Here is a 56,750-nt window from a genome sequence, read left to right on the forward strand (position 1 = left end):
ATCACGATAAACGGCTGCCGCCGCAGGCGTTGGCGCAGTTCATTATCCTGCAGCAGTAATCCCGCCAACGTATCGTCAATATTAATACTCAATAACACCTGATGCATAATAAACCAGTCCGCACAGGCTTCTATCACGGCAAGCTGCTCATAAAATAACGCGGTCCTCTGCGCGGAAGGCAATAAATTAACGCCAATCTCCGCCGGCATCGCCAGTGCGCCGTCCCGGCTATTGAAACGGCTTTGAATTTCTACCGCCAGCAGCCGTCCTCCGAGGGTATAGACAGGCTGAAATACGTGACGAATGATAAAGTCGGTTTCAAATTGGATTTTCATTTTAATGCCGGAATAAAATGGCGAGCATCTCATCGTATATCAATAATTTTTATCGATCAATCATAGAGAGATTGATCGGAAATAACGATGCAAATACCAATAAATAAGTATTAGATTGATAGCTTTAAACGATAAGAAAGTCACGTATGCGGCTTAAAAATGAGATAAAACTGAGAGACAAAATAGTTTACAGCCGGCTGCCGCACACTTTTTTCACTTAATACATCGCAGTATGCTAACAATTTGACTTAATTATTTTAATTACGCAGAAACATGAACAAACACCAAGAAAAATCTTAACTTTTATTTTTTCACGCACGCCGATTTGCATTACGTCGGATTCAATCTGATCAGAGGACAATTATCGACGTTATTCCCGTCATTGAACGGCTGAAAAAATGCCCGCCCTGCATTTACCGGCATTGAATCCGCGGCAGGCGATAAATAACAAGCGACGACAAAACATATTCACCGTCGCTCGGCCTGTGCGGCGATTACCTGATGGTTTCACTGAGCCAGCGGCACAGTTCCGCCAGCTCCGCCTGCTGAGCCGGATACTCATCAATCAGTTGCCGGCAGCACGCCGCCACCGCATCGCTGCGGTAGGCGCAGCCTACCAGCAGCTCGGCCAGCCGCTGCAGCGCCGCCGGCTGCAGGCTGTCGGTAAAAATCTGCGACCGGCTGATGGCTCCCTGCTCAACGTCAAAAAAGATATCCACCCCGCCCCAGCCGAACCGCTCGTTCAGCAGGTGGCTGAAGGCCGGCGCCTTGCCGAAATTCCACTCCCAGCTGCTCTGTTTGGCAAACTGTTCCGCAAAGTTAGGCAGGTCAGGATACACGTCGGGTGAGATCACCTCCGCTACGGCGCTGCCGCCGTAGTAGGCGAAAAACGCCTGCACGATGGCGTCGCACACCTGCTGATGGGTGATCGTCGGCAAAAACTCCGCCAGATTGGCCACCCGTGAACGCACCGAGGTAATGCCCTTGGCCTGCAGTTTTTTCTCGTCGGGGTTCAGGTAGTCCGCCAGGCGGTTCAGATCGGCATTCAGCAGCAGCGTGCCGTGGTGAAAGCCGCGATCCGGTGTTTCACGGTAGGCGGAACCGGAGATCTTGCGCGAGCCCTCGGCGGTGTCGATCACCAGATCGTTACGCCCGGACGCCGTCGCCCGGATGCCCAGCGTCGCCAGCGCATGCAGGATAATCTGCGTCGAGACGCTTTTATCATAGCCCGGCTTGCCGGCCATAAAGGTAAAGCAGGTATTACCCAAATCGTGGAACACCGCGCCGCCGCCGCTGCTGCGGCGCGCCAGTCGGATGCCGTCCTGTTCCATACGGCGGGTGTTGCACTCTTTCCACGGGTTTTGCGATTGGCCTATCACCACCGTTTCCGCATTGCGCCACAGAAACAGGATTTTTTGCGTGCTCATCTCGCGGAAGATGCACTCTTCCACCGCCAGATTGAACCAGGGATCGTAAGAATCGGAAATCAATACGCGCAGGGCTGTCATCAGCGTTACCGGTCAGAACATCATGCCGGTATGATAACGGAATACAACATTTTCGCTTACCGAAAAAAGCGGGCGCCTAGATGCGGCGCGCCTGCCAGTACACTTTTTTCCAATACACGTTGTTCAGCGAGGAGCGGATCACCCCGCGGCTGGTGGAAGCATGGATAAACTGATCGTTGGTGTCATAAATCCCGACGTGCAGGCCGTTTTCCCCGTGGCCGGTTTTGAAGAACACCAGATCGCCCGGCATCAGTTCATCGCGCGAGACTTTACTGCCGAGCGAGGTTTGGTCTTCCGTCGAGCGCGGCAGCTGCATGTCAAAGCGGTCGCGGAAAGTACGATAGACAAAGCCGGAGCAGTCAACGCCGCCGCGATCCAGCCCGCCGTAACGGTAAGGCGTGCCGTGCCACTGGCGCAGCTGTTCATTCAGCTGCGCCACCACCACGATGGAATCCGCCAGCCGGCCGCTCGGCGGCGGCGCATGGCTGCTGCAGCCGGCCAGCACCAGGCTGAGCAATAAGAACCAGGTACGCATTGTTATCATCCCTTGCTTGCATACGTTGCCGCATCGCCCGCGCGGCGGGAAGTCACGGCGCTATGCGGGTAATTTATCCTCGCCGATGGAAAAAAGGCAAGTTTCAACCGGGATAATTCTGATATGGCACCAATTTTTAGCGCTTCCGGGCATCCTGCCGCGCTATCAGCCACACCCCCAGCAGTATCAGCAGCGTACCCAGACTTTTTAACCAACTGGCGGATTCGTTAAACCACGGCAACGCCACCGCCGCCAGATACACCAGCACATAACTGACGCCCAGCAACGGATAGGCGCGGCTCAGCGCCAGGGTGCGCAGCGCCATCAGCCAGCACAGCATCGACAACCCGTAGCCGGCGATGCCGAATGCCACCGCCAGCAGCGCCGGCAGGCTTCCCGCCGCCGGCAGCGCCAGACTATGCAGCGACAGCGGCGGCAACTGCACCATGCCCCACTTCATCAGCAGCTGCGCGGCGCTGACCAGCAGCACGCTGGCGATGCCCCAGATGTAGCCCTTTCTCATAACGGCGCGCTCATCAGCAGGATCCCCACAACGATGGCGACGACGCCGCACCAGTGACGCGGCGCGATCGACTCCTTAAACAGCAGGCGGGACGCCAGCGTCACCAGCACGAAATTGAGGCTGAGCATCGGATAAGCCTGGCTGAGCGGCAGCCGCTGCAATACCGCCAGCCATACCGCCATCCCCGCCGCCAGCAGCGTCAGCGCCAGCCCCAGCCAGCGCAGCAGGTAGCGACGGCGCACCCTGGCAGGTAAGCGCCAGCCGCGCGCCGCCTGTTTCTGACACAGCTGCCCGCCGCAGGTCAGCAGACACGCCAGTAAGACCAGCAGGTAGCCGCTCATGGCTGCTGCTGATACCAGTACAAAACGTAGCGGTTCATGCGCTGCATCTTATCCGGCGGCGGCAGCCGATCGGACAGGCTCTCCCCGCGCGACAGCTGCAGCGCCAGCGCCACGTTGCCCTGCCGGCGCGCCTGCGCCAGCCATGACGCGAACTCGCCCTCGCTGATAAACCGGTCGTGCGCATCCGCATAGCCCAGCCCATACCCCACCTCACCCTGTTCGTTGTACATCAGCACGTCGCCGCGCTTTAACTGCCAGGAGAGGCCGGCGGCCAGCCCCACGCTGTCGCTCAGCACGTAGCGGCTGTGCGCCAGCAGCGTCTGATTGGCGCGGATAAAGTTCTGCGGCTGTTTGGCGTCAATCACCTGCTGCGGAATGGCATAACCGATCAGCAGGCACAGCAGCAGCGGACAGGCTGCCGCCCACGTCCAACGCCGGCCGCCCTCGCCCAGCGACAGCACGGCAAACAGCAGCCAACCGGCAAACGCCGTCGCCCCCAGCGCCAGCTTTATCCCCTCGTGTGGGCCGAACAGCGGCGTGCCCGGCAGCAGACCGCTGCCAAGCAGCAACAGCGCGAGCAGCCCCAGCGCGCCGAACAGACCGTTAAGCAGCGCATTAATCCTGAATACTCGGCTGCGCAGCGCGCTCAGCCGCGCTTCGGCATAGTCCGCCATCAGCAGCGCCAGCGGCGCCATGCAGGGCAGAATATAGGTCGGCAGTTTGCCTTTGGCGATGCTGAAAAACAGCAGCGGCATCAGCACCCAGCTGAGCAGGAAGAACAGCTCCGGCCGCGCGGCGCGCTCGCGCCAGCCTTTGAACAACGCCCCCGGCAGCAGCGCCAGCCACGGCAGTGTTCCGGCCATCAACACCGGCAGGTAATACCAGAACGGCGCTTTATGTTGGGCATCATTCTCCGCAAAACGCTGGATATGCTCCACCCAGAAGAAATAGCGCCAGAAGTCCGGCTCGCGCTGAGCGATCGCCAGCGCCCACGGCAGGCTGAGCAACGCCGCCGTGACAATCGCCAGCGGGCCGTAGATCAACAGATCGCGCCAGCGCCGCTGCGTAATGGCGATCGGCAGCACGGCGATCACCGGCACCGCCAACGCCAGAAAGCCTTTGGTCATAAACCCCATGCCGCAGGCCAGACCGAGCAGCGCGTAAGCGCCCAGCCTGCCCCTGACCGAGACGGCCTGCAGGGCCAGGTAATAACTGACCATCGCCGCCGTCATCCATAACGCGATCATCGGGTCGAGCACGCTGTAGGTGCCGATGCTGAACACCAGCACCATCGACAGGAAAATCAGCGCCGCCAGCCCGGCGCAGCGCGCGTTGCGCCACATCAGCATCGCCAGAGCAAACACCAGCAGCGCGCTGACGCCGCTGCAAAATACCGCACCAAAACGCACGGCGAAGTTGCTGTCGCCAAACAGCCACTGACTGATGTTATTGATCCAGTAACCCGCTACCGGCTTTTCAAAATAGCGCAGGCCCAGCAGATGCGGCACGACCCAGTCGCCTCGCTGCAGCATCTCGCGGCTGATCTCCGCATAGCGGGTTTCATCCGGCTGCCACAGCAGGCGGCCGTTGAGCGGCAGCAGATACGCCAGCACAAAAAACAGCGATGCAACGATGGCCCAGGCGTTTTTTAACGACTTCATGCAACGTCCTTCACGTCGGTTTGGCGGCCCAGCCAGCCTTCACGGCCGGGAAAAGGCCCGCGTTCAATATCGCCCGGCGGCAGCGACGACAAATCAGCCGGCAACAGCGCGCTCAGCGGGCAGAATTCAATGCCCTGCTGCTGCGCCCGCTGCAGTAGCTGCTCAAACATCGCCGCCTGCGACATGCCTTCCACTTCGGTGTGGATGGTATAAACCGGCACGCCGGCGTCTTGCGCTATCGCCCGCAGAATATAGTCATTGAAATCCGTCATGCTGACTTCACGACCAATCACTTCATCAAAGGTCGGCAGCGTGACCGGAATCTGCACCGTGCCCAAACTGCCGTCATCAAGCCGCGGCCGGAACGGATGCGTACCGCGGCAGTCGCTGTTGTAGTCAAAAGCAAAACGCTCTTTCACCGCCAGCACGCGCCGATCGGCGCGCCAGCCGGCGACCGCCGAACAACGCACCGGCTGGCCGGCGGCAGCGCTCAGCGCATCGACGCCCAGTTGGATCTGCCGCGCCAGCTGCGCCTCGGACCAGCGCCCGGCGTTGGCCTGCCAGCCCTGATGATCCCAGGCGTGCAGCCCGACCTCATGGCCGGCATCAGCGGTCTGTTTCATCAGCGGCGCCAGCCGGCGCGCAATATGGCGGCCGGGCCAGGCGGTGCCCGCCAGTAAAATATCCCAGCCGTAGAGCGAGGCGGCGTTGGAGCGCAGCATCTTCCACAGAAACTGCGGCCGCAGCAGGCGCCACAGATGGCGCCCCATATTGTCCGGCCCGACGCTGAAGAAGAAACTGGCGCGGATAGCGTACCTGTCGAACAGCGCCAGTAAGCGCGGCACGCCGTCCCGGGTGCCGCTGAAGGTGTCTACATCCACCCGCAGGCCGACTTTTTTCATGCCTCCTCACTTTCCTGCACGCTGGTGCGCAGGAAGTAGTCCAGCGTCTCGGCAACGGTCTGCTGCATGGCGATGGTCGGCTGCCAGTCCAGCAGGCGACGGGCGTTGCGGATGCTCGGCTTGCGGTGCTCCACATCCTGATACCCCTGACCGTAATAGCTGCTGCTCTCAACGTTTTTAAAGCCGGCGAACGGCGGGAAACGGTCGCGCAGCGGGTGGTCGTTAAAGCTGGCCAGCAGCATCTCCGCCAGTTCGCGAATGCTCGCCTCATTGCTGGGGTTGCCGATATTGACGATCTGCCCGTCGCACAGGCCGTCACGGTTTTCAATAATACGGTACAGCGCCTCAACCCCGTCGTTAATATCGGTAAAGCAGCGCTTCTGCGCCCCGCCGTCCATCAGTTTGATCGGCGAGCCTTCCACCAGGTTCAGGATCAACTGGGTGATGGCGCGCGATGAGCCGATGCGTGCGGCGTCCAGGTTGTCCAGCCGTGGCCCCATCCAGTTAAACGGCCGGAACAGCGTGAACTTCAGCCCCTCTTTGGCGCCATAGGCCCAGATCACCCGATCCAGCAGCTGTTTGGATACCGAGTAGATCCAGCGCTGTTTGTTGATCGGCCCGACGATCAGGCGGGAATGATCTTCGTCGAACGCCTGGTCGTCGCACATGCCGTACACTTCCGACGTCGACGGGAAGATAATGCGCTTGTTGTACTTCACGCAGTCGCGCACGATCTTCAGGTTTTCTTCAAAATCCAGTTCGAACACCCGCAGCGGGTTGCGGGTGTATTCGATCGGCGTGGCGATCGCCACCAGCGGCAGCACCACGTCGCATTTCTTGATGTGATACTCAATCCACTCGGAATGAATGCTGATATCGCCCTCGACAAAGTGGAAGCGCGGATTATCCAGAAAACGGCTGATGGCATCGGAACCGATATCCAGCCCGTAAATTTCATAGCGATCTTCCCGCAGCAGCCGTTCAGTCAGATGGTTGCCGATAAACCCGTTCACGCCCAGGATCAACACACGGGTGCGGCGCTTCAGCGCCGACTGCGGCTTGGCCAGCAGGCGAACATCGGCCACAATGCCCATCTCCTGCGCCAGCCGGCTGCCCTGCACGTACAGACCGGCCTCATTCTGCCCGGCGATAATTTCCAGCGCGCCTTCGCCGCAGGCCACCACCAGCGGCGAAGCGCTGAGCACCGTGCCCGGCTGTTTGTCATGCGCAATCGCCAGCGGACGCGAGCGCCAGACAATCAGTTTGCGCTGCCCCAGATAGCTGAACGCGCCGGGATAAGGTTCGGTCACCGCCCGCACCAGGTTATGGATGGCGTCGGCGCTGCGGTGCCACTGAATTTCGCCGTCGGCGGCGCTGCGGCGGCCAAAATAGCTGGCCTGGGATTCATCCTGCGGGCTGAAGGTTGCGCTGCCGTTTTTCAGCTTCGGCAGCTGTTCTTCCAGCAGCTGCGACGCCGCCGCCAGCACTTTCTTATGCAGCGTCAGCGCGGTGTCATCGCCGGCAATCGCCACGCGCTGTTGGCCGACGATATCGCCGGCGTCCGGCCGTTTAACCATTTTATGCAGCGTAACGCCGGTTTCGCTTTCACCGTTAACCAGCACCCAGTTCACCGGCGCGCGGCCGCGGTAGCGCGGCAGCAGCGAACCGTGCAGGTTGAAACCGCCCAGCGGCGCCAACGACAGCACGTCGTCACTCAGCAGGTTACGGTAGTAGAACGAAAAAATAATCTCCGGCTGCAGTTCGCGGATGCGTTCGACCCACAGCGGGTGGTTCACGTCTTCCGGCGCGTATACCGGCAGGCCCATGTCGGCCCCCAGACGCGCTACCGAAGAGAAAAACTGGTTTTCACCGGGTTGGTCGGTATGGGTAAATACCGCCTGGATGTCGTAACCCGCGTTGCTCAGCGCCTGCAGACCGGCGCAGCCAATATCATGGTAAGCAAATACAATCGCTTTCATCATTCTTCTTCCTGAGTCTCTTGGTCAGGCTGTTTGCCGACCACTTTCTGAACAAAATAACGCGGACGAGCACGCACATCGGTGTAGATGCGCCCGATATACTCGCCGAGCAGTCCCATGCCGACGAACTGGGCGCCAATAAAGCTGAACAGGACGGCAAATAACGTGAATACCCCGCCTTCGGCCCACTCCGGCCCCAATATCAAACGCAGGACGATCAGCAGCAGCGCCAGCACAAATCCGCACAGCGCCACCACGCTGCCGACCACGCTGAGCAGACGCAGCGGCGTGGTGGTCAGACAGGTGATCAGGTCATACATCAGATTGATCAGCTTCATCAGGCTGTACTTGGAGTCGCCGAATTCGCGCTCGGCGTGCCGGACGTCGATTTCAGTGGTGCGGCGGGCAAAGGTGTTCGCCAGAATCGGGATAAAGGTGCTGCGCTCGTGGCAGTGCAGCATCGCCTCGACGATATGGCGCCGATAGGCGCGCAGCATGCAGCCGTAATCGCCCATCGATTTACCGGTGGCGCGTTGGATCATCATATTGATCACTTTGGAGGCGCTTTTACGGAACCAGGAGTCCTGCCGGTTGGCGCGCACGGTGCCCACCACGTCGTACCCCTGCTCCGCGACGCTGACCAGCCGTGGGATCTCTTCCGGCGGGTTTTGCAGGTCGGCGTCCAGCGTGATCACCAGATCGCCGCTCACCTGATTAAAACCGGCCATAATCGCCGAATGCTGGCCGTAGTTGCGGTTCAGCAGCACGGCGATGACATGGCTGCCTGGCCGTTCGGCCGCCGCACTCAGCATATCGGCGGAGTCATCGCTGCTACCGTCATCCACCAGAATGATTTCATACGCCTGCGTCAGCTGATGACAGGCCGCCATGGTGCGTTCCAGCAGCGCCGGCAGGCTTTCCTGCTCGTTATAGACCGGAATGACGATCGAGACTTTGTTGATCGGTTCAATCTGCGACACGTGACGCCTCCAGTACACTGAACAGCGCACCGACCACGCGGTCGACGTCCGCCTCGCTCATATCCGGGAACAGCGGCAGCGTGCACAGCCGCGCCGAGTTCCATTCGGTATGCGGCAGACTCAGCTGCGGATAACGCTCACGGTAGAATTTTTGCGTATGGGCGGCGCGGAAATGCAGCCCGCTGCCGATGCCCTGCGCCTTCAGACGCTCCATCAGCGTATCGCGGTCGCACCCACAGCGCTCGGCGTCCACCCGTACCATAAACAGGTGCCAGGCGTGATCGTGCGGATAATCCGGCAGCCCCAGCGGCTGGAACGGCGACCCCTGCAGCGCCTGCAGATAGCGTTCGGCCAGCGCCTTGCGGCGTGCGTTCAGCTGCGGCAGACGCGCCAGCTGCACCACGGCGATCGCCGCATGAATGTCGGACAGGTTGTATTTGTAGCCGGGCTCCACCACCTCCGCCTGCGGCGTGCGCCCCTGAGTCTGGCGGTCGAACGCATCCACGCCCAGGCCGTGAAACTTCAGACGCCGTACGCGCTCGGCCAGTTCCGCATCGTCGGTGGCGATCAGTCCGCCTTCGGCGCAGGTCAGGTTTTTTATCGCATGGAAGGAGAAAATCGCCGTGCCGCGCGCGCCGATCCACTCGTCCTGATAGCGGGCGCCTACCGCGTGTGCGGCGTCTTCAATCAGCGGCAGCCGGTGACGGCGGGCAACGTCGCGCAGCGCATCCAGAGGCAGTGGCGCGCCGGCATAATGCACCGGAATAATGGCTTTGGTGCGGGAGGTTATCGCGGCTTCCACATCGGCAGCGCTGACCATCAACGTCTCGCGGTCAACATCAATCATGACCGGCGTCGCGCCCAGTAACTCGATCATATTAAGGGTGGACACCCAGGTTTGCGACGGAGTAATCACCTCGTCGCCCAGGCCGATACCCAGCGCCATTAACGTAATATGCATGCCCGCCGTAGCTGAACTGACCGCCACCGCGTGCCTGCAGCCAAAGGTGCGGCAAAAGTCCGCTTCCAGCTGCTGGTTTTGCGGCCCGGTGGTGATCCAACCGGATGTCAGCACCTTGCCTACCGCCGCAATTTCTTCATCGCCAATTGCCGGGCGAGAGAAAGGCAAGAATTGATCCATAGTAAACCTCAAAGATTGCGAACGTGATTTCAATTACAATGTAAGGCGCTTTTATTTAACGGATAGTAAACGCCAGAGAAAGTCGTTCCCGGTTGTTCCATGGTCAATGTACGGCGGCAAGCTTAACTAAACCTTAAGATGAAATTCATTTTCTGCAGAAGTTTTGGCGGCGGAATCGCCGCAGGGAAATAGAATAAATCCACCAAAAACAATAAGTTATAATTATTAACAATTATCTCTTAATATAAGTGAACTTATATTAAGCCTAGCACCTGGCGTATGCTTTTCAAGGAAGGGTGCGGATTTAACGCAAATATATCAGAGCGCAATACCGGCAATGAGCCGGCTATTTTATGAAGTTTGTTTATATTCCGTTTACTTATCCTGCGCGTATAAAACGCTCAGGCGGTGGTAGTCATAATCCAGCGCTGATTGCCCGTCGACTGCATATGAAAATCCACCTCATAAATCTGTGACAACAGAGCCGGCTCCATCACCTCATGGGTTACGCCCTGCCTGACCACCTGCCCGGCCTGCAGCAGCCAGACGCGATCTGCCTGCTGTAACGTATGGTTGAGGTCGTGCGCACACACCAGCGCGCTGCGCCCGCTGCGGCAGAACTCATGCAACAGGCGATCCAGCGCCACTTTTTGCGCCACGTCGAGCGCGCTGGTCGGTTCGTCCAGCAATAACAGCCGGCTGTGCGGGTTAATGCTGGGCCACACCTGCAGCAGCGCCGCCGCCAGCCGCACCCGCTGCCACTCGCCGCCGGAAAGCTGCTGCAACATGCGCGACAGCTTATCGGTCAGCTTCAGGCTCTGACACAGGTAAAGCATGGCGTTTTCCACCGCCTGCGCCGCTGCGCCCGCCGGCTGGTGCAGAGCCAGGTACTGGAATACCGGCATCAGCGCCGCCGGCGGCTGTTGCTGGCTCAGATAGGCGCGCCGCCGTGCCAGCTCACCGGCCTGATAGTCGTACAGCGGCCGCCCGTCCAGCGCGATCGTTCCGTCCCCCGGCAACAGCCCCGCCAGCCGCGCCAGCAGGCTGCTCTTGCCGGCGCCGTTCGGGCCGATCAGATGCACCTGCAGCCCTGCCGCGATCTGCGCGCTAAACGGGGCCAGACGCCCCCTAACCCCGACCTGACTGAGCTGCAGCATCGTCTCCATATCCCTTAACGGCTCAGCGCCTGCTCCACCGCCGCCGTCAGCAGCGGATCTTCCGGCGTCATATCCGGGGCAAAGCGCTGGATCACCTGGCCGTCGCGGCCAATCAGGAACTTTTCGAAGTTCCACAGGATATCGCCGGGCTGTTTCGGCCCCTGATCCTTACTGATGCGTCGCGCCATAAATTCGCTGCCCTGCGGCGCCAGCGCAGCAGGCTGCGCGGCGATCAGCGCCTGATACAGCGGGTGACGGTTGGCGCCGTTCACCTCAATTTTGCTAAACAGCGGGAACTGCACGCCAAAATTGGTGCGACAAAACGCCTGAATCTGCTCATTGCTGCCCGGCTCCTGCGCCAGGAACTGATTGCACGGGAAGCCCAGCACCGTCAGCCCCTGCTGACGATACGTTTCATACAGTTTTTCCAGACCTGCATACTGTTTGGTCAACCCGCATTCTGAAGCCACATTGACCACCAGCAGCACATCGCCCTGATACGCCTGCAGCGTAGTCTGGCGGTTATCGATCGTGGTCAGCGGAATGTCATAAATAGCCTGTGTCATCATCGTTATCCTGTCAGTTTGAGAGTCGTCATCGGTAAAAGTCCGGCGCCTGCGCCGGATGCCTGCCACAGTCAGCTTACGCCTTCACCCGGGTCAGTAGCCAGATAAACAGCGGCGCGCCGAGGGTGGCGGTAACCACGCCGATCGGCAGCTCCGCCGACAGCAGCGTGATACGCGCCACCACATCGGCGGCCAACAGCACGCCGGCGCCGGCCAGCGCGCAGCCGGGCAGCAGGTAACGCTGATCGGTCAGGCCGCTCAGCCGGAGCATATGCGGGATCACCAGACCGACAAAGCCGATCACTCCCGCCAGCGCCACGCTGACGCCCACCAACCAGCCGACGGCCAGCACCAGCAGGTTGCGCCACAGGTGCAGCGGCAGGCCCAGCTGACGCGCCTGGGTTTCCCCCAGCGTCATCAGGTTGAGCGCCTTGCCCTGCCGGCACAGCCACAGCACCACCGGCAACAGCGCCACAATCAGCCATTTTTGCCGCCAGTCGACGCCGCCAAAACCGCCCATCATCCAGTACATCAGCTGGCGCAGATCCAGGCTGGAGCTGAAATAGACCGCCCAGGTCATAACGGCGCTGCAGACGATGCCCAAAGCCACCCCCACCAGCAGCAGGCGCGTATTGGTCAGACGTCGTCGGCGGGCAAACCCGAGCAGTAACAAGGTCATCGCCAGCGCGCCGATAATCGCGCTGAGGCTCATCCACGCCACCGGCAGCAGCCCGTGGCTCAGCAGAATCGTCAGCACCAGGGCCACGCCGGCGCCGTTGGCGACGCCCAGCAGCCCCGGTTCCGCCAGCGGGTTTTCAAACAGCGCCTGCATCACCGCACCGGCCACCGCCAGGCTGGCGCCTACCAGCATCACCGCCAGCGCGCGCGGCAGGCGCAACTGCCAGACAAACAGCCGGGCGGCGTCGCCAAACCACTGGTTCGGCCACAGCCAGAGCTCGCCGGCGCTCAGGCTGAACACCAGCGCCACCGCCACGCCCAATGCCAACAGTGACAGATAGCGCTTATCGCGCCGGCGCTGGTTTTTCAGTAAAAGCGTGAAGGTCTGGCTGGTTGGCATAAACGCGGCAATTCCCTGTGGGCCGAAGAAGCCGGCCGGATCGTTAACATCTGTAGTTAAATATTAGGGGGTTAACGACGTCAGGGAAAGCCTTTGTCGCATTGCGGAGGGGAAAATGGCGGCCGGCTCGCCCTGCCGTTAAACGGGCGAGCACGGATAACGGCGTAAGCGGTAAGCGATCAGCGATGTTCATCGCCCCGCTTTGGGTACGGTTTACCGCTATCTTGTGCGCCGTGACCACCATCATGACGATCGTTGCGCTCATGCGATTGCTCGTGTGCAGCATGCTGATGCCCGTCATGATGGCCGCGATCGTCGTCAGCGTGGTGTGCATCGCCACGGCGGCCTTCCCCGTGCCGCGCCGGAGGCTGCCAGCGGCCGCCGTCCCAGTAATACCCGCGATCGTTACGTTCGCCGATGCCGCGCCCCTGATGCGCATGCCACCACTGCGGCGGACGCCAGTCGTAGCCATCCCAGTAGTAACCGCGATGATCCCGATCGCCCAGATGCAGCGACACGCCGGGCACATTGATATCGATAGACACCTCCGCCTGCGCCGCCACCGGCAGCAGCAGGCACATCAGCAACAACATTTTATTCATGTTATAGTCTCGGATTATTTGAAGCAGGCGCCGTTATAGCAAGGTGACTATTTCCCGACTATCTCACCGATGCCTATTTGCAGATTGTTTTCGGCATCCTTACGCAATACTGACATTACGCTGCCAGAGTCAACGTAAATATGACTGCTAACAGCGCTTAACGATTTACTGACGGACGCTGCGGCCGGCTGTTATTTATAATCACTGCACCTTGTAACCAGGAAAATGATTATGACCAAACGTATTATCGCCCTGGCAGGCGTCGCCCTGCTCACCACGCTGCTGAGCGCCTGCTGTTTCGGCCCCCATGGCGACGGTGGCCCGCACGGCGGCGGACACGGCGGCCCGCAAGAGCACTATCGCCATCGTTAAGCTCAGGGGCTGCGGCCCCTTTGATATTTGGATTTTTTCTAGCAATTAATTAACACTCTGAATCGGTGTTAACTCCGCCACAATACGTCTTCAAGAATAAACTATCTGTGGAAAGATAGATAAATAGCAAACCCGCTAGCTTTTACATCTAACAGTTAATCACCTATCCCTCTACATTCTCATTAATTACTCTCGTTTTACTGAAAATGCCTCTTCCGTCTTGTAGAAAAACATTATTCACGGCTAATTTACCGGAAATATAATTCTGGATAGCCCTATTATGAAGTTTTTTTGGCTATTGCCGCAGGCGCTACCAACATGAGATGCAAAGCCCCTTTCCCGATTCTACTTTCCCAAGACTTCAGAGAGCTCATGATTGACTACCTCACAGAACATTTGCGAACGGCTCCAGATACTCCTCGGCAAGAAAATAGTGCATATCAAGGTTTCGCGGTGTCAGCTTATGATAAACGGGGGGATATTTGATCAACCAGCCCGATACGTCCCTCTTTTTAAATAAACTATACCGCGATACAAGACATGAAAAAGGCCGCATCAGCGGCCTTTTTAGTGTTACTACCCGTGTTAGTTTTTCGGGCTCGCGTTTTCCACCCGGCTTTTTAACTTCTGCCCCGGACGGAAGGTCACCACGCGGCGCGCCGTAATTGGGATGTCTTCGCCGGTTTTTGGGTTACGCCCCGGACGTTGATTCTTGTCGCGCAGGTCGAAATTGCCGAAGCCGGACAGTTTGACCTGTTCACCGTTTTCCAGAGCCCGGCGGACTTCTTCAAAAAACAGTTCTACCAAATCTTTCGCATCCCGTTTGCTAAGCCCCAGCTTTTCAAACAGGTGTTCAGACATTTCAGCTTTAGTAAGCGCCATAGGTTCAATCCCTCAAGGATGCTTGGAATCGCTGTTTTAGCGCCTCTACGCATTTTGCAACGGTAGCGGCGATCTCCTCTTCTTCCAGTGTACGGGCGGTATCCTGCAATACCAGACTGATAGCCAGGCTCTTATAACCCTCTGCTACGCCCTTGCCGCGGTACACATCAAACAAGTTTACGCCAACTATCTGATTTGCGCCAACTTTCTTACACTCCGCCAAAATATCTTCTGCCGGTACGTTTTCTGCCACCAGAACGGCGATATCACGACGGTTTGCCGGGAAGCGAGAAATCTCCCGCGCCTGAGGCACGACGCGGCTTGCGACCTTATCCCACTCCAGTTCAAACACCACGGTGCGACCGTTAAGATCCAGTTTACGCTCAAGTTCCGGATGCACCACACCGATGAAACCGATGCGTTCACCGTGTAAATAAATGGCCGCACTCTGCCCCGGGTGTAACGCCGGATTGGCCTCCGCCTTGAACTGAATCTCGGATAATTTACCGGTCAGCTCCAGGACAGATTCCAGATCCCCTTTTAAATCATAGAAGTCCACCGGCTTTCTTGCCAGATCCCAGTGTTCATCGTGAGTATGGCCGGCAATCACGCCCGCCAGCATGACATCCTGACGGATACCCAGATCTGCTGAACTATCAGGGACAAAGCGCAGGCCGCTTTCGAACAGGCGCAGGCGCGTCTGCTGACGGTTCTGGTTGTACACCACCGCCGACAGCAGGCCGGTCCACAGCGACAGACGCATCGCCGACATCTCAACCGAGATCGGGCTTGGCAGGATCAACGCCTCTTCGTTCGGGTGCAGCAGCGCCTGAACTTTAGGATCGACAAAGCTGTAGGTGATCGCTTCCTGGAAGCCGTGATCGACCAGCAGGGTTTTCACACGCTTCAGCGTCAGATCGGCCTCACGATGCTGGGTCATCACCAGATCGGCGCGCACCGGCACGTCAGGAATATTGTTGTAGCCGTAGACGCGGGCCACTTCTTCCACCAGATCTTCTTCGATTTCCATATCGAAACGCCAGCTCGGCGCCACCGCCTGCCAGTCGTCGCCCTGCTCGGTCACTTCGCAGCCCAGACGACGCAGAATATCGCTCACCTGTTCGCTCGGCACCACGTGGCCGATCAGACGATCCAGCTTCTCACGGCGCAGCGTGATGGTCGCGCGCTGCGGCAGTTCGCCTTCGTGCGTCACATCAATCACCGGGCCGGCCTGGCCGCCGCAGATATCCAGCAGCAGGCGGGTGGCGCGTTCCATCGCCTGGTACTGCATCGCCGGATCCACGCCGCGCTCGTAGCGGTGGGAAGCATCGGTATGCAAACCGTGACGACGCGCGCGGCCGGTAATCGCCAACGGGCTGAAGAATGCGCACTCCAGCAGCACGTCCTGCGTCTCTTGGTTCACGCCGGAATGTTCGCCGCCGAAGATACCGCCCATCGCCAGCGCCTGTTTGTCATCGGCGATCACCAGGGTATCGGCCTGCAGTTTGGCTTCGTTGCCGTCCAGCAGCGTAATGGTTTCCCCTTCGTTCGCCATCCGCACATTGATGCCGCCGCTGATGCGGTTCAGGTCGAAGGCGTGCATCGGCTGGCCCAGCTCCATCAGCACGTAGTTGGTGATGTCCACCACCGCATCAATGGAGCGGATGCCGCAGCGACGCAGTTTTTCACGCAGCCACAGCGGGCTTGGCGCTTTAACGTTGATGCCTTTCACCACGCGGCCCAGGTAACGCGGACACGCCTGCGGCGCACAAACGCGGATCGGCAGGGTATCGTCGATGGTGGCGGCAACCGGCGTCATATCCGGCACGTTCAGCGCCAGCTGGTTCAGAACGCCGACGTCGCGCGCCACGCCGATAATGCCCAGGCAGTCGGCACGGTTCGGCGTTACGCTGATTTCGATCGCGTTATCGTCCAGCTTCAGGTATTCGCGGATATTAGTGCCTACCGGCGCATCCGCCGGCAGTTCGATAATGCCGTCATGATCGTCGGAAACGCCCAGCTCGGAGAAGGAGCACAGCATGCCTTCGGACGGTTCGCCGCGCAGCTTCGCCGCCTTGATTTTAAAATCGCCCGGCAGCACCGCACCCACGGTCGCGACCGCCACTTTCAGGCCGGCACGGCAGTTCGGTGCGCCGCAAACGATGTCCAGCAGGCGCTCGCCGCCGACGTTAACCTTGGTGACGCGCAGTTTATCGGCGTTAGGGTGCTGGCCGCATTCGACCACCTCGCCCACCACCACGCCGGTAAACGCGCCGGCAACCGGTTCCACGCCGTCCACTTCCAGGCCGGCCATGGTGATTTGTTCGGATAATGCTTCGCTGCTGATGGCCGGGTTTACCCACTCGCGCAACCAGAGTTCACTGAATTTCATGTGATATTCCCGCCTTACTTAAACTGTTTGAGGAAACGCAGATCGTTTTCGAAGAATGCGCGCAGATCGGTCACGCCGTAGCGCAGCATCGTCAGACGCTCCATGCCCATGCCGAAGGCGAAGCCGGAATACACTTCAGGATCGATGCCCACGTTGCGCAATACGTTCGGGTGCACCATGCCGCAGCCCAGTACTTCCAGCCATTTGCCGTTTTTGCCCATCACGTCGACTTCGGCGGAAGGCTCGGTGAACGGGAAGTAAGACGGACGGAAGCGCACCTGCAGATCTTCTTCAAAGAAGTTGTTCAGGAAGTCGTGCAGCGTGCCCTTCAGGTTGGTGAAGCTGATGTCTTTGTCGACGATCAGGCCTTCCATCTGGTGGAACATCGGCGTGTGGGTCTGGTCATAGTCGTTACGGTAGACGCGGCCCGGCGCGATGATGCGGATCGGCGGCTGCTGGTTTTTCATGGTGCGGATCTGCACGCCGGAGGTCTGAGTGCGCAGCAGGCGCTTGGCGTCGAACCAGAAGGTGTCGTGGTCAGCGCGCGCCGGGTGATGACCCGGGATATTCAGCGCATCGAAGTTATGGTAGTCATCTTCGATTTCCGGGCCGGTCGCCACGGAGAAGCCCAGCTCGCCGAAGAAGGTTTCAATGCGGTCAATGGTGCGGGTAACCGGGTGCAGGCCACCGTTTTCCATGCGGCGACCCGGCAGGGAAACGTCGATGGTTTCTGCCGCCAGACGCTCGTTCAGCGCCGCGGTTTCCAGCGCGTTTTTACGTGCGTTAAGCGCTTCCTGAACCTGCTGTTTCGCCTGGTTGATCACCGCCCCTGCGGCCGGACGTTCTTCCGCCGGCAGTTCACGCAGCGACTGCATCTGCAGGGTAAAATGGCCTTTTTTGCCTAAATATTCGACGCGCACCAAATCTAACGCGGCAACATCCTGGGCATCTTCTACGGCTGCCTTGGCATTGGCAACCAGCTCTGCGAGATGTGGCATTGCTTTCCTCTTCCTCTGGCCGGTGTGGCCCGCTAAATAGTCGTTAAGGGATTACCGTTTAATAATACCTTGATAAATAAGTAGTTATCTATCTTTTCGTTCGCCTTTTGGGCAAAAAATACGTTTTCTTTCGCCCTAAACAAAAAAAGCCTCCACAGGGGAGGCTTAGGCGCTACTTTCCGTTTCTTTTCTTACGCGCAAAGCCTCCTGAAATCAGGCGCTAAAGTAAAAAAAGAAACGGAAAATAGCAGCGTGCATGCTTGCATTACCTTGTTGGTTGCGGTTTGACCACATTGATAAAACGGCGCTCAATAAAAGTCAACACCTGCCCGGCGGGCAACGATTAAAAGAGGGAGCAAGCTCCCTCTTCCACTGACTTACGCCAGAGCTGCTTTCGCTTTTTCAACCAGTGCGCCAAAGGCCACTTTGTCGAATACGGCGATGTCAGCCAGGATCTTACGGTCAATTTCAATAGAGGCTTTTTTCAGGCCGTTAATGAACTTGCTGTAAGACAGACCGTTCTGACGAGCAGCTGCGTTGATACGTGCAATCCACAGCTGACGGAACTGACGCTTACGCTGACGACGGTCGCGGTAAGCATACTGACCTGCTTTGATTACTGCCTGGAAGGCAACACGATATACGCGCGAACGGGCACCGTAGTAGCCTTTCGCCTGCTTCATGATTTTCTTGTGACGTGCGCGTGCAATTACACCACGTTTTACGCGAGCCATATGCTCTCTCCTAAAGTCTTATTCTTGAATCAAAAAATGTGGCTTATGCGTACGGCAGGCACGCGGTAACCAGGACCAGATCGTTTTTAGACACCATGCCTTTCGGACGCAGGTGACGTTTACGCTTGGTTGCTTTTTTGGTCAGAATATGACGCAGGTTAGCATGTTTACGCTTAAAACCACCGCTGCCGGTTTTTTTGAAGCGCTTGGCTGCACCACGTACAGTTTTAATTTTTGGCATTTTAATTAAATCCACTTCGCATTGTTAAACAACGAATCAGTGAGGCGAATAAAACCCACACAACGCAAGCGCTGCGCGGGTTCGATTACTTGGAAGCCTTACTGTTTCTTCTTGGGTGCGAGCACCATGATCATCTGACGGCCTTCGATCTTCGTAGGGAAGGATTCGACCACTGCCAGTTCCATATCTTCACACAGGTCTTTACGGACGCGGTTAAGCACTTCCATGCCGATCTGCTGGTGCGCCATCTCACGCCCGCGGAAACGCAGGGTGATTTTGGCTTTATCGCCATCTTCCAGAAAGCGAATCAGGTTGCGTAGTTTGACCTGATAGTCGCCATCATCGGTACCAGGCCGGAATTTGATTTCCTTGACCTGAATAACTTTTTGCTTCTTCTTCTGCTCTTTCGTCGACTTGCTCTTCTCGTAGAGGAATTTGCCGTAATCCATGATTCGGCAAACCGGCGGTTCGGCATTAGGACTGATCTCGACTAGATCGACGCCAGCTTCCTCAGCCTTTTCAAGAGCTTCTCTCAGACTGACAATACCAATCTGCTCGCCATCCAAACCTGTCAAGCGAACCTCTTGGGCGCGAATCTCTCCGTTGATGCGATTAGGGCGCGCCGGTTGAACTCGTTTTCCGCCTTTAATACTTTATTCCTCCAGTTGATGAAGACTACGGCTGCGAATCTCGTGCAGCAGCTTGTCTACGACTTCACTTACGTCCAGGCTTCCCAGGTCTTTGCCACGGCGGGTACGAACGGCAACTTTGCCTGCTTCGACCTCTTTATCACCGCACACCAGCATATAGGGAACCCGACGTAAAGTATGTTCGCGAATTTTAAAGCCAATCTTCTCATTTCTCAAGTCCGCTTTAACACGAATGCCTGCATCTTGCAGTTTTTTGGTTAATTGCTGGACGTAATCAGACTGACCGTCGGTGATATTCATCACCACCACCTGCACAGGGGCGATCCAGGTTGGGTAGAACCCGGCGTACTCCTCGGTCAGAATACCGATGAAGCGCTCCATGGAGCCCAGAATTGCGCGGTGAATCATTACCGGCACCACGCGTTCGTTGTTTTCGCCAACGTACGAAGCGCCTAAACGGCCCGGTAAGAAGAAATCGAGCTGCACGGTACCACATTGCCATGCACGATCCAAACAATCATGCAGAGTAAATTCAATTTTTGGTCCGTAAAACGCGCCCTCACCCGGCTGATATTCAAACGGAATGCCGTTTTCAGTCAGCGCGGCCGCCAGGTCGTCTTCCGCTCGGGTCCACATTTCGTCGGTGCCGATGCGTTTCTCCGGACGGGTGGATAATTTCACCGCGATCTTGTCGAAACCAAAGGTGCCGTACATATCGTAGACCATCTTGATGCAGTCGTTCACTTCGGCGCGCACCTGATCTTCGGTACAGAAGATGTGGGCGTCGTCCTGGGTGAAACCGCGCACGCGCATCAGGCCGTGCAGCGAGCCGGACGGCTCATTGCGGTGGCAGCTGCCGAACTCGCCCATACGCAGCGGCAGGTCGCGGTAGGACTTCAGGCCCTGATTGAAGATCTGCACGTGGCCCGGGCAGTTCATCGGCTTGATGCAGTATTCACGGTTCTCCGAAGAGGTGGTGAACATTGCGTCCTTATAGTTATCCCAGTGGCCGGTTTTTTCCCACAGCACGCGGTCCATCATAAACGGACCTTTCACTTCCTGGTACTGGTACTCTTTGAGCTTCACGCGCACAAAGGCTTCCAGCTCGCGGAAAATCGTCCAGCCGTCGTTATGCCAGAACACCATGCCCGGCGCCTCTTCCTGCATGTGATACAGGTCGAGCTGCTTGCCGATTTTACGGTGGTCGCGCTTGGCCGCTTCTTCCAGACGCTTCAGGTAGGCGTTCAGCTGCTTTTTATCCGCCCAGGCGGTACCGTAGACGCGCTGCAGCATTTTATTCTTGCTGTCGCCGCGCCAGTAAGCGCCGGAGGTTTTCTGCAGTTTGAAGTGGTGGCAGAAACGCATGTTCGGCACGTGCGGACCGCGGCACATGTCGATGTATTCTTCGTGGTGATACAGGCCCGGATGGTCATCGCGGCTGATGTTCTCATCCAGAATCGCCACTTTGTAGCTTTCGCCGCGGGCGGCGAAGGTGTCGCGGGCTTCTTGCCAGCTGACCTTTTTCTTGATGACGTCATAATCCTTGTCGGCCAACTCATGCATCCGCTTTTCCAGCAGATCCAGGTCTTCCTGCGTCAGGGTATGGTCCAGATCAACGTCATAGTAGAAACCGTTGTCGATCACCGGGCCGATGGCCATTTTGGTGTCCGGCCACAGCTGTTTGATAGCATGACCCAGCAGGTGCGCGCAGGAGTGGCGCAGAATCTCCAGCCCCTCTTCGTCTTTGGCGGTAATAATCGCCAGTTGCGCATCGGACTCGATCAGATCGCAGGCGTCGACCAGCTCGCCGTTCACACGGCCGGCAATACAGGCTTTCGCCAGGCCAGGGCCGATATCGCGGGCAACGTCCAGGGGGGATACGGCGTGGTCGTAATGACGCTGACTGCCGTCAGGAAGCGTAATAACAGGCATTAATAATTCCTTATCTACAGTGGTGACCCACACGACAGATCACATATAGAAAAACATTTTTGTTTAACATCGATGAGTTATTGGCGCTATTTAGCTTCACTCTGCCAAATATATACACGCACCGGCACAGAATTTGCGATGTGCCGCTGGTGTGACGCCATAACGGCGGACAGTGTATCACCTTGAACGGGCGAACTTCCACCCGTGACTTTTTCGTTTTGTTAAACGCGAAAAGATAGCGTAACGACTGACTTAACGCCCCCATCAGCAAAAAAGTCCGCCCAGCAGCGCCAGGAAAACAGCAGGGAAATTAACTACCGCCGCCACAGCGGGCCTTTCAGGCAGGATAACCCCCATTCGATGATAAACGTCAGGAGTGCGCCGACAATTTAGTAATGACGTTGGCAATTATTTCAGTCATTTTCTGGCTCATCGATGAACGCCGGCAAATACCGCCGGCCATGGCGCAACGGGAAAGCGCGGTGCCCCCCCGTTTTTCCGGTCAGGTTACTTGCCGCCCGGTGCCTGAGCGCCAAGCACGCCCTTGCCTTCAGGCACTTCGGTAAAGTTCTTCAGGATGTCGCTGTAGGTCTGCGCCGGATCCAGCGTTTTAAACTGCGCCGGGTAAATAAACTTCGCCAGATACTCCAGCCCGACGATATTGTACGGATGGTTATAGAAGTTATGGTAGATACCGTAGAAGCGCCCCTGTTTAACCGCGTCAATCTGGGCAAAGCCCGGGCGCTGCTTCATCCGGGTAAAGGCGTCGTCCACCTGCTTTTGCGTGACGCCGTAACCAAACGGCACTGCGGCGTTGGTTTTTGTCGCCCACTGCGAGCCGGACACGATATACACCTGCGGCTTCATGCTGATGACTTTCTCCAGCGAAACGTCGCCGGTGGCGCCGGGCAGCAGCTCAGAACCGATATTACGCGCGCCGACCGCCTCCACCAGCCCGCCCCAACCGACGTGCGCATGGGTAAAGCAGCAGGACTCCAGGCCATTCAGCCCGGCTTTCGCTTCGATAAACACCAGCGGCTTGGGCTCAACCGCCTTGGTTTTCGCCACGATATTCTGATAGTGCTGCTGATAGAAATCGGTGTACTGCTTGGCTTCCGGTTCACGATCCAGCGCTTCGCCCAGCAAGGTCACGCTTTTCGGCGTGTTCTCCACCGGTTTCAGCATGGTATCGATAAACAGCACCGGCACCCCCAGCGCTTTTAGTTGCTTGAGCACGCCGGTCTGTTCCAGCGAGGGTTTCGAACGCAGCTGGGCGATCATCAGGTCAGGCTGTTTGGCGATCACGCTTTCCAGATTGACCTCGCCATGGTCGCTAAAGCCCATATCGAGGATGTTATTGGCCGCCGGCCATTTGCTTTTCAGGATGTCCCAGGTTGCCCCGTCGCTCTTTTTCAGCAGGTTATTCCAGGCTACCAGCCGGCTGAACGGATCGGCGCGGTCCAGCAGCGCCAGCGTCAGAATATCACGGCCGTCCTGCACCACGACGCGCTTCGGCTCCTGCTTCAGCGTCACGCGCTGGCCGGAGGTGTCGGTTAAGGTTAACGGATATTGGGTCGCCAGGGCCTGGGCGGAGAAAACGCTGGCGCAGGCTAACACCAACGGAATAATTCGACGGGACACACGCTGCTCCTTAGTAAAATATCAACCAGGAAAGCATAATGAGAATTACTTTTATTATCAAAATCCAACGCTGCTTTTCAGCGGTTGAATTGCAAACAGGTGTTAACAACCATTAAAAGAAACCGGCGCATCCTGCGATGCGCCGGCGGTATTACATCAGGCCGTAAATCAGCGCCGACAGGGCGATCAATCCCATCACCAGAACAAAAACATTGCTCAGGGCGCGATATTTATGCATCGACGGCACCGCACGCACCGCATACATCGGCAGGATAAACAGGATAACCGCGATCAGCGGACCGCTGATGGTTTCTATGATGTGCAGCGCGCTCGGGTTCCACACTGTCGCCGCCCAGGTGAGCAGGAACAGCACCACCGCCGAAATACGGTGCGTGGCACGTGAGCTCAGCGGGTTACCCAGCGCCCGGGTAACGCCGTCAATCAGACTGGTCGCCCCTTCCGTGACGCCCAGCGAGGTGCCGAGGTAGGATTTCGCCATTGCCAGCATCGCCATGATCGGCCCCAGATAGGCGATCAGCGGATTGGAAAACTTGTTCGCCAGCGTGGTCAACACGGTAATGTTCTGCGCCTTGGCCTGTTCCATATCCTGGTAAGACAGGCTCAGTACGCAGCTGAAGACGAAGAACAGCACGGTGACGCAGATCAGCACATAGCTATAGCGCATAATGCGCGCGCAGCGGCGCTCCGCCTTATCGCCGTACAGGCTTTTCTGCGTCGAGGCGAAGGAAGAGATGATCGGCGCATGGCTGAAGGAGAACACCATTACCGGCACCGCCAGCCACAGCGAATGCCACAGCGACGGGCTGTCAAACTGCGTGCTCATCAGTCCCTGGGTGAAATGCGCGGTATTCCAGCTAGGGACCAGATACAGCGAAATCCCCATCAGGAACACCAGCAGCGGGAAGACCAGCATCCCCATAGCGGCGACAATGCCGTCTTTGCCGCGCAGCAGCACCAGGTTCAGCACCACCACTACCGCCAGGCTCAGCCACAGGCGTGGCGGCGGCGCGACGTGAAACTGGTGGATCAGAAAGCTGTCCAGCGCGTTGGTGATCGAAATGCTGTACACCAGCACAATCGGGAAAAACGCCAGCAGGTACAGCACCATGATAATTTTGCCGGCCAGTACGCCAAAGTGCTCCACCACCACATCATGGATATTGCCGTCGCGGCTGGAACCGGACAGCACAAACCGGCTCAGGGCGCGGTGCGGCAAATAGGTCAGCGGGAAGGCGAACAACGCCATCAGCAGCAAGACCAACGGGCCGTTCAGGCCGGCGTTAATCGGCAGAAACAGCGTGCCGGCGCCAACCGCCGTGGCATATAAACCGAACATCCATACGGTGTCCGTTTTGTTCCAGCGCGACGATGGCGGGGTCGCCAACGCGCCGGAATCCGGAGAAATAGTACTCATGAGACAGCTTACCTTAATCTGTAACGACAACGATTGCGCTCAACGGAACTTCCTTCTCCGTGATATTTTATTTTATAATTCAATGAATTAATCAAGGAAATCATATTATTGCCTGTTGCAAGGACGGCAAAGGATAATTAAAAATGCAGGATGGGTCTATGTTTATGCGGTTAACTGCGCGCTTCGTGAACGATTAATCCATAACTCCCGTACGGATTCAGCATAATCATGCACGATATCGTGCAAAACAGGGGGAGGATACAAAGGTTGGTATGGCGGAACGCGGTGCTGCCATTGGCTATCATATCAGGCCATGCCGGAGAGACGAAAAAGGCCCCATAGGGGGCCTTTGGATTTATCTGCGTATGCGCGCCGTTACTTATGCGCGTCCGGATGGTCCGGCACTGCCGCGCTGCCCATCTCTTTCTCGTCACGGATCATGGAGCGGTCCTTACGCACCGCGGCAACGTCCGCAGCGCTGACCGCGCTGGCCTTGTTGCCCCAACTGGTGCGGATAAAGTTCACCACGTCCGCCACCTGCTGGTCGTTCAGACGCCAGCCGAACGGCGGCATGGTGATGTTGGACACCGCACCCTTCACCGCTGGCGTGGTATTGCCGGTCAGCACGATATGGATCAGCGAGGTGGCGTCCTCGGTCTGCACCACCGGGTTGCCTTTCAGCGCCGGGAAGGCGCGCTTATAGCCCACGCCGTCGGTGCGGTGGCAGGCCGCGCAGTTATCCACGTACAGCGCCGCTCCCGGCTTGCTGTCATCGCCGCGCCACAGATCTTTGGCGACGCTGTCTTCCACCGGCGCAGCCTGCTGCTTGCCGCCCTTCGGCGGCAGCGTTTTCAGGTAGCGGGCGATGGCGGTCAGGTCTTCGTCGCTGAGATACTGCAGGCTGTGTTCAACCACATCGCTCATGCCGCCGAACACGATGGCCTTGTCGTTACGGCCGGTTTTCAGGAACTCGGTCAGCTCGGCTTCGCTCCAACTGCCCAGTCCATCTTTGTTCTCACCGCGCAGGCTGGAAGCCACCCAGCCGTCAATCGGCGCATTGCTGCCGGACAGGTAGTCGTCGCCCTCTTTCTCGTTCAGCGCCTTTTCCTGCATGGTGATGCTGCGCGGCGTGTGGCAGGCGCCGCAGTGACCCAGCCCCTCAACCAGATAACGGCCGCGCTCCGCCACCGGATCGGCTTTCGCATCTTCGACAAAATCGGCCGGCGACGGCGCAAACATGCCGCGCCAGATGCTCAGCGGCCAGCGCATCGACAGCGGCCACGGAATGTCGGAATCCTTATTGGCCGCTTCCACCGGCTGCACGCCGTGCATAAAGTAGGCGTACATGGCGCGCATATCGTCTTCTTTGATCACCGCAAACGACGGGAACGGCATCGCCGGATACAGCGTACTGCCGTTTTTAGCGACGCCCTTGCGTACCGCGTTGTCGAAATCTTCGAAGCTGTAATCGCCGATGCCGGTTTTCTTGTCCGGCGTAATGTTGGTGGAGTAAATGGTGCCGATCGGCGTCTCCATCGCCAGGCCGCCGGCAAACTCTTTGCCGCTCTTGCCGTTGGTGTGGCAGGCCACGCAGTCGCCGGCGCGCGCCAGATACTCACCCCGCTTGATCAGCTCGCTGCTGACCGTGGCGTCCTGCGCGAACGCAGAGAAACTCAGAGCACTGGCGACCAGTGCGGGAATAATTGCTTTCATCATCAGCCGTCCTTATGCCTGCACCAGTGGGCCCGGGTTCTTCAGATACTGTTCGCGAATCGCGCGCGCAGACCAGTACGCCAGCGCCGCAACGGTGCCGGTCGGGTTGTAGCCCAGCCCCTGCGGGAAGGCCGACGCGCCGATAGAGAACACATTATGTACATCCCAGCTTTGCAGGTAACGGTTAACCGCGCTGGTCTTCGGATCTTCCCCCATCACCGCGCCGCCGTTCATATGGGTGGTCTGGTAACTGGTGGTATCGAAGTGACTGTCGGCATTTTTCGGGCTGCCGATGATATGTTTCGGGTTCATCGCCTTGGCAATCGGTTCCATCTTGTTGAACATGAACTGCGCCATTTTGATGTCATTTTCCTGCCAGTCGAAGGTCATACGCAGCAACGGCTGACCGAACACGTTTTTGTAGTTCGGATCCAGATCCAGATAGTTGTTGCGGTAAGACTGGTGAGCGCCGTGGGCATCCATCGATACGTGGTGGGTGTAAGAATCCGCCACCGCTGCTTTCCACTCGCTGCCCCAATTTGGCGTGCCGGCAGGCGTAGGGACGCCGGAGATCGGCTTGGTGCCCGCCTGGTTGACCCAGAACGGCGAGCCGCCGACAAAGCCTTCTTTCGCATGGTCGAAGTTGTCGGCGTTGAAGTCATCCACCCCGACGCCGTTGCCGCCCGCGCCGATAAACGGGTTGGTGTGCACATTCTTGTCGAAGAACGCCTTGATGGTGGTCATGTTCTGATAGGCGAAGTTACGCCCCACCACGCCTTCGCCGGTCACCGGATCGTACGGTTTGCCGATGCCGGACAACAGCATCAGGTGCACGTTGTGGAACTGGAAGGCGCCCAGGATCACCAGATCGGCCGGCTGTTCCACTTCACGCCCCTGCGCGTCGACATAGGTCACGCCGGTGGCGCGCGATTTATCGTCGGTCAGGTTCACTTTCAGCACGTTGGCGTTGGTGCGCAGTTCAAAGCGTTTTTCCATCCGCAACGCCGGCAGGATATTCACGTTCGGCGAGGCTTTGGAGTACATATAGCAGGCATAACCGCTGCAGAAACCGCAGAAGTTGCATGGCCCCATCTGCGCGCCGTACGGGTTGGTATAGGAGTCCGAGGTATTGGCGGACGGCAGGTTGTACGGGTGATACCCCACCTCGCGCGCGGCCTTTTCAAACAGCTGCGCGGAATAGGTGTTTTTCTGCGCCGGCAGCGGGAAGTCATCGGAGCGATCCGGCGCAAAGCGGTTACCGCCCTTGCCTTCGCCGACCACTTTGCCCTTGATTGACCAAGCGGTGCCGGAGGTGCCGAACACTTTCTCCGCCTTATCGAAGTACGGCTCCAGTTCGTCGTAGGTCACGCCGAAATCCTGGATGGTCATATCCTTCGGAATAAAGTTTTTGCCATAGCGCTCTTCATAGTGGCTGCGCATGCGCAGTTCGATCGGATCGATGCGGAAATGCACGCCCGACCAGTGCAGGCCGGCGCCGCCGACGCCGGTGCCCGGCAGGAAGGCCGCCAGCTGGCGGTAAGGCACCGCGGTCTGGCTGTTGTTGTGGCGAATAGTGACCGTGCTTTTCGACAGATCCTGGAACAGCTTGCGGCGAATATTGTAGGTCAGTTCGTCGATCACCTGCGGGTAAGAGCCGTCCGGATAGGTATCGCGCATCGGGCCGCGCTCCAGCGCCACCACATTCAACCCGGCTTCGGTCAGTTCTTTCGCCATAATGGCGCCGACCCAGCCAAACCCGACGATGACCACATCCTTTTTCTTCATTAGCGTTGCCATTGTTATCTCCTTTCCCCACGAATTGATACCGGCGGGAAGGGATAACGTTCCCCTCGCTCAACCCAGTCCATAAAGTCGGCGCGAGCGCCCGGAAAATTAATCAGCTTCCAGCCGACCATGTCTTTATTACCGCCATGGATCGGATCGCTGAAGAAACCTTCACGGGTGTTTTGCAGCAGGTAAGAGAAAAACAGTTTGGACGGCAGCTGCTCGAACGCCGCTTTACCGGCCTCCATCTCTTGCAGCAGCGCATCTTTCTGCGCATCCGTCAGCTCGGCAAACACTTTACCGTGCTGTTTTTTACTGTAGGCGTCCGCCTCGGCGATGCCCAGGTTATAAATCTGCTTCGGCACCAGCGGCAGCTGGTAGCCCATCTCTTTCGGCACGTCAGGGTTGAATGGCCCCTGCATATACCAGATGGAGCCGGTAGCGTACGGCGTATTCATCTGACGATCGATAAACTCCGGCACGCCGGCTTCCAGCGCCCCCGGGCCGCGATCGTCGGCCGGAATCAAACGCGCCACTGCGGCGTTGATAAAGGCCCACTCTTCAGGCGTGAAGAAGGTCGGTTGGTAGTCATTGTTTTTTGGTGCGTCATCAGCGGCAACGGCCGGTACGGGAGCCGTCAGCGCGCCAACGCTGCTGCCACCGATCACCGCTGCAGGAATCAAGGTCACCGATTTCAATAAGAAATCGCGCCGAGAATTGTTAGTTTTATTGTCCGACATATCACATTCCATCCAAATATAATCACAACTATTTAACCTCAACCGTGCGGTTGATGCGGGTTTTAAAAATATTTTGTAACCTTTTTGTCTATTTATTGAAGGTCATAAAGTAAACTTTAGCAAAAATGTTACCGGTAACTTATTGAATGAACGCAAAGAATTACCTTGTCGATCCGCATGAACTTTTCGTGCGGTTTTTTCATGATTCTCGGCAGTAATAATTAGAAATGGGAGCTTGGTCGCTTTTTTTAGCTACTAAAGGGAGAAAAACCGGTCGTTTTGCAACCGGCTTGTAACATTTGACGCAGACTATTCCATCGCCTGATAGGCGGTGGTCACTTTCCACAGGTAACGCGGTGCCTGCGGCGCCGGATGTTTCTTTTGAATATGTTGGTAAAATTCGTCCGGAGTCAGCTGATTAATGCGGTTGACCGCCACACGCCGGTCCGAGGAAAACGTACGCAGCATGGCGCCCGCACCGTTAGCGTAAGAGACGATGGTGGCGTACTGCCGGGTTTTCGGATCGTTGATCCCGGCCAACTGTGCCTGCAGGATATTGATATAGGCCGCGCCCAGATCGATATTCACCGCCGGATCTTTCAGCTCCCGCGAACTCGGCTGCCCGCGTCGCCCTTTCATCCGATAGGCGTCGCGCCCGGCAGTCGACGCCTTGAGCTGCATCAGCCCGACCGCATTCGACTTGCTCACCGCCAGGGGATTAAAGCCGGATTCCACCTGAATAATGGCTTTAATCAGGTTTTCATCAACGCCGTAATTGCTGGCGGCCTGGCGAATATAATCGCTGTACGCCACCGGCGTGCCGGTGTGGTTGCTCGCAGTCTGCTGCTGCGAAGGCGGCTGCAGCCAGCCCCCGGAAGAAGTGCCGCCAGCGCCCGTTGTGCTGCTGGTGGTCTGCGGGTCTTTCGCACAGCCCGCTAAAAGCGTAATTGCCATCAGGCAACCAATCTTGGTTCTCACGGAATCCTATACTCCTTTCAATGAGTTGCGTCGCATAAACAACGGGTAAGGACGCCTGCATCACTTTTTTGGTCTATTCTCAAGCTATCCATATACCAAGAGGTGATTTATGAGTCAATCGGCAACCACGTGTTTTGTGGTGACTTTTCACTACCAGGAAGCCGGATTAACCGATTTGGCGAAGCTGACCGGCCAGCTAACCCGGGAAGGTTTCACCACCACGGTGGTGGATGAAAACGGCGTTTCTCACGAGCTGGGCAGCAACAGCTATGCGATTATTACCGCGTTGAATCAACAGGATGTCGAAAAACTAGCGCAGGGGCTGGGGCAGGTTGCGTTGGGAAAAACGCCGCAGGTTAGGTTGCTCGTCTGGGATGAGTATGTCAGACAGTTACATGAGGATACATAAAACCGTCGCCGTTAATCCGATGAAAATAATCCGCCATCAGCGAAACGTGATGCTTGACCTGCGCTCAATTGATATTGATAATCATTTTCATTTAACTCACAGGGAGTCACCATGTCGCTGAAATATCACGTATCCCCCCTCTTACGCCGGTTCGCCCGCGCCGCTACGCCGTTAACCCTGAGCGCCCTGCTGTGCGCCAGCGCCCTACTCAGCCCCGCCGCGCTGGCGGAGAAAAAACTGCGCGTGGTGACCACCTTTACCATTATTCAGGATATCGCGCAAAACGTGGCGGGCGACGCCGCCGTGGTGGAATCTATCACCAAACCCGGCGCGGAGATCCACGACTATCAGCCCACCCCGCGCGATATCGTCAAGGCGCAACACGCCGATTTAATCCTGTGGAACGGTATGAATCTGGAACGCTGGTTCCAGCGCTTCTTTGAAAATATCAAGCAGGTGCCCGCTGCCGTCGTCACCGAGGGCATCACCCCGCAGCCGATTCGTGAAGGGCCATACAACGGTAACCCCAACCCGCACGCCTGGATGTCCCCCACCAACGCGCTGGTGTATATCGAAAACATCCGCAAGGCGCTGGTAAAATACGATCCGGCCAATGCGAAGACTTACAACCGCAATGCCAAAGCCTACAGTGAAAAGATCGCCGCGCTCGATGCGCCGCTGCGTGAACGCCTGGCGCGCATTCCCGCCGCCCAGCGCTGGCTGGTCACCAGTGAAGGCGCCTTCAGCTATCTGGCGAAAGATTATCAGTTGAAAGAGATCTACCTGTGGCCGATCAACGCCGATGAACAGGGCACGCCGCAGCAGGTGCGCCGGGTGATCGACGCGGTGCGCAGCCACCAGATCCCGGTGGTGTTCAGCGAAAGCACCATTTCCGATAAACCGGCCAAACAGGTCGCCAAAGAGACCGGCGCGCAGTATGGCGGCGTGCTGTATGTCGATTCACTCTCCGCCAGCAACGGGCCGGTGCCTACCTATATCGACCTGCTGAACGTCACCGTGCAAACCATCGCCAAAGGATTTAATCAATGAGCGCAGAGGCATTTATCCGACCAGCGCTGCGCGTCGACGATGTCACCGTGACCTATAACAACGGCCACACCGCCATTTACGACACCAGCTTTACCCTCGACGGCGGCGCCATCTGCGCGCTGGTCGGCGTCAACGGCAGCGGCAAGTCGACGCTGTTTAAAACCATTATGGGGCTGGTGCGCCCCACCCGCGGCCAGGTATCGCTGAGTGACCAGCCGATCGCCGCGGCGCTGAAGAAAAACCTGATCGCCTATGTGCCGCAGACCGAAGACGTGGACTGGAACTTTCCGGTACTGGTCGAGGACGTAGTGATGATGGGGCGCTACGGTAAAATGAACTTCCTGCGTATCCCTACGCGGGAAGACCGCGAACGGGTTGCCGGCGCGCTGGAGCGCGTGGGGCTGACCGCCCTGCGCCACCGCCAGATCGGCGAACTGTCCGGCGGCCAGAAAAAACGGGTGTTTCTGGCGCGCGCGCTGGCGCAACAGGGCACGGTGCTGCTGCTGGACGAACCCTTTACCGGCGTCGACGTGAAAACCGAGAACGCCATTATCGACCTGCTGCGGGCGCTGCGTGACGAAGGGCACCTGATCCTGGTATCCACCCATAACCTCGGCAGCGTGCCCGAGTTCTGCGACCGGGTGATCCTGATCAACCGCACCGTACTGGCCGCCGGGCCGACGGCTACCACCTTCACCCAGAGCAATCTGGAACAGGCCTTTGGCGGCGTACTGCGCCATATCAACCTCTCCGGCCCCGACCTGCACGACGACAACGATCCGCGCACCCTGACGGTACTGACCGACGACGAACGTCCGGCGGTGTTCTACGGCCACAGCAAAAGCGATCCGCCGGCCAAAAGCCAGCCGAAAGGGAAAGAGGAGCAACAGTCCTGATGTTGGAAATCCTGCTGCAACCTTTTAACTACAACTACATGGTGAAAGCCATCTGGGTCAGCGCTATCGTCGGCGCCGCCTGCGCCTTCCTGTCCGCCTATCTGATGCTGAAAGGCTGGTCACTGATGGGGGATGCGCTGTCGCACTCGGTGGTGCCCGGCGTTGCCGGCGCCTACGCGCTGGGGCTGCCCTACGCTGCCGGCGCCTTCTTCACCGGCATGCTGGCGGCGCTGGCAATGACGCTGGTGCGCCATATCACCCGCCTGCGCGAAGACGCAATTATCGGCTTTATCTTCTCCACCTTTTTCGCCGCCGGCCTGCTGATCGTTTCTCTCAACCCAACCTCGGTCAACGTCCAGTCGATTATCTTCGGCAATATTCTCGGCATCGCCGATGAAGACGTACTGCAGGTGGAAATTATCATCGGCGTATCGCTGCTGATCCTCTGTCTGCTGTGGAAAGATTTGCTGGCGGTGTTCTTCGACGAAAACCACGCCGTGTCCATCGGTCTGTCGCCGCTGCGGCTGAAAATTCTGTTTTTCACCCTGCTCAGCGCCTGCACCGTCGCGGCGCTGCAAACCGTCGGGGCGATACTGGTGATCGCCATGGTGATCACCCCCGGCGCCACCGCCTATCTGCTGACTGACCGCTTCAGCCGTCTGATCGTCATCGCCCTGTGCATCGGCGCGCTGACCAGCGCCGGCGGCGCCTACCTGAGCTTCTTCCTCGACGGCGCTACCGGCGGCGTGATCGTCACGCTGCAAACCCTGGTGTTTTTATTGGCGTTCGTGCTGGCGCCGAAACATGGCCTGCTGGCGTCCAGACGCCGGGTCGCACATGTCGACAACCATCAGGAGGAGGAGCCGTGATGGAAATACTCTATCAGTGGCTGAGCGAACCGTTCGCCTACCCGTTTATGCAACGGGCGATTATCGCCGCCATCGTCACCGGCGTCGTCTGTGCGGTGCTCTCCTGCTACCTGGTGCTCAAAGGCTGGTCGCTGATGGGCGACGCTATTTCACACGCGGTGCTGCCCGGTATTGTGCTGGCGTTCGTCACCGGTATTCCGCTGGCCATCGGCGCCTTTCTGTCCGGGATTCTCTGCGCGCTGGCTACCGGCTATCTGAAAGAACACAGCCGGGTTAAAGAAGACACCGTAATGGGCATCGTGTTTTCCGGCATGTTCGCCTTCGGCCTGGTGCTGTTTTCACGGGTGGATACCGATCAGCACCTCAGTCATATCCTGTTCGGCAATATGCTCGGCATTACCGACGGCGAGCTGCGGCAAACGCTGTGGATTGCCGGCATCACGCTGGCGGTGGTGCTGCTAAAGCGTAAAGACTTTATGCTGTACTGCTTCGATCCCAGCCACGCGCGCGCCGTCGGCCTGCCGGTCAAACTGCTGCACTATGGCCTGCTGTGCCTGCTGGCGCTGACCATCGTAGCCGCGCTGCAGGCGGTAGGGGTGATATTGGTGATCGCCATGCTGATCGCGCCGGGCATTATCGCCTTCCTGCTGTGCCGCAGTTTTGATCGCATGCTGTTGGTCGCCATCGTGGCGTCGGTCTTCTCCTGCGTACTCGGCACGCTGATCAGTTTTCAGATAGACGGCGCCACCGGCCCCTGCATCGTGCTGGTACAGGCGGTGCTGTTTGTGCTGGCGCTGCTGTACAGCCGCTGGCGCACGTTACGCCGTCACGCCTCAGCTGCGTTGGAACCGCCGCGCGCCGCTGAATAATGGTCTAATAAAAATGGTGATAACCGGCCCTTTCCCTGGGCCGGTTAAACCGCAAAATGGCGCTGTTCAGGTTTTGTTAACGTCGTGGAGCGCCATTGTATGAACAGCCAGACCAAACCGTTATCTGCCGCCGTCCCGCCTTCCGGCTGGGTTAACGGCTTTATCGGCATGCTGATTTTCAGCGGTTCGCTGCCCGCCACCCGGCTGGCGGTCTCCGCCTTTGATCCCCTGTTTCTCACCGCCATCCGCGCCGGTATTGCCGGCTGTCTGGCGCTGTGCGCCCTGCTGCTGACCAGGCAACAGCGCCCCGCACGCGCCGACCTGATCCCGCTGCTGTGGGTCGCCGTTGGCGTGGTCGCGGGGTTCCCCCTGCTCACCGCCCTGGCGCTGCAGCATATGACGTCGGCGCACTCGCTGGTTTATATCGGCCTGCTGCCGCTGATGACCGCCTGTTTTGCCGTCTGGCGCGGCAGAGAACGCCCGAATATCAAATTTTGGGCCTTTTCCGTCGCCGGCGCCGCGCTGGTGGCGGCGTTTGCCCTGACCCACAGCGACGCAGGCTCCGGGTTCGGCGACCTGATGATGCTGGGGGCGGTCGCTCTGTGCGGGCTGGGCTATGCCGAAGGCGCGGTGCTGTCGCGCCGCCTCGGCGGCTGGCAAACCATCTCATGGGCGTTGACGCTGGCGCTGCCGGCCACCATCCTGCTGACGCTGCTTTACGCTCCGGCCGCCTGGCCAAAAGCCGGCGCAGACGCCTGGCTGTCACTGGCCTATGTGTCTTTGTTCAGTATGTGGATCGGTTTTATTTTCTGGTATCGCGGACTGGCGCAGGGCGGCATCGCCGCCGTCGGTCAGTTGCAACTGTTGCAGCCCTTTTTCGGCCTGCTGCTGGCGGCGCTGCTGCTGCATGAACAGGTACAACCGGCGATGATTGCAGTAATGGCCGGGGTGCTGCTGTGCGTCGTGGGCGCCAAACGCTTCGCCCGCTAGCGCCGCACACTCATCCGCACCGGCTGGCCGTCAGCAGCAGGCGATTCAGCGTGATGACCGCTTGCTCCACCTGCCGGTCGCTGTAGCCGCCCAGGCCGAGAATCAACCCGGTACGTCCGCGACCGACGGCATACATCGACGACAGCGCCCGTACCGACACGCCGGCCTCCTGCGCCAACCGTTCGACATGCCGATCGTCCAGCCCGCGCCGCAGCCACAGCACCATATGCATGCCCTGATCGCAGGGCTGCAGCTCCGCCAGTTCGGCGTTAATATGCCGGCCGACGGCGTCGATCACCACCCGCCGTTTTTCCGCATACAGACTGCGCATCCGCCGCAGGTGGCGCGCCAGATGCCCTTCCGCCATAAACTGCGCCAGCACGTACTGGTCGGCATTCGGCGGATGCCTGTCCATCAGAATACGCGCGCCGCAAAATGCGCCGACCAGCGGCGGCGGCACGATGGCATAACCCAGTCGCAACGAAGGAAACAGCACCTTACTGAAGGTGCCCAGATAGATAACGCGCGCCGGATCCTGCCCTTGCAGCGCAGGAAAAGGATGGCCGTCATAGCGCATCTCGCTGTCGTAATCGTCCTCCACAATCCAGGCGTTAGTTTCACGGGCCCAGGCCAACAGAGCGCTGCGCTGCGCCATACTCATCGGCATTCCCAGCGGGTACTGGTGCGAAGGCGTGACAAACGCCGCCCTGGCATCGGGCGCCATCATCCTGCCGGTGGCGACGTCGATACCGTCTGCGCCGACCGGCACCCGCACCATCTGCCGGTCGCGCAGCGCCGTCGAGAACAACGCGGTCACACCGGGATAGGCAGGATCCTCGACCCAGGCGCGATCGCCGGCATCCAGTAAAATTTGCGCCGCCAGATACAAGCCCTGCTGGGTGCCGCAGGTCACCACAATCTGTTCCGGCGTACAAATTACCGAACGCGACTGACGCACATACTCACAGATTGCGCGACGCAGCGGCAGCGCCCCCAACGGATCGCCATAGCCATCCGGCGCGCCCGGCCCGCGCGCACGCACCCGGTTGCCAAGTCGACGCCAGATATCCCCCGGCGCCGTATCACCGACAGGCAGCGACACGGTAAACGGAGCAGGCAACAGCGGTTTCAAACCACCGGCAAAGCGGGCGAACGCCTGCGCCTGTTCAGAAAGCGCCGGCTCGCCGCATTGGGCGCCGGGCAACACCGCCGATGCCGGCGGCGGCGAATCAATCGGCGCCACGCGCGTGCCCGACCCGCCCAGTGCCGTCAGTACGCCTTCGGCGACCAGCTGTTCATAGGCGACGGACACCGTGCCGCGCGACAGACGCAGCGCCACGGCCAGCGCACGCGTAGAAGGCAGGGGATCGCCCGCCCGCAGCTTCCCCTGCCGCACCGCCGTCCTCAGCGCCTGCGACAGCTGGCGGCTAAGTGACCCAGCCTGCCGATCAAGGGGGCCGATAGCAGGGATTTCAATAAGTTTAGCTTTGCGTGGCATCACGATAACCGTCTGAAAAAACACCGCGTCAGTATAACCCAGCCGCCATACCCGACGCGGACAAAAATCCCACAGCGGCGAACTGTATTTAAATTAATCAATAGCGTATATACTTTGAGCTGATGGCGGGCGGTAAAAACCGGAGAAAGATTAATGCCGGCTGTGCGCCACATCGAGTTTTCACGCCGTTAAAGACGCTAAGCTATTCAAACAGCAGGCAACACAGAGGGGGGAATACCATGTGGCAAGCCGTTAGCCGTCTGTTAAGTGAACATCTTGGCAGCGCAGAAATCCGCGAAAGGACTGAACTGCCCGGTGGCGAAATCCACCCGGCATGGCGCGTGAGTTACGGTGACAGCGAGGTGTTTGTGAAAAACGACGCCCGTGAGTTACTGCCTGTTTTTACCGCCGAAGCCGATCAGCTGGCGCTGCTGGCCCGCAGTAAAACGGTGCGCGTGCCGGAGGTGTACGGCGTGGGCAGCGATCGCGACTACAGCTTTCTCCTGCTGGAGCATCTGGAGCTCAAACCGCTGGAAGCGCACGGTGCCTACTGTCTGGGACAGCAGTTGGCGCACCTGCACCGCTGGAGCGAACAGCCGCAGTTCGGCCTCGACTTCGACAACCACCTGGCCACCTCACCCCAACCCAACGCCTGGCAGCGTCGCTGGGCGGAATTCTTCGCCGAACAGCGCATCGGCTGGCAGCTGCAGCTGGCGGCGGAGAAAGGCATGTCCTTCGGCGATATTGATGAGCTGGTGGATATCGTCTATCTGCGTCTGCAACACCACCAGCCGCAGCCCTCACTGCTGCACGGCGATCTCTGGCCGGCCAACTGCGCCATGACCCGCGACGGGCCGGTACTGTTCGACCCTGCCTGCTACTGGGGCGACCGGGAGTGCGATCTGGCGATGCTGCCGCTCTACCCGAATCTGCCGCCGCAGATCTACGACGGCTACCAAAGCGTCTGGCCGCTGCCGACAGACTTTATCAAGCGTCAGCCGCTGTACCAGCTCTACTACCTGCTCAACCGCAGCAACCTGTTCGGCGGGCAACATCTGGTGGCGGCGCAGCAGGCCATCGACGCGCTGCTGCATCCGCAGGACGCCTGACGTCAAACGGGGCCTTCCGGCCCCGTTATATCCTCACTCTTCCGTCGCCGGACGTTACGCGCCGGCGGCCAGTTTGCCCAGCAGGCTAATCACGAAGTAAGCCACCACCGCAATCGTCACTGGCAACACATACAGCGGGAAATACTGCAGGAAAATGCTGTGATGCGGCAGTGAAATACGCGACTCCAGCTGTTCGCGCGTCAGTCCTTCCGCCCCTTTCGCCTGCTCCAGAATCAGCTGGTCCTCCAGCCGTTCGCGGATAAACTTCACCTGCCGCGTCATACGCGCGCCGGAAGCGCGCAGCGCCAGACCGACGAAAATCAGCAGGTAGATAATAATAAACATCAGGTTGCCGCCGCTGAACAGGCTCTTATCCAGCCCCGGCACCGGCGAGTTATACCAGAACAGGTTAAGGAATGGCGTATTGAAACGCACCATATCGACGATGACGTGCACGAAGTCGATCACCACCGCATTGATGCCTTTGGTTTTTTCACTGTATTGGTAAACAAAATTCAGCAATGAAATCAGCGTCGACACTAACGCCAGGATAAACAGCACCCACCCCAGAATTTGTTTGATAATGCCAATACGCCCTGCCTGTTGATACGTCATGTGTTCCCCTTGTTAACGACGCAACGGTAATAAACCGCGAGTTTACCCGTAGTTGCCCGGCCAAGCCCACCGTTTTCTTTACACAGGCGCCACGGCTGCGCCCACAAACGGCCGTTTGTCCAGCAGGCTGGCGCTGCGTCCGGAGCGGCGATTTTGGTCGCGGCGATGGCAATGGTAGAGTAGCGCAGAGATTCCATCCACCGTATCGGCAGGAGTTAACGCACTAATGGCTTATTCGCAACGCATTGAAAGCGCAATTTTTGATATGGACGGCTTACTGATTGATTCAGAACCCTTATGGTTGCAGGCCGAGCTGGATATTTTCGGTTCGCTCGGCTTGGATCTTTCCGACCGTGACAAACTGCCGGATACCCTGGGGCTGCGCATCGATCTGGTGGTAGAGATGTGGTATCAGGCCATGCCGTGGCAGGGGGCGTCGCGGGAGCAGGTTTCCGCCCGTATTATTGAGCGCGCCATTGAGCTGGTGCAGGAACGCCGCCCGCTGCTGCCGGGGGTTACGCAGGCGCTGGAGCTCTGCCGCAGCCTCGATCTGAATATCGGTCTGGCTTCCGCCTCGCCGCTGCATATGCAGCAACAGGTACTGAATATGTTCGGTCTGGAACACTATTTTGACCAGCTGGTTTCCGCAGAATATCTGCCGTACAGCAAGCCGCACCCGGAAGTATATCTGATTGCCGCCGAGCGGCTGGGCAGCGATCCGCTGCGCTGCATTACGTTGGAGGACTCATTCAACGGCATGATCGCCACCAAGGCGGCGCGCATGCGCTCTATCGTGGTGCCGGCCGCAGAGTATCGCCAGGATCCGCGCTGGGCACTGGCTGACTATCAGTTGACGTCGCTGGAGCAGTTGACGCCGTCTCACCTTTCCTGACGATTACCCTCTTTCTGCACCCGCCCCCGCACGCCGTTCTGCCGGCACGTGCGGGGGCGTTCAGTTTTAAAAACGTCGACCTGCGTCAAAAAATAAATAAAACGCAATTTCATTTTTATTGAATTCACATACCGACCGCTCTATGCTGTGAACACCACAGAAAACGCCGGGCGGCGGTTTTGCTGTCACTGCCACGCAGCACGCCAGTCGCCCGGCGTTTTCTCCCCCTCACCACAGCGAGGCCCTGAGATGGACGTCCGTCAAAGCATTCACAGCGATCACGCCAAACAGCTCGACACCGCCGGATTACGCCGAGAATTTCTGATTGAAAAGATTTTCGAGGACGACCAGTACACCATGACCTACAGCCATATTGACCGCATTATCATCGGCGGCATCCAGCCGCGCCGGCAAAGCGTCACCATCGGCGATGAAGTCGGCAAACAGCTGGGCGTCGGTTACTTTCTCGAACGGCGGGAAATGGGCATCATCAATATCGGCGGCGCCGGTTTGATCGAGGTCGACGGGCAAAGCTACGAGATCGGCACGGAAGAAGCGCTGTATATCGGCCAGGGCGCCCGACAGCTGTCGTTCCGCAGCGTCGACGCCGAACGACCGGCCAAGTTCTATTACAACAGCGCACCGGCGCATACCCACTACCCCAACAAGAAAATCACCCTGGCCGACGCCGCGCCGCAGACCCTGGGCGACGACGCCACCAGCAACCGGCGCACCATTAACAAATTTATCGTGCCCGACGTGTTGCCGACCTGCCAGCTGACGATGGGGCTGACCAAGCTGGCCGCCGGCAGCCTGTGGAACACCATGCCGTGCCATACCCATGAACGGCGCATGGAGGTCTACTTTTACTTCGATATGGAAGATGAAACCGCAGTGTTCCATATGATGGGGCAGCCACAGGAGACCCGCCATCTGCTGGTGCACAACGAACAGGCGGTGATCTCCCCCAGTTGGTCGATCCACGCCGGCGTCGGCACCAAGCGCTACACCTTTATCTGGGGCATGGTGGGCGAAAATCAGGTGTTCGGCGATATGGACCACCTGGCCGTCAGCGAGCTGCGCTAACCCCCGCCGCCGGCCTCTGCGCCGGCCGTCAAGCTGCAACCCTGTCCGTGCGGCCCGACCGCACAGCGAGAGAATATGTCTATGACCATCAATTCCTTTGATTTAACCGGCAAAGTCGCCATGGTAACCGGCTGCGACACCGGGCTCGGCCAAGGTATGGCAGTCGGGCTGGCACGGGCCGGCTGCGATATTATCGGCGTCAACCGCAGCGATCCCGAACAGACCAGTGCACAGGTTAACGCGCTGGGCCGGCGCTTTCTCAAGCTGCATGCCGATCTCAGCCGTACCGACGTCATCCCCGCGCTGATTGACAGTGCCGTCGCCGAATTCGGCCATATCGATATTCTGGTGAATAACGCCGGAATTATCCGCCGGGAAGACGCACTCGATTTCAGCGAGCAAGACTGGGACGACGTGATGAATATCAATACCAAGACGCTGTTTTTCCTGTCGCAGGCGGTGGCCCGGCAGTTTATCCGGCAGGGCGGCGGCGGTAAAATTATCAACATCGCCTCCATGCTGTCGTACCAGGGCGGCATCCGCGTGCCTTCTTATACCGCCTCCAAAAGCGCGGTGATGGGTCTGACCCGCCTGCTGGCCAACGAGTGGGCCAAACACGGCATCAACGTCAATGCTCTGGCGCCCGGCTATATGGCCACCAACAACACGCAGCAGCTGCGGGCCGACGCGGGGCGTAATCAGGAGATACTGGAGCGTATTCCCGCCGGCCGCTGGGGCGTGCCGCAGGATATGATGGGGCCGGTGGTCTTTTTGGCGTCATCGGCGTCTGACTATGTCAATGGCTACACGCTGGCAGTGGACGGCGGCTGGCTGGCGCGCTAAAACACGGCGTTTACCGGCTGGCGCACTGTTGCGCAGCCGGCATATCGCTGACGGAAAAGCAGGCTCCCCCCATACAAAAGCACCCAACTCTTTGTAAAGCAGAGTAAAACAAACAATTAGTTACAGCGTCACCTATTCCATTACTGGGAAAATCCCCATATACTGGATAAATTACCAGTTTACCAGTCGGAATAGCAACCAGCATGACCGCGGAAGGACACCTTATTTTTTCTGTCGCTTGCGCGATCTTCGCCAAGAAGGCGGAAGTGACGCCGGTACTCGCCGACGGCGACTGGTGGCATATCATCCCCGCCGCCCTGCTGACCTCACTGCTGCCTGATATCGATCATCCCAAATCGCTGCTCGGCCAGCGCCTCAGCTGGATCGCCAAGCCGATCGCCCGCGCCTTTGGCCACCGTGGCTTCACCCACAGTCTGCTGGCCATCGCCGGCGGCATGATGCTGTTCCAGCTGAACGTACCGCGCAGCTGGCCCATTCCCGCCGATGCGCTGCACGCCATGATTATCGGCTACTTCAGTCACCTGGTCGCCGATATGCTCACGCCGTCCGGCGTGCCGCTGCTCTGGCCCTGCCGCTGGCGCTTTCGTCTGCCTCTGCTCAATTCGCAGCAGGGTAATCAATTGGAGCGCGTGTTGTGCCTCGCACTGGTCGCCTTTGCCATTTACTGGCCGGGCGGCTGCACCATTCCGGTGCAGTCATATTTTGAACAGTTGAAAAATATTAGATGGTGATCACAAAAAACCGACCGTTTTATCACCCAACTGCTGAGATTTCAATCAAATTAAAAACAAAAGTTATATAACATTCCATTTGGGTATAAGCCCGCACCCCGGCAAACTGTTACGATATTTACATCGCTACACACTGGTGCGTAGCCATTTTTATATAAGAAAAGATTTGGAGACACGGGGATGAATTTACCGCTCGTCATTAACGTGGTGGTTTTTGTCGCCCTCCTTTTGCTGTTGGCGCAATCCCGCCATAAGCAATGGAGCCTGGCGAAAAAAGTACTGGTAGGTCTGGTGCTCGGCGTAGTGTTTGGCCTGGCGCTGCAGCTGATCTACGGTGCGGAAAACCCACTGCTGAAAGAATCCATCAGCTGGTTCAACATTGTCGGCAACGGCTATGTGCAACTGCTGCAAATGGTTGTCATGCCACTGGTGTTCGTCTCGATCCTGAGCGCGGTCGCCAAGCTGCATAACGCCTCCTCACTCGGCAAGATCAGTTTCCTGTCGATCGGCACGCTGCTGTTCACCACGCTGATCGCCGCGCTGGTGGGGGTGTTGGTCACCAACCTGTTCGGCCTGAGCGCCGAAGGTCTGGTGCAGGGCACGCAGGAAAGCGCACGTCTGGCCGCTATTCAGAGCAACTATGTCGGTAAAGTCGCCGACCTGACGGTGCCGCAGCTGGTGCTGTCGTTCGTGCCGAAAAACCCGTTTGCCGATCTGACCGGCGCCAGCCCGACCTCGATCATCAGCGTGGTGATTTTCGCCGCCTTCCTCGGCGTGGCCGCGCTGCAGCTGCTGAAGGACGATCAGGCGAAAGGCCAGCGCGTCCTGACCGCTATCGATACCCTGCAGTCCTGGGTGATGAAGCTGGTGCGCCTGGTGATGAAGCTGACGCCATACGGCGTGATGGCGCTGATGACCAAAGTGGTTGCCAGCTCCAACATTCATGAGATCATCAAGCTGGGCAGCTTTGTGGTCGCCTCCTACCTCGGCCTGGCGATTATGTTCGGCGTACATGCGCTGCTGCTGAGCTTTACCGGCGTTAATCCGGTGAAATTCTTCCGTAAAGTGTGGCCGGTGATCACCTTCGCCTTTACCAGCCGTTCCAGCGCCGCCAGCATTCCGCTGAATGTGGAAGCGCAGACTCGTCGCCTGGGCGTACCGGAGTCGATCGCCAGCTTCTCGGCATCGTTCGGCGCCACCATCGGTCAGAACGGCTGTGCCGGTCTGTATCCGGCAATGCTGGCGGTTATGGTTGCGCCAACCGTCGGCATCAACCCGCTGGATCCGATGTGGATTGCCACGCTGGTTGGTATTGTCACCGTCAGTTCCGCAGGCGTTGCCGGCGTGGGCGGCGGCGCCACCTTCGCCGCGCTGATCGTACTGCCGGCGCTCGGCCTGCCGGTCACGCTGGTCGCCCTGCTGATCTCCGTTGAGCCGCTGATCGATATGGGCCGTACCGCGCTGAACGTCAGCGGTTCAATGACCGCCGGTACCGTCACCAGCCAGCTGATGAAGCAAACCGACAAGTCGGTGATGGACAGCGAAGACGACGTGGAGCTGGCTCACCAGTAATTCCCCGTCACAATGACTAGTCCTGATATAGGTTGACACTTTTCAGCCTTATAACGCCCGATGAACCTCATCGGGCGTTTTGTATTGTAGCGACAGATGCGGTCGCCGTGCGTTGTAGATTTCCACAGACTGCCTGACCATCTTTCTTGCCTGCACGATGTCTTTCGGTTTGCCAAGCAGGTATTCCGTTTTCAGTATCCCGTTTATCCTCTCCGCCAGCGCATTCTGGTAACAGTCATACCCGTCTGTCATCGAACAGGTGACGCCATGTCGCTTGTGTAACGTCTGATATTCCTGCGAGCAGTACTGGATCCCCCGGTCCGAGTGATGTACCAACGGAGCTGCGGTGCGCCTGCTGGCCAGCGCCATTTTGAACGCACAGGCGACATGCCGGGTATGCAGGCTGTCATGCACATGATACCCCACGATTTTTCTCGACCACGCATCCGTTATCAGACTGATATACGCCGTTCCTGTTTTCAGCGGCAGATAGGTGATATCCGCTACCCACACCTGTTCCGGGCGGCTGGCTATAACCTGATGTTCTCCCGCTTTCAGCAAGTTGGGATGACGGTAAAAACGATGATGGCTGTGCGTTGTCTTATGATACGCCCGTTTAGGCATCACCAGTAAACGGGCGCAGCGCAGTATCCGGAACAGGCGGTCTCGCCCCACATGCACGGGGGCTTCCGGCTGCTGTCGCAGTAAGTGGTGCAGCTTGCGTGTACCCAGTCGGGGCTGGTGTAAGCGGATAGCGGTCACCTGCTCCACTATATGGTGGGCTTGCTCTTCTCTTCCACGTTCACGTTGCAAGGACTGATACCATGCCTGCCGGCTGATACCCATCCACCGGCAGGCGCGTGCTACCGTGAGTCGTGGCGCTTGTGTTTGCGCGATAAGGCAGCCAACTGCTTTTTTGTCAGGGTAGCTCCGAACTCGGTATTCATCACTTTTACGACGGCTTCAAAGAACTGCGCTTTGACTTCAGATTCAGCCAGTTGCTGTTCGAGTTCTTTGATGCGCTGTTCAGGAGTCAGGGGTAACTTGGGCATATCATCTCCGCACAGTCTGGTTGAAGAGGACGAACGCCAGTCGAGTTGGCCATATTTACGCAGCCAGTTCATGACGGTATGACTGCCCTGGATACCGTAGCGGTCTTGTGCCTGACGGTAAGTCATCTCGCCTTTTTCGACCTGTTGGACGACGGCCAATTTAAAGGATAGAGGGTAATCGCGTTGCGTGCGTTTAACATACTGGTTCATCACACTTTCCTCTGTTCGTGAGTAAAATGTGTCAACGCTATTTAGGACGGGTCACAACAAAAAAACCGGCGCCCTGAGCGCCGGTTTTTTATGCCTGCCGCTACGGCCGCTCGCCGTTTGCCAGCCGCCGGTCGATCGCGTCCAATATGCCCGGCAACTCCGCCAGCGTGTCAATCACGTAATGGGCGCCGGCGGCATAGAGCTTCTCCGCCGCCAGCCCACGCCGCCGCGCTACCTCGGCGGCATCCATCCGTTGGTACTCCTGCCACTGAACACCGAACTCATTGCCGGACAGCGCCAGTCCCACGCTCCACATGCCGGCATTCAGCCCTTCGGCAATGCCCGGCACGGCATCATCCACCTTCACGCAGTGGCCGACGGCGTCGACGCCCAGCGCAATCACATTCTGCAGCGCCATCCACGGCCCCGGGCGGCCGCCGGCAGCCAGATCGTCCGTCGCCACCCAATAGTCCGGCGCATAGCCGCGTGCAGCGGCGGCCGGCGCCAGCACGTCCATCACCGCGCGCGGATAGCCGGAACAGGAGCCGATTTTTATACCCTGCCGCCGCAGTTCGGCAATCACCTCGGGCACGCCGGCAATCGGCTCGGCGAAATCCACCACCTTGGCAATCTGCAGCGGCATAAACGCCTGGTACAGCGCATCGATATCCTGAGGAGTCATTGAGCGCCCCAGCTTCGCCCGCCAGCGGGCGTCAATCCCGGGCAGTTTGCCCAGCGCCTCGATATGCTGCCATTTGCCCAACCCCATCGGAATACGCGCCTCCTCCAGAGTGATGTCGATACCAAAGGTCTGTTGGAAGGCCTCGACGAAAATCTGTGTCGGCGCAAAGGAGCCAAAATCCACCGTGGTGCCGGCCCAGTCGAGAATAACGGCGTTAACCTGTTGCATCACAACTCCTTATTGTTGCCAGTACATGGCGCGACCGACGGCGTCCAGCAGACGGTCGATATCCTGCGGATAGACCTCGCCGATGTTGCCGATACGGAAACAGTCGCTGTGCGACACTTTGCCGGGGTAGATAACAAACCCCTGGCGTTTTAAACGTTGGTAAAACTCGCCGAAGCGGTAATTTCCCGCCCGTGGGGAGTAAAACGCGGTGATAATCGGCGAGTGCAGCGCATCATCCAGCAGGGTTTCAAACCCCAGTGCGCGCATCCCCGCCACCAACCGGCGCTGGTTTTCACCATAACGCGCATAGCGCGCGGCGATACCGCCCTCCAGATCCAGCTCACGCAGCGCCTGCGCAAAAGCCAGTACGCTGTGGGTCGGTGAGGTGAAACGCCACTTTCCGGCGTGGTCTTCCATACAGCGCCACTGGGCATACAGATCCAACGACAGAGAACGCGAACGGCCGACGCATTTTTCCAGTTCGCTGCGTCGGGCGATCACAAAGGCGAAACCCGGCACGCCCTGAATGCATTTGTTGGCCGAGCTGATCAGAAAATCGATCCCCAACTGCTCCACGTCCAGCGGAATGCCGCCGAAGCTGCTCATCGCGTCAACGATAAAGGTCTTCCCCCGGCGTGCCGCCAGCGCCGCCACCTGCGCCAACGGATTAAGCATGCCGGTGGTGGTTTCACAATGCACCATTGCGATATGGCTGATGCGCGCATCGGCCAGCAGCAGCGCTTCCATCGCCGCCACGTCAGGTTCCGCCACTTCTCCGCAGTCATAACAGTGGTGATCGATGCCCATCAGCGCCGCCATCTCCGCCATTCGCGCGCCATAGGCGCCGTTGCTGACGATCAGCACCTTATCCTGCACGCCGAACGCCGTCCCCAGCACCGCTTCCACCGCATAGCTGCCGCTGCCCTGCAGCAGCACCGAGGTGTAGCCGGACGAGGCGGTGGCCAATGTTTCCAGGCGGGCGCGAATCGTCTGGACTACGCCGATATTGTAATCCTCATCCCAGGTACAGCTGTCGAACAGCATTGCCTGCTTCACCGTATCAGAGGTGGTCAGCGGGCCGGGCGTCAACAGCAGGTAATCGCGATCGTTCATCTTTTTACCCTTCCGATTGGTCTATACCAGATGCGCGCATTGTGCCGGTTAAGCATTCCACAGGTCAAACGCCAACCGCCCCTGAAACAAAAAATTCATCCGGGCATGTATAATGGAGCCTGCCGACATGCCATAGCGAGATAACATGAAACACCCTCAGGGCGATCTCCCCCACTATCTGCAGATCAAAGCGCAGTTACAGTCACGGATTAGCAGCGGTGCGCTGAAGGCCGGGGATAAGCTGCCCTCCGAACGGGAGCTGTGCGTGGCCTTTTCCACTACGCGTATCACCATTCGAGAAAGCCTGGCGCAGTTGGAGGCCAGCGGCGCCATCTATCGTGCCGACCGCCGCGGCTGGTTTGTCACGCCCGAACGGCTGCGACTGGACCCGACGCAGAACACCAATTTTCACCGTTTATGTCAGGAACAGGGACGGCAGGCGCGCACTGCGCTGCTGGCGGGGGAACACGTCGGCGCATCGCCGGAGGTGGGACAGGCATTGGCGCTCGAGCCAGGCGCGCGGATCTACCTGCTGCGCCGGGTGCGCTATGCCGACGAACGGGCCATCTGTTATTGCGAGAACCACTGTTTACCGCAGCGGGTGCCGGGGCTGCTGCAGCACGATCTGAACGGCAGCCTGACCGAGATTTATCAGCAGCATTACCAACTGCTCTACAGCAGCATGCACCTGTCGTTTTACCCCACCGCGCTGCCGCCCGAGGCCGCCGCCGCGCTGGGGGCAATGGTCGGCCTGCCCGCCCTGCTGCTGCGCCGTCTGAATTACGATCGGCACGGGCACATTCTTGATTTTGATATTGAGTACTGGCGCCATGACAGCCTGCGTATTGAGGTCGATACACAGTAAACGTCTGCATGGAAGTGGAATCGGCGCATGATGGAGTCAGCGTCAGTTAATCATACAGCCAACGCCCGGCCTTGGCAGACTCGGCGAACATACGCACGGTTAAAGGCTTTCTGGTCTTTTCTACATCAGCTTTTTGGTATTTGGTCCAACGCTCCCAACGAGATAAATTTTCCCAAGGGTAGTAGTAGCGCATATCGATGGACGATACATCTACATCGAATTTTTCAGCGTAGTCCTCAATCGCATAGAAGAATTCGTCACCTACAGCGTAGTCCTGCAGCATAGTATCCAGTTCAAGCGGAACCATCTTCATCGTCCAGGTAAGAGGAACAGATAACTCATCGCGGAAAAAATCTAAAACCTCCTGCTCCGTTACCATAGCTTGTCACTCCCACGGGCAATAGTGTTGTACTTAACCACCGTCCGAAAAGAAATCTCGGTAATGTCTTTCGCCAAAATAATCCACCCAAGGACAGGTACAGCGCGCCCCACAAATGTTCCCAACTTACGCGTTAAAATAACTCTCATTGTAGAGGGAGGATATCCTCCAACAACAGACGGTAATTTTATATTACCGGGAAAAGTTTTGTTGCCGAATACCTTACGAGCCCCCCGGGAAACATAGGAGGTATCAGTAATATTTCCTCTAAATTTGCCCCGGGTTTTTGAAACATTGAATCCCCCCAAGATAGCGGCAACCGCCCCAACATCCTGAATGCCTAATTGGTTAGCTGTCTCTTCACAGAAGATCATGAAAAACAGCTCACCGATGCTTAGATGATATCTCTCCGCATAGAAATAGCGCCCACCTAATTCTTCAATCGTGTCCATTTACCGTGCTTTCCCTTTGTTGTTCTCCTGGTAAAAGATACTAACGCTCAGAAAACCGGCAGATAATCAGAGCGTTCTCGGGTTGGTGGTGATACTGAATTGGGCTCAGCAAGAAATATAAAAAAACCTGTCGTGAAGACAGGTTTTTCGGTCATCGGCAGGCGCTCATCATCGCCTTATACGGCACGCACTCAGAACGGGTAGTCGTGATAGCCCTGCTGTTCGGAAATAATACGCGCCGCATGGTGCAGCTGATGCACATAGCCGGCCTTCGCCTCTTCGGAGAAGCGGATGGTCGGGAACGAGATGCTCAGGCCGGCAATCACTACGCCGAAGCGGTCAAACACCGGCACCGCGATACAGCGCAGCCCTTCTTCCTGCTCCTCCACGTCTTCACCAAATCCTTGCTGGCGCACCTGCGTCAGCACCGGCAGCAGTTGCGCCGCGCTGGTGATGGTATGCGCCGTGCTGCGGGTGAACTCGATCTGCGACAAAATATCGCCCACTTCGGCCTCATCGCGCCACGCCAGCAGAACTTTGCCGATCGCCGTACTGTGCAGCGGGTTACGGCGACCGATACGGGAATACATGCGCAAATTGTATAAAGAATCAATTTTATGGATGTAAACGATACTGTCTTCATCCAGCGCGCCCAGATGGATTGTCTCGCGGGTCTGTTGCGACAGTTCGCGCATCTGGATATCCGCGCTGCGGATCAGATCCACATTCTGCAGCGATTTGGCGCCCAGTTCGAACAGCTTCAGCGTCAGGGAGTATTTTTCCGACTCCCCCTCCTGCGCCACGTAGCCCAATGATTTCATGGTTTGCAGAAAACGGTAAACGGTGCTTTTGGACATCATCACCCGCTGAGAAAGCTCGGTAATACCGATTTCGCGTTCCTCACCCAGCGCCTGCAAAATACCAAACACTTTCAGCACCGATGAAACCGCATCCGGTTGTTTATCTAGATCCGTATTCGCCATCAACAATCCCAGCCTATTTCCGTTTTAAGAAATTTAAACAAGGGTTTCAGTATAAGCGGAGCGCTTCATCCTGTGCAATGTAACCCGCAGAATAAGCGCTAGCCGCTCACCGCTGTTTACAATTAGCCGCCATCGGGCAGATACAATTAGCGTAAAAATTGTTAGCATGGTCACATTCCGCACGTTTATCTATGATTTCACTATGACACTCTCCAGCTCTGACGGGTTGCCCGTGCCGCAGCGCTACGGCGCAATCCTGGCCATTGCCCTTGGCATCACCGTTTCCGTACTCGACGGGGCCATCGCCAATGTTGCGCTGCCCACTATCGCCCGCGACCTTAACGCCAGCGCGGCCAACTCTATCTGGGTTATCAATGCTTATCAGCTGGCCATTACCGTCTCGCTGCTGTCGCTGGCCTCGCTGGGAGACTTGCTCGGCTACCGCCGTATCTACCAATGGGGGCTGTTGGTTTTTAGCCTGACGTCGCTGTTTTGCGCCCTGTCCGACAGCCTGACTACCCTGACTATTGCTCGCGTGCTGCAAGGGTTTGGCGCCGCAGCCATCATGAGCGTCAATACCGCGCTGATCCGCATTATCTATCCGCAGCGTTACCTCGGCCGCGGCCTGGCGATTAACGCGTTGATCGTCGCCTTCTCGTCCGCCGCCGGGCCAACGGTTGCCGCTGGCATTTTATCGTTCGCCTCCTGGCCGTGGCTGTTCGCGATAAATCTGCCGATCGGTCTGGCAGCGTGGCTGCTGGGCATGCGCTATCTGCCGGCCAACAGCCAGAAAAGCCGCGGGCGCTTTGACCCGCTCAGCGCCGTGATGAATGCGCTGACCTTTGGTTTGCTGATCGCCGCCCTCAGCGGCTTCGCCCAAGGTCAGAGTCTGACGCTGGTGGTGGCGGAACTGGCCGCCCTGCTGGTGATTGGCTGGTTTTTCGTACGCCGTCAGTTGCAGCAAAGCGCGCCGTTACTGCCGGTCGATTTGCTGCGTATCCCGATCTTTGCGCTGTCGATGGGCACCTCAATCTGCTCGTTCGCCGCCCAAATGCTGGCAATGGTGTCGCTGCCGTTCTTTCTTCAGCAGGTGTTAGGGCGTGACGAAGTCGCCACCGGTCTGCTGCTGACGCCCTGGCCGCTGGCGATCGTGGCAGTTGCGCCGCTTGCCGGCCGGCTGATTGAACATGTCCACGCCGGGCTGCTGGGCGCGCTGGGACTCGGCCTGTTCGCTCTTGGATTATTCCTGCTGGCGACGCTGCCGCAGAACCCGGCCGATCTGGACATCGTCTGGCGGATGGCGCTGTGCGGCATCGGTTTTGGCCTGTTTCAGTCGCCAAACAACCACACCATCATCTCTTCGGCGCCGCGTCACCGCAGCGGCGGGGCCAGCGGCATGCTGGGCACCGCACGCCTGCTGGGTCAGACCTCCGGCGCCGCACTGGTGGCGTTGATGTTCAACCTGTTTCCGGAGAACGGCACACATGCATCGCTGCTGCTGGCCGGCAGTTGCGCCACCTGTGCCGCGTTGGTCAGCGCCTTACGCATCCGTCAGCCGCGCGCCGCTGCGCACTAAATCGTCACCTTGTGACATAAAAAAACCCCGGCAAGCCGGGGTTTTTTAGTGATGCTGGATTACTTCAGATACTGACCGGAACGCAGCGCTTCAATACGCTTGTCCAACGGCGGGTGCGACATGAACAGCTCGCTGAAGGTTTTGGATTTACCGTTAATGCAGAACGCCATCATGCTGCCCGCTTCCTGCGGCTCGTAGCTGGTTTTCAGACGCTGCAGCGCAGCAATCATCTTCTCACGGCCCACCAGTTTGGCAGAGCCGGCATCCGCATGGAATTCACGGTGACGCGAGAACCACATGGTGATAATGCTCGCCAGAATGCCGAACACCAGCTCCAGCACCATGGAAACCGCGAAGTAGATCATCGGATTGCCGTTGCCTTCCCCTTCACCGTCACGGTTACCCAGGAAGCCAGCGGCCACCTGCGCCAACAGACGCGAGATAAAGATCACGAAGGTGTTCACCACCCCCTGAATCAGGGTCATGGTCACCATATCGCCGTTGGCGACGTGGCTGATTTCATGGGCGATAACCGCTTCCGCCTCATCACGGCTCATGCTTTGCAGCAAACCGGTGCTGACCGCGACCAACGATGCGTCACGACGCGCGCCGGTGGCGAAGGCGTTAATGTCCGGCGCGTGGTAAATCGCCACCTGCGGCATAGCAATGCCTGCCTGCTGAGACTGGCGACGTACGGTTTCCAACAGCCAGTTTTCGGTTTCATTACGCGGTTGTTCAATCACTTCCCCGCCGACGGAGCGCAGCGCCATCCATTTGGACATCAGCAGGGAGACAAACGCGCCGCCGAAACCAAACAAACCGGCCATGATCATCAGGCCCTGAACGCTACTGGATTGAATTCCTGTCAGGCTGAGCACCAGCCCGAAAACCAACATCACCGCCAGGTTGGTGAGCAGGAACAGAGCTATACGCATCATAAAATGTTTACTTCCTCATAAAATGTTAACAAGACGCTGCTGTAGATACTTTAGCAAGTATGGGCATCCGGCCCAGTTTCAAGCCAGGAAAGCCATTAACCCACTAAAAATACGAAACTTTACAAAAACGGCGTTTCCCGCCGGATTTACGAATTGTAAACGATTGTTGCGGCCGACGGGGAAGTTTTAGAGAAAACCCGCGGCAATTGCAGGTTTTTTATGCGGCCATACCGCACTTGCCGCTTGATGGCAAGGCGGTATAACGTGATAAGGTAACGGCGGCAAACGTATGGCGGGGCTTTACCCTCTTCCGTGAAGCATAATCACGATGGAAGATTAAAAAGCAGCATAATATGCCCGACGATAACGATCGCCGCGCAGGTCAAACGAAAGAGACGCATGTTGCTTCACTCAGTCTGGCAGATAAATCGATATTTACAGCTAAACACAAAGAAAACAACTGGAAAAAGTCTGATAAGGCCCACGGTCACAACGGATTGGAAGAGTATATTTATGATGTTCAACAAAGGTTTTATACGATTGGCGGGCGTGATATCCGTTGTTTCTGTCGCCACTGGCTTCACCCGCTGGCCTGACCTCATGTTTATTTCCAGCTGTGCGATGATCGTTATCTGGGCTCATGCCGAATGGGACTGGCGCCGCAAGGACAAATCCTGATCTCTGCACGCTGATGACCGCCCGATGGATTGAAACTTGGTTGCCGCAGGGCCGCCCTATGCGTCGGAAAGTCATAGCAGGCCATCCGGCAAGATTGCGCACCGACTATGATTAGCTAGCTGACGGCTCTCCTTCCAGCGTATCTAAGCGCCGGTAGTTCTCTGACGCGCTACAGAAGTCAGACTGATATTTAAAAGCGCTGCCGCGCCTGTCCATTCCCATAGTGATGTAAGCGCAATAATCGGTTCTATAATGCTCCCAGGATGTCTGCGCGGTTTCAAAAGCGACGCGATACTCAACATCCCCGAGTGCCGCCAGATCCTTTCTTATTTCCGCCAACCGCGCGTTAAGCCTCTGCTCAGAACGTGCAGATAAACGCGTGACGCACGCTAACAATGCCGGATAGTTTTCATTAACATTTATCTTCCGGCATGCCGCAGGATCCTTGGATATCAGCCCTTCAATGTCGGAAACGGCACCGGAAAAAACCGGCATACCGGCCAAAATGATAATGCCATATCTTTTCATCCTTTCGCTCCCTCGTTAACCCTCACCGCACCGCCCTTCGCCGTTGAAGTCATACATTCCATGTCATACGCCGGTCACCCTCTATGGCCAATAATCGCTGACTGGACTCCAGCCCCTATCACAATTTGTTGAACTTACGCCCATAAAAAAACGCACCCTAAGGTGCGCTTTTTACGTTCATCGGCCAGAAACTATTTACCGGCGGCAAGCTGCTGGGCCGGCTGCCCCTGCTCCAGATGGGCCAGATCCAGCGCAATATGCACGCTTTCATCCAGATACGGATCCGGCTCTTTGTAGTCTTTCGGCAGGTTGTCGAGCGACTTCAGCGGCTTCTTGCCGGCACGCTGCAGGCGTTCGTTAATCCGCTTCAGGCGCGTAGCGTCATCGTCGTGGTTCTCTTTCTCGCGCTGGGCCAGATTAAGCGAGACGATATTACGCTTGTCTTTCAGCGCCTTGTAGTGAGCAATATCCTGCGCAATGTATTGGAACTCCGGATCCTTGGCGATGCGTTGCTCGTGGTCCTTCAGCAGTGCCGGCTCAAACGGCTTCAGATCGCCAACCCGGCCGTAGGTGGCAGCGTTAATGCTGTCCCACGGCATCGCATTGTCTTCGAAGCTTTCTCCGGTTTCTGCCGGATCGACGCCGGTCGGCATCAGGATATCCGGCGTCACGCCCTTACGCTGGGTACTGCCGCCGTTCACCCGATAGAATTTCTGGATGGTGTACTGCACCGACCCCAACGCCGGCCACTCAGGGCGCAGCATCTGATCGTAGATACGGCTCAGCGAGCGGTATTGCTGTACGGTGCCTTTACCGAAGGTCGGCTCGCCGACGATCAGCGCACGGCCGTAATCCTGCATCGCTGCCGCGAAAATTTCCGACGCGGAGGCGCTGAAACGGTCAACCATCACCACCAGCGGCCCTTTGTAATAGGTCACGCCGTCGGTATCCGCATCTTCGCGGATTTTACCGTTGTTATCACGCACCTGCACTACCGGGCCGCTCGGGATAAACAGACCGGACAACGACACCGCTTCGGTCAGCGCGCCGCCGCCGTTGGTGCGCAGATCGATAATCACGCTCTTGACGTGCTGTTTGGCCATCTTCTGCAGCTGGACTTTGACGTCATCGGTAAGCCCGACGTAGAAGCCGGGAATATCCAGCACCGCGACTTTCTCTTTGCCGACGGTCTTGATAGTCATTTTCACCGCACGGTCTTCCAGACGGATGCGTTCACGCGTCAGGGTTACCACGCGGGTTTTGCTGCCCTTGCCGGCCGGCAGAATTTCCAGCCGTACCTTGCTGCCCTTCGGCCCTTTGATCAGGGAAACCACATCGTCAAGACGCCAGCCGATCACATCGACAATCGGCTTGCCGGTCTGGCCGACGCCGACGATGCGGTCGCCGACGGTAATCGACTTGCTTTTCGCCGCCGGGCCGCCCGGCACCATCGAGTTGATCAGGGTATAATCGTCATCCATCTGCAATACCGCGCCGATGCCTTCCAGCGACAGGCTCATCTCAGTGTTGAACTGTTCGGTATTGCGCGGAGAGAGATAGTTGGTATGCGGGTCGATTTCATGCGCAAAGGCATTCATCGCCAGCTGGAACACGTCTTCGCTGTTGCTTTGCGTCAGACGCTTGATCGCGAACTGATAACGCTTGGTCAGCGTTTCGCGAATTTCCTTATCGTTTTTGCCGGCCAGTTTCAGGCTCAGCTCATCGTACTTGACCTTGGCGTCCCACAGGCGGTCAAGTTCGGCATTATCTTTCGCCCACGGCGCTTTGCTGCGGTCGACGTCGATCGTATCGTTGCCGGTGAAATCCATCGGTTTTTTCAGCAACGACAGCGCGTAGGTGTAACGTTCGAAGCGGCGCTTCTGCGCCAGGTTGAACAGCGCGTATGACGTGGTCAGCTTACCGGTTTTCAGCTCTTCGCCGAAGGCGGTGCGCTTATCGGCAAACTGCGCGACATCGGAGGCCAGCAGAACGTTGTGGTTGTAGTCGAGCATATTCAGGTAGCGATCGAAGATCTTGCCTGAAAAATCCGCGTCCAACGCAAACTGACGATAATGAGAGCGAGTGAAGCGCGCCGTAACGCGCTCACTCACCGTAGCATGCTGCGGTTCCTGATGCAGCTGCGGCAGTTGGTCGATGCGGATGTTGGCGGTATCCGCACCGTAACTGACGCCAGCCCACATCAAGGCAGCGACTGCCGTTAATCTGACAAATTTGTTCATGCCTTAGTTGGCCTCCGTATCAGAACTGCAAGTGTTCTGCGCGCACAATCATCGCCAGACCGGAAGAGAGCTGTACACGTACGCCATCTTTAGCGATTTCGAGTACGGTAGCATCCATCGCGCTCTTGCCTGCTCTGACCTTGATTTCCTGGCCGATCTGCAGTGCGGAGATATCCGTGACGGGTACATGACGCTGCTGACTTTCTTCTTTGGCAGCGCGAGGCTTGCGGGCTTGCTGAGGACGCGGCTTGCGGTTTTCCGCTGCGGCGCCTTCACGGCGCGCAGCCGGTTTTTTACCTGCGGGACGCGGGCGGCGCGGCGCGGCGGCATCGCCGGCGGCCTCGCGCTTCTTGGCGTTCTGCTCGGCACGCTGGGCCTGAACGCGCGCTTTGGCTTCCTCAAGCTGCTGACGCGCGTGGTCAACGTGCTGCTGTTCCAGCTCGCCGCACGGGTTGCCGTCCAGGTCAACGCGCTGCGCGCCGACTTTAACGCCGTACAGGTAACGCCAGCTGGAGGTATACAGGCGCAGCGCAGAACGCAGTTGCGTTTTGCTCAGGTTTTCCTCCCCCTGCACGCGCTCCACCAAATCCTGAAAAATACCGATTTTAAGCGGGCGCGCTTCGCCCTCGGCGCTAAAGCAGAGCGGAAAACGCTCGGCAAGAAAAGCAATAACTTCTTTACTAGAGTTCAACTTAGGTTGATTTTCCATGAAATTTCCTGATTACAACGGTGTTGCCAACAAGCCGCAGGCATGAACAGGCGTCATTATAATGACGCCATCGCTAAATGCCACGTTAACCGTAGATCAACTTGCCGCTACAGTGACGTATTTCGCACAATCGCACTGCTCCAGCTGCGCGCAAAGCCCCGCCACCACTGCTTTCAGGCCTGCTTCATCCTGTTCGTCGAAGCGTTGATAAACTGTGCTGTCAATATCGAGAACGCCGATAACCTGACCGCCGACTTCCAGCGGCAGCACAATTTCGGCGTTGCTGGCGGCATCACAGGCGATGTGTCCCGGGAAGGCATGGACATCACCGACGCGCTGCACAGCGTTTTCTGACACCGCAGTGCCGCACACGCCCTTACCCACGGGGATTCGCACGCAGGCGATCTTGCCCTGGAACGGCCCCAGCACCAGTTGCCGGCCGTCCATCAGGTAGAAACCGGCCCAGTTCACCGCATCCAGGCGTTCGTTAATCAACGCACTGGCGTTGGAGAGCGCGGCAATAAAGTTGGTTTCACCATCCAGCAACGCACAGAGATCGCGTTTGAATTCCGCGTAGAATTGTTCTTTTGTCATGTAATAACCATTAAAACGCTGTAGATAACTTCAAGCCCGGGGCTTAACCCCTATAAAATAAGCATTAAATGCGTATAGTCACAAGGTTAATCATCTGTTACTTCACAAAACCCCGTCCGACAGGGTATGTTTGCCTCGCATAAACCGCGCTTTGCCGCGCTTTTTTCTCCTACGGGCAAAGGCAGCGTAATTTTCCAGCTACGCTAAGTAAACCGGCGGGCTTCAGAGCTATTGTTGACGATGAAAATACAGGCAATCACCGCCCCCCTTTC

General features: G+C 58.0%; 57 protein-coding genes, 1 pseudogene and 1 other annotated feature (2 of these 59 running past the window's edge). Of the genes and pseudogenes, 17 read left to right on the plus strand and 41 right to left on the minus strand.

Going from position 1 to position 56,750, the window contains the following annotated elements; genetic code table 11:
• The 14 genes from FO014_RS23390 to FO014_RS23455 form a co-directional block, all read right to left on the minus strand.
• Positions 1-335 carry the start of an EAL domain-containing protein gene (locus FO014_RS23390; protein WP_160031260.1) on the minus strand. The gene continues 424 nt to the left of window position 1, outside the view, so the window shows 335 of its 759 coding nt (coding positions 1-335); its start codon is at positions 333-335; its stop codon lies beyond the left edge, outside the window.
• A 494-nt stretch (positions 336-829) separates the two neighbouring features.
• Complete coding sequence (lplA, locus tag FO014_RS23395) at positions 830-1,843, minus strand: lipoate--protein ligase (protein WP_160031261.1); 1,014 nt, start codon at positions 1,841-1,843, stop codon at positions 830-832.
• 76 nt (positions 1,844-1,919) lie between these two features.
• A complete protein-coding gene (locus FO014_RS23400; RefSeq protein ID WP_105230875.1) occupies positions 1,920-2,378 on the minus strand; it encodes an NlpC/P60 family protein in 459 nt (152 codons plus the stop codon).
• 136 nt (positions 2,379-2,514) lie between these two features.
• On the minus strand, positions 2,515-2,901 hold the full coding sequence (arnF, locus tag FO014_RS23405) for a 4-amino-4-deoxy-L-arabinose-phosphoundecaprenol flippase subunit ArnF (protein ID WP_105230874.1): 387 nt from the start codon (positions 2,899-2,901) through the stop codon (positions 2,515-2,517).
• Positions 2,898-3,242: a 4-amino-4-deoxy-L-arabinose-phosphoundecaprenol flippase subunit ArnE gene (arnE, locus tag FO014_RS23410; protein WP_160031262.1), complete on the minus strand. Its 345-nt coding sequence runs from the start codon at positions 3,240-3,242 to the stop codon at positions 2,898-2,900. The genes arnF and arnE overlap by 4 nt, the downstream gene beginning before the upstream one ends.
• Complete coding sequence (gene arnT / locus FO014_RS23415; RefSeq protein WP_160031263.1) at positions 3,239-4,903, minus strand: lipid IV(A) 4-amino-4-deoxy-L-arabinosyltransferase; 1,665 nt, start codon at positions 4,901-4,903, stop codon at positions 3,239-3,241. The genes arnE and arnT overlap by 4 nt, the downstream gene beginning before the upstream one ends.
• The gene (gene arnD, locus FO014_RS23420) at positions 4,900-5,805 is read right to left on the minus strand and encodes a 4-deoxy-4-formamido-L-arabinose-phosphoundecaprenol deformylase (RefSeq protein ID WP_111737199.1); all 906 of its coding nucleotides are present in this window, start codon (positions 5,803-5,805) and stop codon (positions 4,900-4,902) included. The genes arnT and arnD overlap by 4 nt, the downstream gene beginning before the upstream one ends.
• Positions 5,802-7,784, minus strand: a complete 1,983-nt coding sequence (arnA, locus tag FO014_RS23425) for a bifunctional UDP-4-amino-4-deoxy-L-arabinose formyltransferase/UDP-glucuronic acid oxidase ArnA (protein ID WP_160031474.1) — start codon at positions 7,782-7,784, stop codon at positions 5,802-5,804. Before arnA ends, arnD begins: the two co-directional genes overlap by 4 nt.
• Positions 7,784-8,764 (minus strand): undecaprenyl-phosphate 4-deoxy-4-formamido-L-arabinose transferase, encoded by a 981-nt coding sequence (gene arnC, locus FO014_RS23430; RefSeq protein ID WP_105230870.1) that lies wholly within the window; start codon positions 8,762-8,764, stop codon positions 7,784-7,786. Before arnC ends, arnA begins: the two co-directional genes overlap by 1 nt.
• On the minus strand, positions 8,751-9,905 hold the full coding sequence (arnB, locus tag FO014_RS23435) for a UDP-4-amino-4-deoxy-L-arabinose aminotransferase (protein WP_105230869.1): 1,155 nt from the start codon (positions 9,903-9,905) through the stop codon (positions 8,751-8,753). Before arnB ends, arnC begins: the two co-directional genes overlap by 14 nt.
• A gap of 401 nt (positions 9,906-10,306) precedes the next feature.
• Positions 10,307-11,062: a vitamin B12 ABC transporter ATP-binding protein BtuD gene (gene btuD, locus FO014_RS23440; protein WP_160031264.1), complete on the minus strand. Its 756-nt coding sequence runs from the start codon at positions 11,060-11,062 to the stop codon at positions 10,307-10,309.
• A gap of 14 nt (positions 11,063-11,076) precedes the next feature.
• A complete protein-coding gene (locus FO014_RS23445; protein WP_111737200.1) occupies positions 11,077-11,628 on the minus strand; it encodes a glutathione peroxidase in 552 nt (183 codons plus the stop codon).
• Between the two features lie 76 nt (positions 11,629-11,704).
• Complete coding sequence (gene btuC, locus FO014_RS23450; protein WP_160031265.1) at positions 11,705-12,706, minus strand: vitamin B12 ABC transporter permease BtuC; 1,002 nt, start codon at positions 12,704-12,706, stop codon at positions 11,705-11,707.
• Between the two features lie 179 nt (positions 12,707-12,885).
• Positions 12,886-13,308: a DUF2502 domain-containing protein gene (locus tag FO014_RS23455; protein WP_160031266.1), complete on the minus strand. Its 423-nt coding sequence runs from the start codon at positions 13,306-13,308 to the stop codon at positions 12,886-12,888.
• 231 nt (positions 13,309-13,539) lie between these two features.
• Between FO014_RS23455 and FO014_RS23840 the strand changes: the two genes are divergently transcribed.
• Positions 13,540-13,680 (plus strand): hypothetical protein, encoded by a 141-nt coding sequence (locus tag FO014_RS23840; protein ID WP_201282895.1) that lies wholly within the window; start codon positions 13,540-13,542, stop codon positions 13,678-13,680.
• A gap of 585 nt (positions 13,681-14,265) precedes the next feature.
• On the opposite strand, the gene ihfA is transcribed toward FO014_RS23840, so the two are convergent.
• The 14 genes from ihfA to FO014_RS23525 form a co-directional block, all read right to left on the minus strand.
• Positions 14,266-14,562: an integration host factor subunit alpha gene (gene ihfA / locus FO014_RS23460; protein WP_054307187.1), complete on the minus strand. Its 297-nt coding sequence runs from the start codon at positions 14,560-14,562 to the stop codon at positions 14,266-14,268.
• 4 nt (positions 14,563-14,566) lie between these two features.
• Complete coding sequence (pheT, locus tag FO014_RS23465; protein ID WP_160031267.1) at positions 14,567-16,954, minus strand: phenylalanine--tRNA ligase subunit beta; 2,388 nt, start codon at positions 16,952-16,954, stop codon at positions 14,567-14,569.
• Between the two features lie 14 nt (positions 16,955-16,968).
• Entirely contained in the window at positions 16,969-17,952 is a 984-nt protein-coding gene (pheS, locus tag FO014_RS23470; RefSeq protein ID WP_105230860.1) for a phenylalanine--tRNA ligase subunit alpha, read from the minus strand.
• 139 nt (positions 17,953-18,091) lie between these two features.
• Positions 18,092-18,215, minus strand: a sequence feature (Phe leader region).
• On the minus strand, positions 18,166-18,210 hold the full coding sequence (gene pheM, locus FO014_RS23845) for a pheST operon leader peptide PheM (RefSeq protein WP_121626058.1): 45 nt from the start codon (positions 18,208-18,210) through the stop codon (positions 18,166-18,168). It overlaps the preceding feature by 45 nt.
• 114 nt (positions 18,216-18,329) lie before the next feature.
• Complete coding sequence (gene rplT / locus FO014_RS23480; protein WP_004931417.1) at positions 18,330-18,686, minus strand: 50S ribosomal protein L20; 357 nt, start codon at positions 18,684-18,686, stop codon at positions 18,330-18,332.
• Between the two features lie 43 nt (positions 18,687-18,729).
• Positions 18,730-18,927, minus strand: a complete 198-nt coding sequence (gene rpmI, locus FO014_RS23485) for a 50S ribosomal protein L35 (protein WP_004931418.1) — start codon at positions 18,925-18,927, stop codon at positions 18,730-18,732.
• A gap of 98 nt (positions 18,928-19,025) precedes the next feature.
• The gene (infC, locus tag FO014_RS23490) at positions 19,026-19,577 is read right to left on the minus strand and encodes a translation initiation factor IF-3 (RefSeq protein ID WP_160031475.1); all 552 of its coding nucleotides are present in this window, start codon (positions 19,575-19,577) and stop codon (positions 19,026-19,028) included.
• A gap of 3 nt (positions 19,578-19,580) precedes the next feature.
• The gene (thrS, locus tag FO014_RS23495) at positions 19,581-21,509 is read right to left on the minus strand and encodes a threonine--tRNA ligase (protein WP_105230858.1); all 1,929 of its coding nucleotides are present in this window, start codon (positions 21,507-21,509) and stop codon (positions 19,581-19,583) included.
• Between the two features lie 507 nt (positions 21,510-22,016).
• Positions 22,017-23,150 (minus strand): ABC transporter substrate-binding protein, encoded by a 1,134-nt coding sequence (locus FO014_RS23500; RefSeq protein WP_160031269.1) that lies wholly within the window; start codon positions 23,148-23,150, stop codon positions 22,017-22,019.
• Between the two features lie 151 nt (positions 23,151-23,301).
• Positions 23,302-24,585: an SLC5/6 family protein gene (locus tag FO014_RS23505; protein ID WP_160031270.1), complete on the minus strand. Its 1,284-nt coding sequence runs from the start codon at positions 24,583-24,585 to the stop codon at positions 23,302-23,304.
• A 375-nt stretch (positions 24,586-24,960) separates the two neighbouring features.
• Complete coding sequence (locus FO014_RS23510; RefSeq protein ID WP_160031476.1) at positions 24,961-26,298, minus strand: c-type cytochrome; 1,338 nt, start codon at positions 26,296-26,298, stop codon at positions 24,961-24,963.
• A 12-nt stretch (positions 26,299-26,310) separates the two neighbouring features.
• Positions 26,311-28,095 carry a GMC family oxidoreductase gene (locus tag FO014_RS23515; RefSeq protein WP_160031271.1) on the minus strand — a complete coding sequence of 595 codons (1,785 nt, stop codon included), beginning with the start codon at positions 28,093-28,095 and terminating at the stop codon, positions 26,311-26,313.
• Positions 28,096-28,097: 2 nt separating this feature from the next.
• A complete protein-coding gene (locus FO014_RS23520) occupies positions 28,098-28,823 on the minus strand; it encodes a gluconate 2-dehydrogenase subunit 3 family protein (RefSeq protein ID WP_160031272.1) in 726 nt (241 codons plus the stop codon).
• A gap of 309 nt (positions 28,824-29,132) precedes the next feature.
• Positions 29,133-29,801: a transglycosylase SLT domain-containing protein gene (locus tag FO014_RS23525; protein ID WP_160031273.1), complete on the minus strand. Its 669-nt coding sequence runs from the start codon at positions 29,799-29,801 to the stop codon at positions 29,133-29,135.
• 109 nt (positions 29,802-29,910) lie between these two features.
• Between FO014_RS23525 and ghoS the strand changes: the two genes are divergently transcribed.
• The 6 genes from ghoS to FO014_RS23555 all read left to right on the plus strand — a co-directional run bounded on the left by ghoS (position 29,911) and on the right by FO014_RS23555 (position 34,884).
• On the plus strand, positions 29,911-30,210 hold the full coding sequence (gene ghoS, locus FO014_RS23530) for a type V toxin-antitoxin system endoribonuclease antitoxin GhoS (RefSeq protein ID WP_160031274.1): 300 nt from the start codon (positions 29,911-29,913) through the stop codon (positions 30,208-30,210).
• A gap of 111 nt (positions 30,211-30,321) precedes the next feature.
• Positions 30,322-31,260: a metal ABC transporter substrate-binding protein gene (locus tag FO014_RS23535; RefSeq protein WP_160031275.1), complete on the plus strand. Its 939-nt coding sequence runs from the start codon at positions 30,322-30,324 to the stop codon at positions 31,258-31,260.
• A complete protein-coding gene (locus FO014_RS23540; RefSeq protein ID WP_160031276.1) occupies positions 31,257-32,156 on the plus strand; it encodes a manganese/iron ABC transporter ATP-binding protein in 900 nt (299 codons plus the stop codon). The genes FO014_RS23535 and FO014_RS23540 overlap by 4 nt, the downstream gene beginning before the upstream one ends.
• A complete protein-coding gene (yfeC, locus tag FO014_RS23545; RefSeq protein ID WP_105230846.1) occupies positions 32,156-33,025 on the plus strand; it encodes an iron/manganese ABC transporter permease subunit YfeC in 870 nt (289 codons plus the stop codon). Before FO014_RS23540 ends, yfeC begins: the two co-directional genes overlap by 1 nt.
• Positions 33,025-33,894 (plus strand): metal ABC transporter permease, encoded by an 870-nt coding sequence (locus FO014_RS23550; RefSeq protein ID WP_160031277.1) that lies wholly within the window; start codon positions 33,025-33,027, stop codon positions 33,892-33,894. The genes yfeC and FO014_RS23550 overlap by 1 nt, the downstream gene beginning before the upstream one ends.
• Positions 33,895-33,993: 99 nt before the next feature.
• Positions 33,994-34,884, plus strand: a complete 891-nt coding sequence (locus FO014_RS23555; RefSeq protein WP_160031278.1) for a DMT family transporter — start codon at positions 33,994-33,996, stop codon at positions 34,882-34,884.
• A 10-nt stretch (positions 34,885-34,894) separates the two neighbouring features.
• Here FO014_RS23555 and pdxR read toward each other — a convergent pair whose 3' ends face one another.
• A complete protein-coding gene (gene pdxR, locus FO014_RS23560) occupies positions 34,895-36,382 on the minus strand; it encodes a MocR-like pyridoxine biosynthesis transcription factor PdxR (RefSeq protein WP_160031279.1) in 1,488 nt (495 codons plus the stop codon).
• A 239-nt stretch (positions 36,383-36,621) separates the two neighbouring features.
• On the opposite strand from pdxR, the gene FO014_RS23565 reads away from it, so the two are divergent.
• A complete protein-coding gene (locus FO014_RS23565) occupies positions 36,622-37,491 on the plus strand; it encodes a fructosamine kinase family protein (protein WP_160031280.1) in 870 nt (289 codons plus the stop codon).
• Between the two features lie 54 nt (positions 37,492-37,545).
• On the opposite strand, the gene FO014_RS23570 is transcribed toward FO014_RS23565, so the two are convergent.
• Entirely contained in the window at positions 37,546-38,106 is a 561-nt protein-coding gene (locus tag FO014_RS23570) for a YniB family protein (protein ID WP_160031281.1), read from the minus strand.
• A gap of 226 nt (positions 38,107-38,332) precedes the next feature.
• Here FO014_RS23570 and hxpB point away from each other — a divergent pair, with 226 nt between their 5' ends.
• The 5 genes from hxpB (at position 38,333) to FO014_RS23595 (ending at position 43,251) form a co-directional block, all read left to right on the plus strand.
• On the plus strand, positions 38,333-38,998 hold the full coding sequence (gene hxpB / locus FO014_RS23575; RefSeq protein ID WP_160031282.1) for a hexitol phosphatase HxpB: 666 nt from the start codon (positions 38,333-38,335) through the stop codon (positions 38,996-38,998).
• Positions 38,999-39,247: 249 nt separating this feature from the next.
• Positions 39,248-40,084: a 5-dehydro-4-deoxy-D-glucuronate isomerase gene (kduI, locus tag FO014_RS23580; RefSeq protein WP_160031283.1), complete on the plus strand. Its 837-nt coding sequence runs from the start codon at positions 39,248-39,250 to the stop codon at positions 40,082-40,084.
• A gap of 81 nt (positions 40,085-40,165) precedes the next feature.
• Positions 40,166-40,927 carry a 2-dehydro-3-deoxy-D-gluconate 5-dehydrogenase KduD gene (kduD, locus tag FO014_RS23585; protein ID WP_160031284.1) on the plus strand — a complete coding sequence of 254 codons (762 nt, stop codon included), beginning with the start codon at positions 40,166-40,168 and terminating at the stop codon, positions 40,925-40,927.
• A gap of 203 nt (positions 40,928-41,130) precedes the next feature.
• Positions 41,131-41,679 carry a metal-dependent hydrolase gene (locus FO014_RS23590; RefSeq protein WP_105230839.1) on the plus strand — a complete coding sequence of 183 codons (549 nt, stop codon included), beginning with the start codon at positions 41,131-41,133 and terminating at the stop codon, positions 41,677-41,679.
• 180 nt (positions 41,680-41,859) lie between these two features.
• On the plus strand, positions 41,860-43,251 hold the full coding sequence (locus FO014_RS23595; RefSeq protein WP_105230838.1) for an L-cystine transporter: 1,392 nt from the start codon (positions 41,860-41,862) through the stop codon (positions 43,249-43,251).
• Positions 43,252-43,267: 16 nt separating this feature from the next.
• On the opposite strand, the pseudogene FO014_RS23600 reads toward FO014_RS23595, so the two are convergent.
• The 3 genes and pseudogenes from FO014_RS23600 to phnW form a co-directional block, all read right to left on the minus strand.
• Positions 43,268-44,513, minus strand: a pseudogene (locus FO014_RS23600) (IS3 family transposase).
• A 100-nt stretch (positions 44,514-44,613) separates the two neighbouring features.
• Positions 44,614-45,423, minus strand: a complete 810-nt coding sequence (gene phnX, locus FO014_RS23605) for a phosphonoacetaldehyde hydrolase (protein WP_160031285.1) — start codon at positions 45,421-45,423, stop codon at positions 44,614-44,616.
• Between the two features lie 9 nt (positions 45,424-45,432).
• Positions 45,433-46,536, minus strand: coding sequence for a 2-aminoethylphosphonate--pyruvate transaminase (phnW, locus tag FO014_RS23610; protein WP_160031286.1), 1,104 nt, complete (start codon positions 46,534-46,536; stop codon positions 45,433-45,435).
• Between the two features lie 145 nt (positions 46,537-46,681).
• Here phnW and phnR point away from each other — a divergent pair, with 145 nt between their 5' ends.
• Entirely contained in the window at positions 46,682-47,401 is a 720-nt protein-coding gene (gene phnR, locus FO014_RS23615; protein ID WP_160031287.1) for a phosphonate utilization transcriptional regulator PhnR, read from the plus strand.
• 46 nt (positions 47,402-47,447) lie between these two features.
• On the opposite strand, the gene FO014_RS23620 is transcribed toward phnR, so the two are convergent.
• The 3 genes from FO014_RS23620 to kdgR all read right to left on the minus strand — a co-directional run bounded on the left by FO014_RS23620 (position 47,448) and on the right by kdgR (position 49,215).
• Positions 47,448-47,780 (minus strand): DUF1493 family protein, encoded by a 333-nt coding sequence (locus FO014_RS23620; protein ID WP_105230834.1) that lies wholly within the window; start codon positions 47,778-47,780, stop codon positions 47,448-47,450.
• Positions 47,774-48,232 carry an STM2901 family protein gene (locus FO014_RS23625; protein WP_160031288.1) on the minus strand — a complete coding sequence of 153 codons (459 nt, stop codon included), beginning with the start codon at positions 48,230-48,232 and terminating at the stop codon, positions 47,774-47,776. Before FO014_RS23625 ends, FO014_RS23620 begins: the two co-directional genes overlap by 7 nt.
• Before the next feature lie 191 nt (positions 48,233-48,423).
• Positions 48,424-49,215 carry a DNA-binding transcriptional regulator KdgR gene (gene kdgR, locus FO014_RS23630; RefSeq protein ID WP_160031289.1) on the minus strand — a complete coding sequence of 264 codons (792 nt, stop codon included), beginning with the start codon at positions 49,213-49,215 and terminating at the stop codon, positions 48,424-48,426.
• Between the two features lie 202 nt (positions 49,216-49,417).
• Between kdgR and FO014_RS23635 the strand changes: the two genes are divergently transcribed.
• Entirely contained in the window at positions 49,418-50,791 is a 1,374-nt protein-coding gene (locus tag FO014_RS23635; RefSeq protein ID WP_160031290.1) for an MFS transporter, read from the plus strand.
• A gap of 59 nt (positions 50,792-50,850) precedes the next feature.
• Here the strand turns inward: FO014_RS23635 and htpX are convergent, their stop codons facing one another.
• Entirely contained in the window at positions 50,851-51,729 is an 879-nt protein-coding gene (htpX, locus tag FO014_RS23640) for a protease HtpX (protein ID WP_105230831.1), read from the minus strand.
• A 353-nt stretch (positions 51,730-52,082) separates the two neighbouring features.
• Here htpX and FO014_RS23645 point away from each other — a divergent pair, with 353 nt between their 5' ends.
• Positions 52,083-52,325: a hypothetical protein gene (locus FO014_RS23645; RefSeq protein ID WP_160031291.1), complete on the plus strand. Its 243-nt coding sequence runs from the start codon at positions 52,083-52,085 to the stop codon at positions 52,323-52,325.
• A gap of 193 nt (positions 52,326-52,518) precedes the next feature.
• Here FO014_RS23645 and FO014_RS23650 read toward each other — a convergent pair whose 3' ends face one another.
• The 4 genes from FO014_RS23650 to FO014_RS23665 all read right to left on the minus strand — a co-directional run bounded on the left by FO014_RS23650 (position 52,519) and on the right by FO014_RS23665 (position 56,478).
• A complete protein-coding gene (locus FO014_RS23650; protein WP_160031292.1) occupies positions 52,519-52,935 on the minus strand; it encodes a lysozyme inhibitor LprI family protein in 417 nt (138 codons plus the stop codon).
• A gap of 191 nt (positions 52,936-53,126) precedes the next feature.
• A complete protein-coding gene (gene prc, locus FO014_RS23655; RefSeq protein WP_160031293.1) occupies positions 53,127-55,175 on the minus strand; it encodes a carboxy terminal-processing peptidase in 2,049 nt (682 codons plus the stop codon).
• A gap of 19 nt (positions 55,176-55,194) precedes the next feature.
• A complete protein-coding gene (gene proQ, locus FO014_RS23660; protein WP_160031294.1) occupies positions 55,195-55,884 on the minus strand; it encodes an RNA chaperone ProQ in 690 nt (229 codons plus the stop codon).
• Positions 55,885-55,980: 96 nt separating this feature from the next.
• Positions 55,981-56,478: a GAF domain-containing protein gene (locus tag FO014_RS23665; RefSeq protein WP_160031295.1), complete on the minus strand. Its 498-nt coding sequence runs from the start codon at positions 56,476-56,478 to the stop codon at positions 55,981-55,983.
• 240 nt (positions 56,479-56,718) lie between these two features.
• Here FO014_RS23665 and yebS point away from each other — a divergent pair, with 240 nt between their 5' ends.
• On the plus strand, positions 56,719-56,750 hold the beginning of the coding sequence (gene yebS, locus FO014_RS23670) for a membrane integrity lipid transport subunit YebS (RefSeq protein WP_160031296.1). Its footprint extends 1,216 nt past the window's final position; the window shows 32 of its 1,248 coding nt (coding positions 1-32); it begins with the start codon at positions 56,719-56,721; its stop codon lies beyond the right edge, outside the window.

This window comes from Serratia rhizosphaerae, from assembly GCF_009817885.1.
Classification (GTDB): domain Bacteria; phylum Pseudomonadota; class Gammaproteobacteria; order Enterobacterales; family Enterobacteriaceae; genus Serratia_B; species Serratia_B rhizosphaerae.

Excerpts from the sequence above, each read along its gene's own strand:
- lplA (WP_160031261.1), bottom strand. The coding sequence starts at position 1,843 with ATGACAGCCCTGCGCGTATTGATTTCCGATTCTTACGATCCCTGGTTC.
- FO014_RS23400 (WP_105230875.1), bottom strand. The coding sequence starts at position 2,378 with ATGCGTACCTGGTTCTTATTGCTCAGCCTGGTGCTGGCCGGCTGCAGC.
- arnF (WP_105230874.1), bottom strand. The coding sequence starts at position 2,901 with ATGAGAAAGGGCTACATCTGGGGCATCGCCAGCGTGCTGCTGGTCAGC.
- arnE (WP_160031262.1), bottom strand. The coding sequence starts at position 3,242 with ATGAGCGGCTACCTGCTGGTCTTACTGGCGTGTCTGCTGACCTGCGGC.
- arnT (WP_160031263.1), bottom strand. The coding sequence starts at position 4,903 with ATGAAGTCGTTAAAAAACGCCTGGGCCATCGTTGCATCGCTGTTTTTT.
- arnD (WP_111737199.1), bottom strand. The coding sequence starts at position 5,805 with ATGAAAAAAGTCGGCCTGCGGGTGGATGTAGACACCTTCAGCGGCACC.
- arnA (WP_160031474.1), bottom strand. The coding sequence starts at position 7,784 with ATGAAAGCGATTGTATTTGCTTACCATGATATTGGCTGCGCCGGTCTG.
- arnB (WP_105230869.1), bottom strand. The coding sequence starts at position 9,905 with ATGGATCAATTCTTGCCTTTCTCTCGCCCGGCAATTGGCGATGAAGAA.
- btuD (WP_160031264.1), bottom strand. The coding sequence starts at position 11,062 with ATGCTGCAGCTCAGTCAGGTCGGGGTTAGGGGGCGTCTGGCCCCGTTT.
- FO014_RS23445 (WP_111737200.1), bottom strand. The coding sequence starts at position 11,628 with ATGACACAGGCTATTTATGACATTCCGCTGACCACGATCGATAACCGC.
- btuC (WP_160031265.1), bottom strand. The coding sequence starts at position 12,706 with ATGCCAACCAGCCAGACCTTCACGCTTTTACTGAAAAACCAGCGCCGG.
- FO014_RS23455 (WP_160031266.1), bottom strand. The coding sequence starts at position 13,308 with ATGAATAAAATGTTGTTGCTGATGTGCCTGCTGCTGCCGGTGGCGGCG.
- FO014_RS23840 (WP_201282895.1), top strand. The coding sequence starts at position 13,540 with ATGACCAAACGTATTATCGCCCTGGCAGGCGTCGCCCTGCTCACCACG.
- ihfA (WP_054307187.1), bottom strand. The coding sequence starts at position 14,562 with ATGGCGCTTACTAAAGCTGAAATGTCTGAACACCTGTTTGAAAAGCTG.
- pheT (WP_160031267.1), bottom strand. The coding sequence starts at position 16,954 with ATGAAATTCAGTGAACTCTGGTTGCGCGAGTGGGTAAACCCGGCCATC.
- pheS (WP_105230860.1), bottom strand. The coding sequence starts at position 17,952 with ATGCCACATCTCGCAGAGCTGGTTGCCAATGCCAAGGCAGCCGTAGAA.
- rplT (WP_004931417.1), bottom strand. The coding sequence starts at position 18,686 with ATGGCTCGCGTAAAACGTGGTGTAATTGCACGCGCACGTCACAAGAAA.
- rpmI (WP_004931418.1), bottom strand. The coding sequence starts at position 18,927 with ATGCCAAAAATTAAAACTGTACGTGGTGCAGCCAAGCGCTTCAAAAAA.
- thrS (WP_105230858.1), bottom strand. The coding sequence starts at position 21,509 with ATGCCTGTTATTACGCTTCCTGACGGCAGTCAGCGTCATTACGACCAC.
- FO014_RS23505 (WP_160031270.1), bottom strand. The coding sequence starts at position 24,585 with ATGAGTACTATTTCTCCGGATTCCGGCGCGTTGGCGACCCCGCCATCG.
- FO014_RS23510 (WP_160031476.1), bottom strand. The coding sequence starts at position 26,298 with ATGAAAGCAATTATTCCCGCACTGGTCGCCAGTGCTCTGAGTTTCTCT.
- FO014_RS23515 (WP_160031271.1), bottom strand. The coding sequence starts at position 28,095 with ATGGCAACGCTAATGAAGAAAAAGGATGTGGTCATCGTCGGGTTTGGC.
- FO014_RS23520 (WP_160031272.1), bottom strand. The coding sequence starts at position 28,823 with ATGTCGGACAATAAAACTAACAATTCTCGGCGCGATTTCTTATTGAAA.
- ghoS (WP_160031274.1), top strand. The coding sequence starts at position 29,911 with ATGAGTCAATCGGCAACCACGTGTTTTGTGGTGACTTTTCACTACCAG.
- FO014_RS23535 (WP_160031275.1), top strand. The coding sequence starts at position 30,322 with ATGTCGCTGAAATATCACGTATCCCCCCTCTTACGCCGGTTCGCCCGC.
- FO014_RS23540 (WP_160031276.1), top strand. The coding sequence starts at position 31,257 with ATGAGCGCAGAGGCATTTATCCGACCAGCGCTGCGCGTCGACGATGTC.
- yfeC (WP_105230846.1), top strand. The coding sequence starts at position 32,156 with ATGTTGGAAATCCTGCTGCAACCTTTTAACTACAACTACATGGTGAAA.
- FO014_RS23550 (WP_160031277.1), top strand. The coding sequence starts at position 33,025 with ATGGAAATACTCTATCAGTGGCTGAGCGAACCGTTCGCCTACCCGTTT.
- FO014_RS23555 (WP_160031278.1), top strand. The coding sequence starts at position 33,994 with ATGAACAGCCAGACCAAACCGTTATCTGCCGCCGTCCCGCCTTCCGGC.
- pdxR (WP_160031279.1), bottom strand. The coding sequence starts at position 36,382 with ATGCCACGCAAAGCTAAACTTATTGAAATCCCTGCTATCGGCCCCCTT.
- FO014_RS23565 (WP_160031280.1), top strand. The coding sequence starts at position 36,622 with ATGTGGCAAGCCGTTAGCCGTCTGTTAAGTGAACATCTTGGCAGCGCA.
- FO014_RS23570 (WP_160031281.1), bottom strand. The coding sequence starts at position 38,106 with ATGACGTATCAACAGGCAGGGCGTATTGGCATTATCAAACAAATTCTG.
- hxpB (WP_160031282.1), top strand. The coding sequence starts at position 38,333 with ATGGCTTATTCGCAACGCATTGAAAGCGCAATTTTTGATATGGACGGC.
- kduI (WP_160031283.1), top strand. The coding sequence starts at position 39,248 with ATGGACGTCCGTCAAAGCATTCACAGCGATCACGCCAAACAGCTCGAC.
- kduD (WP_160031284.1), top strand. The coding sequence starts at position 40,166 with ATGACCATCAATTCCTTTGATTTAACCGGCAAAGTCGCCATGGTAACC.
- FO014_RS23590 (WP_105230839.1), top strand. The coding sequence starts at position 41,131 with ATGACCGCGGAAGGACACCTTATTTTTTCTGTCGCTTGCGCGATCTTC.
- FO014_RS23595 (WP_105230838.1), top strand. The coding sequence starts at position 41,860 with ATGAATTTACCGCTCGTCATTAACGTGGTGGTTTTTGTCGCCCTCCTT.
- phnX (WP_160031285.1), bottom strand. The coding sequence starts at position 45,423 with ATGCAACAGGTTAACGCCGTTATTCTCGACTGGGCCGGCACCACGGTG.
- phnW (WP_160031286.1), bottom strand. The coding sequence starts at position 46,536 with ATGAACGATCGCGATTACCTGCTGTTGACGCCCGGCCCGCTGACCACC.
- phnR (WP_160031287.1), top strand. The coding sequence starts at position 46,682 with ATGAAACACCCTCAGGGCGATCTCCCCCACTATCTGCAGATCAAAGCG.
- FO014_RS23620 (WP_105230834.1), bottom strand. The coding sequence starts at position 47,780 with ATGGTAACGGAGCAGGAGGTTTTAGATTTTTTCCGCGATGAGTTATCT.
- FO014_RS23625 (WP_160031288.1), bottom strand. The coding sequence starts at position 48,232 with ATGGACACGATTGAAGAATTAGGTGGGCGCTATTTCTATGCGGAGAGA.
- kdgR (WP_160031289.1), bottom strand. The coding sequence starts at position 49,215 with ATGGCGAATACGGATCTAGATAAACAACCGGATGCGGTTTCATCGGTG.
- FO014_RS23635 (WP_160031290.1), top strand. The coding sequence starts at position 49,418 with ATGACACTCTCCAGCTCTGACGGGTTGCCCGTGCCGCAGCGCTACGGC.
- htpX (WP_105230831.1), bottom strand. The coding sequence starts at position 51,729 with ATGATGCGTATAGCTCTGTTCCTGCTCACCAACCTGGCGGTGATGTTG.
- FO014_RS23645 (WP_160031291.1), top strand. The coding sequence starts at position 52,083 with ATGCCCGACGATAACGATCGCCGCGCAGGTCAAACGAAAGAGACGCAT.
- FO014_RS23650 (WP_160031292.1), bottom strand. The coding sequence starts at position 52,935 with ATGAAAAGATATGGCATTATCATTTTGGCCGGTATGCCGGTTTTTTCC.
- prc (WP_160031293.1), bottom strand. The coding sequence starts at position 55,175 with ATGAACAAATTTGTCAGATTAACGGCAGTCGCTGCCTTGATGTGGGCT.
- proQ (WP_160031294.1), bottom strand. The coding sequence starts at position 55,884 with ATGGAAAATCAACCTAAGTTGAACTCTAGTAAAGAAGTTATTGCTTTT.
- FO014_RS23665 (WP_160031295.1), bottom strand. The coding sequence starts at position 56,478 with ATGACAAAAGAACAATTCTACGCGGAATTCAAACGCGATCTCTGTGCG.